Annotated in this window: 54 protein-coding genes, 2 tRNA genes and 2 pseudogenes (2 of these 58 cut by a window edge); 32 read left to right on the top strand and 26 right to left on the bottom strand. The window is 72.6% G+C overall.

Features of this window, described 5'->3' with window-relative positions; genetic code table 11:
* Positions 1–772, top strand: the 3' portion of a protein-coding gene (locus ACIQVZ_RS19500; protein ID WP_402451433.1) for a peptidase. Its footprint begins 116 nt before the window's first position; the window shows 772 of its 888 coding nt (coding positions 117–888); its start codon lies beyond the left edge, outside the window; its stop codon occupies positions 770–772.
* A gap of 246 nt (positions 773–1,018) precedes the next feature.
* Here ACIQVZ_RS19500 and ACIQVZ_RS19495 read toward each other — a convergent pair.
* The 8 genes from ACIQVZ_RS19495 to ACIQVZ_RS19460 form a co-directional block, all read right to left on the bottom strand.
* Positions 1,019–1,092: transfer RNA gene (locus tag ACIQVZ_RS19495), tRNA-Ala, on the bottom strand.
* A gap of 82 nt (positions 1,093–1,174) precedes the next feature.
* Positions 1,175–2,299 (bottom strand): gephyrin-like molybdotransferase receptor GlpR, encoded by a 1,125-nt coding sequence (gene glpR, locus ACIQVZ_RS19490; protein ID WP_402451430.1) that lies wholly within the window; start codon positions 2,297–2,299, stop codon positions 1,175–1,177.
* 149 nt (positions 2,300–2,448) lie between these two features.
* The gene (locus ACIQVZ_RS19485) at positions 2,449–3,033 is read right to left on the bottom strand and encodes a GNAT family N-acetyltransferase (protein ID WP_380345730.1); all 585 of its coding nucleotides are present in this window, start codon (positions 3,031–3,033) and stop codon (positions 2,449–2,451) included.
* Positions 3,034–3,071: 38 nt separating this feature from the next.
* Positions 3,072–3,575: a molybdenum cofactor biosynthesis protein B gene (locus tag ACIQVZ_RS19480; protein ID WP_371517395.1), complete on the bottom strand. Its 504-nt coding sequence runs from the start codon at positions 3,573–3,575 to the stop codon at positions 3,072–3,074.
* Between the two features lie 38 nt (positions 3,576–3,613).
* Complete coding sequence (gene moaC / locus ACIQVZ_RS19475; RefSeq protein WP_350877780.1) at positions 3,614–4,054, bottom strand: cyclic pyranopterin monophosphate synthase MoaC; 441 nt, start codon at positions 4,052–4,054, stop codon at positions 3,614–3,616.
* A 153-nt stretch (positions 4,055–4,207) separates the two neighbouring features.
* Positions 4,208–5,548, bottom strand: coding sequence for a gephyrin-like molybdotransferase Glp (glp, locus tag ACIQVZ_RS19470; protein ID WP_402451427.1), 1,341 nt, complete (start codon positions 5,546–5,548; stop codon positions 4,208–4,210).
* A 25-nt stretch (positions 5,549–5,573) separates the two neighbouring features.
* A complete protein-coding gene (galU, locus tag ACIQVZ_RS19465; protein WP_350877699.1) occupies positions 5,574–6,494 on the bottom strand; it encodes a UTP--glucose-1-phosphate uridylyltransferase GalU in 921 nt (306 codons plus the stop codon).
* A gap of 50 nt (positions 6,495–6,544) precedes the next feature.
* On the bottom strand, positions 6,545–7,456 hold the full coding sequence (locus ACIQVZ_RS19460) for a GGDEF domain-containing protein (protein WP_402451424.1): 912 nt from the start codon (positions 7,454–7,456) through the stop codon (positions 6,545–6,547).
* Between the two features lie 101 nt (positions 7,457–7,557).
* On the opposite strand from ACIQVZ_RS19460, the gene ACIQVZ_RS19455 reads away from it, so the two are divergent.
* A complete protein-coding gene (locus tag ACIQVZ_RS19455) occupies positions 7,558–8,133 on the top strand; it encodes a 5-formyltetrahydrofolate cyclo-ligase (RefSeq protein WP_350877697.1) in 576 nt (191 codons plus the stop codon).
* 63 nt (positions 8,134–8,196) lie between these two features.
* Here ACIQVZ_RS19455 and ACIQVZ_RS19450 read toward each other — a convergent pair whose 3' ends face one another.
* Positions 8,197–10,908: a penicillin acylase family protein gene (locus tag ACIQVZ_RS19450; RefSeq protein ID WP_402451422.1), complete on the bottom strand. Its 2,712-nt coding sequence runs from the start codon at positions 10,906–10,908 to the stop codon at positions 8,197–8,199.
* A gap of 311 nt (positions 10,909–11,219) precedes the next feature.
* Between ACIQVZ_RS19450 and ACIQVZ_RS19445 the strand changes: the two genes are divergently transcribed.
* The 4 genes from ACIQVZ_RS19445 (at position 11,220) to mscL (ending at position 15,971) form a co-directional block, all read left to right on the top strand.
* Positions 11,220–12,704 (top strand): potassium/proton antiporter, encoded by a 1,485-nt coding sequence (locus tag ACIQVZ_RS19445; protein WP_350877694.1) that lies wholly within the window; start codon positions 11,220–11,222, stop codon positions 12,702–12,704.
* 318 nt (positions 12,705–13,022) lie between these two features.
* Complete coding sequence (locus ACIQVZ_RS19440; RefSeq protein WP_402451420.1) at positions 13,023–14,408, top strand: MFS transporter; 1,386 nt, start codon at positions 13,023–13,025, stop codon at positions 14,406–14,408.
* A 193-nt stretch (positions 14,409–14,601) separates the two neighbouring features.
* Positions 14,602–14,934, top strand: a complete 333-nt coding sequence (locus ACIQVZ_RS19435; RefSeq protein ID WP_350877692.1) for an FmdB family zinc ribbon protein — start codon at positions 14,602–14,604, stop codon at positions 14,932–14,934.
* A gap of 617 nt (positions 14,935–15,551) precedes the next feature.
* A complete protein-coding gene (mscL, locus tag ACIQVZ_RS19430) occupies positions 15,552–15,971 on the top strand; it encodes a large conductance mechanosensitive channel protein MscL (RefSeq protein WP_350877691.1) in 420 nt (139 codons plus the stop codon).
* Positions 15,972–15,981: 10 nt separating this feature from the next.
* On the opposite strand, the gene ACIQVZ_RS19425 is transcribed toward mscL, so the two are convergent.
* Together ACIQVZ_RS19425 and ACIQVZ_RS19420 are read right to left on the bottom strand one after the other, a co-directional pair.
* Complete coding sequence (locus ACIQVZ_RS19425) at positions 15,982–16,227, bottom strand: hypothetical protein (protein ID WP_402451416.1); 246 nt, start codon at positions 16,225–16,227, stop codon at positions 15,982–15,984.
* 147 nt (positions 16,228–16,374) lie between these two features.
* Positions 16,375–17,346, bottom strand: a complete 972-nt coding sequence (locus ACIQVZ_RS19420) for a sigma-70 family RNA polymerase sigma factor (protein WP_350877689.1) — start codon at positions 17,344–17,346, stop codon at positions 16,375–16,377.
* Positions 17,347–17,786: 440 nt separating this feature from the next.
* On the opposite strand from ACIQVZ_RS19420, the gene ACIQVZ_RS19415 reads away from it, so the two are divergent.
* Both ACIQVZ_RS19415 and ACIQVZ_RS19410 read left to right on the top strand, forming a co-directional pair.
* Entirely contained in the window at positions 17,787–18,599 is an 813-nt protein-coding gene (locus ACIQVZ_RS19415; RefSeq protein ID WP_402451413.1) for a phosphatase PAP2 family protein, read from the top strand.
* A gap of 96 nt (positions 18,600–18,695) precedes the next feature.
* Complete coding sequence (locus ACIQVZ_RS19410) at positions 18,696–19,565, top strand: carbon-nitrogen hydrolase family protein (protein WP_402451411.1); 870 nt, start codon at positions 18,696–18,698, stop codon at positions 19,563–19,565.
* An 89-nt stretch (positions 19,566–19,654) separates the two neighbouring features.
* On the opposite strand, the gene ACIQVZ_RS19405 is transcribed toward ACIQVZ_RS19410, so the two are convergent.
* From ACIQVZ_RS19405 to ACIQVZ_RS19395, 3 genes are all read right to left on the bottom strand, one after another.
* A tRNA-Arg gene (locus ACIQVZ_RS19405) sits at positions 19,655–19,730 on the bottom strand.
* 214 nt (positions 19,731–19,944) lie between these two features.
* Positions 19,945–20,946, bottom strand: coding sequence for a transglycosylase family protein (locus ACIQVZ_RS19400; RefSeq protein ID WP_402451408.1), 1,002 nt, complete (start codon positions 20,944–20,946; stop codon positions 19,945–19,947).
* A 148-nt stretch (positions 20,947–21,094) separates the two neighbouring features.
* Positions 21,095–22,540, bottom strand: coding sequence for a hypothetical protein (locus ACIQVZ_RS19395; protein WP_402451405.1), 1,446 nt, complete (start codon positions 22,538–22,540; stop codon positions 21,095–21,097).
* 780 nt (positions 22,541–23,320) lie between these two features.
* Between ACIQVZ_RS19395 and ACIQVZ_RS19390 the strand changes: the two genes are divergently transcribed.
* Positions 23,321–24,853 (top strand): glycosyltransferase family 39 protein, encoded by a 1,533-nt coding sequence (locus ACIQVZ_RS19390; RefSeq protein ID WP_350877679.1) that lies wholly within the window; start codon positions 23,321–23,323, stop codon positions 24,851–24,853.
* Positions 24,854–24,990: 137 nt separating this feature from the next.
* Here the strand turns inward: ACIQVZ_RS19390 and ACIQVZ_RS19385 are convergent, their stop codons facing one another.
* A complete protein-coding gene (locus tag ACIQVZ_RS19385) occupies positions 24,991–27,219 on the bottom strand; it encodes a hypothetical protein (RefSeq protein ID WP_402451403.1) in 2,229 nt (742 codons plus the stop codon).
* A 298-nt stretch (positions 27,220–27,517) separates the two neighbouring features.
* Between ACIQVZ_RS19385 and ACIQVZ_RS19380 the strand changes: the two genes are divergently transcribed.
* The 3 genes from ACIQVZ_RS19380 (at position 27,518) to ACIQVZ_RS19370 (ending at position 29,977) form a co-directional block, all read left to right on the top strand.
* Positions 27,518–28,255, top strand: coding sequence for a GPP34 family phosphoprotein (locus tag ACIQVZ_RS19380; RefSeq protein WP_350877675.1), 738 nt, complete (start codon positions 27,518–27,520; stop codon positions 28,253–28,255).
* 652 nt (positions 28,256–28,907) lie between these two features.
* Entirely contained in the window at positions 28,908–29,768 is an 861-nt protein-coding gene (locus ACIQVZ_RS19375) for a helix-turn-helix transcriptional regulator (RefSeq protein ID WP_350877673.1), read from the top strand.
* The gene (locus ACIQVZ_RS19370) at positions 29,768–29,977 is read left to right on the top strand and encodes a DUF397 domain-containing protein (protein ID WP_350877671.1); all 210 of its coding nucleotides are present in this window, start codon (positions 29,768–29,770) and stop codon (positions 29,975–29,977) included. The genes ACIQVZ_RS19375 and ACIQVZ_RS19370 overlap by 1 nt, the downstream gene beginning before the upstream one ends.
* Positions 29,978–30,146: 169 nt before the next feature.
* Here ACIQVZ_RS19370 and ACIQVZ_RS19365 read toward each other — a convergent pair whose 3' ends face one another.
* Positions 30,147–31,262, bottom strand: coding sequence for an ADP-ribosylglycohydrolase family protein (locus ACIQVZ_RS19365; RefSeq protein WP_350877669.1), 1,116 nt, complete (start codon positions 31,260–31,262; stop codon positions 30,147–30,149).
* Positions 31,263–31,482: 220 nt separating this feature from the next.
* Entirely contained in the window at positions 31,483–34,092 is a 2,610-nt protein-coding gene (locus tag ACIQVZ_RS19360; RefSeq protein ID WP_402451398.1) for a bifunctional FO biosynthesis protein CofGH, read from the bottom strand.
* A 182-nt stretch (positions 34,093–34,274) separates the two neighbouring features.
* On the opposite strand from ACIQVZ_RS19360, the gene ACIQVZ_RS19355 reads away from it, so the two are divergent.
* From ACIQVZ_RS19355 to ACIQVZ_RS19345, 3 genes are read left to right on the top strand one after another with little or no spacing between them, the layout of a single operon-like run.
* Positions 34,275–35,564: an outer membrane lipoprotein carrier protein LolA gene (locus ACIQVZ_RS19355; RefSeq protein ID WP_402451395.1), complete on the top strand. Its 1,290-nt coding sequence runs from the start codon at positions 34,275–34,277 to the stop codon at positions 35,562–35,564.
* 3 nt (positions 35,565–35,567) lie between these two features.
* Positions 35,568–36,683: an ABC transporter ATP-binding protein gene (locus tag ACIQVZ_RS19350; RefSeq protein WP_402451393.1), complete on the top strand. Its 1,116-nt coding sequence runs from the start codon at positions 35,568–35,570 to the stop codon at positions 36,681–36,683.
* Positions 36,670–37,605, top strand: coding sequence for an ABC transporter permease (locus tag ACIQVZ_RS19345; RefSeq protein ID WP_402451391.1), 936 nt, complete (start codon positions 36,670–36,672; stop codon positions 37,603–37,605). The genes ACIQVZ_RS19350 and ACIQVZ_RS19345 overlap by 14 nt, the downstream gene beginning before the upstream one ends.
* Before the next feature lie 50 nt (positions 37,606–37,655).
* On the opposite strand, the gene rarD is transcribed toward ACIQVZ_RS19345, so the two are convergent.
* Together rarD and ACIQVZ_RS19335 are read right to left on the bottom strand one after the other, a co-directional pair.
* Positions 37,656–38,624 carry an EamA family transporter RarD gene (gene rarD, locus ACIQVZ_RS19340; RefSeq protein ID WP_402451389.1) on the bottom strand — a complete coding sequence of 323 codons (969 nt, stop codon included), beginning with the start codon at positions 38,622–38,624 and terminating at the stop codon, positions 37,656–37,658.
* A 136-nt stretch (positions 38,625–38,760) separates the two neighbouring features.
* Complete coding sequence (locus ACIQVZ_RS19335; protein WP_350877659.1) at positions 38,761–39,609, bottom strand: SDR family oxidoreductase; 849 nt, start codon at positions 39,607–39,609, stop codon at positions 38,761–38,763.
* Positions 39,610–39,814: 205 nt separating this feature from the next.
* Here ACIQVZ_RS19335 and ACIQVZ_RS19330 point away from each other — a divergent pair, with 205 nt between their 5' ends.
* Both ACIQVZ_RS19330 and ACIQVZ_RS19325 read left to right on the top strand, forming a co-directional pair.
* Complete coding sequence (locus ACIQVZ_RS19330) at positions 39,815–40,156, top strand: helix-turn-helix domain-containing protein (RefSeq protein WP_350877776.1); 342 nt, start codon at positions 39,815–39,817, stop codon at positions 40,154–40,156.
* A gap of 75 nt (positions 40,157–40,231) precedes the next feature.
* The gene (locus tag ACIQVZ_RS19325) at positions 40,232–40,501 is read left to right on the top strand and encodes a DUF6011 domain-containing protein (protein ID WP_350877657.1); all 270 of its coding nucleotides are present in this window, start codon (positions 40,232–40,234) and stop codon (positions 40,499–40,501) included.
* A 77-nt stretch (positions 40,502–40,578) separates the two neighbouring features.
* On the opposite strand, the gene ACIQVZ_RS19320 is transcribed toward ACIQVZ_RS19325, so the two are convergent.
* On the bottom strand, positions 40,579–42,501 hold the full coding sequence (locus ACIQVZ_RS19320; protein WP_402451387.1) for a hypothetical protein: 1,923 nt from the start codon (positions 42,499–42,501) through the stop codon (positions 40,579–40,581).
* A gap of 311 nt (positions 42,502–42,812) precedes the next feature.
* Here ACIQVZ_RS19320 and ACIQVZ_RS19315 point away from each other — a divergent pair, with 311 nt between their 5' ends.
* Both ACIQVZ_RS19315 and ACIQVZ_RS19310 read left to right on the top strand, forming a co-directional pair.
* Complete coding sequence (locus ACIQVZ_RS19315; RefSeq protein ID WP_402451385.1) at positions 42,813–43,547, top strand: chitinase; 735 nt, start codon at positions 42,813–42,815, stop codon at positions 43,545–43,547.
* Positions 43,548–43,879: 332 nt separating this feature from the next.
* Positions 43,880–44,620, top strand: a complete 741-nt coding sequence (locus ACIQVZ_RS19310) for a DsbA family protein (protein ID WP_402451384.1) — start codon at positions 43,880–43,882, stop codon at positions 44,618–44,620.
* 54 nt (positions 44,621–44,674) lie between these two features.
* Here the strand turns inward: ACIQVZ_RS19310 and ACIQVZ_RS19305 are convergent, their stop codons facing one another.
* The 5 genes from ACIQVZ_RS19305 to ACIQVZ_RS19285 all read right to left on the bottom strand — a co-directional run bounded on the left by ACIQVZ_RS19305 (position 44,675) and on the right by ACIQVZ_RS19285 (position 46,567).
* Positions 44,675–45,079, bottom strand: coding sequence for a DUF3052 domain-containing protein (locus ACIQVZ_RS19305; protein WP_402451382.1), 405 nt, complete (start codon positions 45,077–45,079; stop codon positions 44,675–44,677).
* A 104-nt stretch (positions 45,080–45,183) separates the two neighbouring features.
* Positions 45,184–45,384 (bottom strand): hypothetical protein, encoded by a 201-nt coding sequence (locus ACIQVZ_RS19300; protein ID WP_350877647.1) that lies wholly within the window; start codon positions 45,382–45,384, stop codon positions 45,184–45,186.
* Between the two features lie 77 nt (positions 45,385–45,461).
* On the bottom strand, positions 45,462–45,827 hold the full coding sequence (locus ACIQVZ_RS19295) for a hypothetical protein (protein WP_402451380.1): 366 nt from the start codon (positions 45,825–45,827) through the stop codon (positions 45,462–45,464).
* Between the two features lie 105 nt (positions 45,828–45,932).
* Positions 45,933–46,196 (bottom strand): hypothetical protein, encoded by a 264-nt coding sequence (locus ACIQVZ_RS19290; RefSeq protein ID WP_350877643.1) that lies wholly within the window; start codon positions 46,194–46,196, stop codon positions 45,933–45,935.
* Entirely contained in the window at positions 46,196–46,567 is a 372-nt protein-coding gene (locus ACIQVZ_RS19285) for an ATP-binding protein (protein ID WP_402451378.1), read from the bottom strand. The genes ACIQVZ_RS19290 and ACIQVZ_RS19285 overlap by 1 nt, the downstream gene beginning before the upstream one ends.
* 209 nt (positions 46,568–46,776) lie before the next feature.
* On the opposite strand from ACIQVZ_RS19285, the gene ACIQVZ_RS19280 reads away from it, so the two are divergent.
* The 13 genes and pseudogenes from ACIQVZ_RS19280 to ACIQVZ_RS19220 all read left to right on the top strand — a co-directional run bounded on the left by ACIQVZ_RS19280 (position 46,777) and on the right by ACIQVZ_RS19220 (position 55,148).
* Positions 46,777–47,661 carry a helix-turn-helix domain-containing protein gene (locus ACIQVZ_RS19280; protein ID WP_402451376.1) on the top strand — a complete coding sequence of 295 codons (885 nt, stop codon included), beginning with the start codon at positions 46,777–46,779 and terminating at the stop codon, positions 47,659–47,661.
* 10 nt (positions 47,662–47,671) lie between these two features.
* The gene (locus ACIQVZ_RS19275) at positions 47,672–47,872 is read left to right on the top strand and encodes a DUF397 domain-containing protein (protein WP_402451373.1); all 201 of its coding nucleotides are present in this window, start codon (positions 47,672–47,674) and stop codon (positions 47,870–47,872) included.
* Positions 47,873–47,969: 97 nt separating this feature from the next.
* On the top strand, positions 47,970–48,545 hold the full coding sequence (locus ACIQVZ_RS19270) for a DUF1707 domain-containing protein (protein WP_402451371.1): 576 nt from the start codon (positions 47,970–47,972) through the stop codon (positions 48,543–48,545).
* A gap of 144 nt (positions 48,546–48,689) precedes the next feature.
* The gene (locus ACIQVZ_RS19265) at positions 48,690–49,208 is read left to right on the top strand and encodes a DinB family protein (RefSeq protein ID WP_350877627.1); all 519 of its coding nucleotides are present in this window, start codon (positions 48,690–48,692) and stop codon (positions 49,206–49,208) included.
* Between the two features lie 409 nt (positions 49,209–49,617).
* The gene (locus tag ACIQVZ_RS19260; RefSeq protein WP_402451521.1) at positions 49,618–49,926 is read left to right on the top strand and encodes a Scr1 family TA system antitoxin-like transcriptional regulator; all 309 of its coding nucleotides are present in this window, start codon (positions 49,618–49,620) and stop codon (positions 49,924–49,926) included.
* Between the two features lie 107 nt (positions 49,927–50,033).
* Complete coding sequence (locus ACIQVZ_RS19255; protein ID WP_402451368.1) at positions 50,034–50,261, top strand: hypothetical protein; 228 nt, start codon at positions 50,034–50,036, stop codon at positions 50,259–50,261.
* A complete protein-coding gene (locus ACIQVZ_RS19250; protein WP_402451367.1) occupies positions 50,239–50,757 on the top strand; it encodes a DUF6879 family protein in 519 nt (172 codons plus the stop codon). Before ACIQVZ_RS19255 ends, ACIQVZ_RS19250 begins: the two co-directional genes overlap by 23 nt.
* Before the next feature lie 3 nt (positions 50,758–50,760).
* Positions 50,761–50,961 (top strand): annotated as a pseudogene (locus ACIQVZ_RS19245) (helix-turn-helix domain-containing protein); the annotation flags it as partial.
* A 48-nt stretch (positions 50,962–51,009) separates the two neighbouring features.
* On the top strand, positions 51,010–51,606 hold the full coding sequence (locus tag ACIQVZ_RS19240; RefSeq protein ID WP_402451518.1) for a DUF5753 domain-containing protein: 597 nt from the start codon (positions 51,010–51,012) through the stop codon (positions 51,604–51,606).
* A gap of 313 nt (positions 51,607–51,919) precedes the next feature.
* On the top strand, positions 51,920–53,104 hold the full coding sequence (locus tag ACIQVZ_RS19235) for a methyltransferase domain-containing protein (protein ID WP_402451365.1): 1,185 nt from the start codon (positions 51,920–51,922) through the stop codon (positions 53,102–53,104).
* A 117-nt stretch (positions 53,105–53,221) separates the two neighbouring features.
* Positions 53,222–53,737 carry a DUF6879 family protein gene (locus ACIQVZ_RS19230; protein ID WP_402451363.1) on the top strand — a complete coding sequence of 172 codons (516 nt, stop codon included), beginning with the start codon at positions 53,222–53,224 and terminating at the stop codon, positions 53,735–53,737.
* 189 nt (positions 53,738–53,926) lie between these two features.
* Positions 53,927–54,496, top strand: a pseudogene (locus tag ACIQVZ_RS19225) (DUF4157 domain-containing protein); the annotation flags it as partial.
* 154 nt (positions 54,497–54,650) lie between these two features.
* Positions 54,651–55,148: a hypothetical protein gene (locus tag ACIQVZ_RS19220; protein WP_402451362.1), complete on the top strand. Its 498-nt coding sequence runs from the start codon at positions 54,651–54,653 to the stop codon at positions 55,146–55,148.
* A gap of 20 nt (positions 55,149–55,168) precedes the next feature.
* On the opposite strand, the gene ACIQVZ_RS19215 is transcribed toward ACIQVZ_RS19220, so the two are convergent.
* Positions 55,169–55,192, bottom strand: the final stretch of a protein-coding gene (locus ACIQVZ_RS19215) for a BTAD domain-containing putative transcriptional regulator (protein WP_402451360.1). It continues 1,458 nt past the right edge of the window; only the last 24 of its 1,482 coding nucleotides appear in the window; its start codon lies beyond the right edge, outside the window — the gene reads right to left on this strand; it ends in the stop codon at positions 55,169–55,171.

Genomic DNA, 55,192 nt, shown 5'->3' with positions numbered 1-55,192 from the left:
CGCGAGCGGCGCCCCGGCCCCGGCCACCAAGGCCGGCACCTCCTTCCTGACCGCGACCAACCTCTCCCCCGGCCAGGACGCCAACGTCGCCGCCTCCACCGGTGACTACCTGTACTGGGCGTTCGGCGCCTCCGAGGGCCAGACCCCGACGATCGGCCTGACCGTCAACCTGGCCCCCGCGACCGACCGGCACGGCCCGCAGACCTGGTCCGCCGAGGTCTTCGACGGGCTCCGCCGCCGCCAGTCCTGCACCGCCGGCACCCAGAACGCCACCGGCGACCAGAACACCGGCACGCTCACGCTGAGCTGCACCCTGCGCGAGGTCCGCTCCTGGGCCGAGCCGTGGTCCGGCGACCCGCTGCCCGGCACCTACTACGTGCGGCTCTCGGTCAGCGACGTCCCGCAGACCGACCTGGGCCTGGCCACCTCCGTCCAGCTGCACGTCAGCGCCAAGGGCAACGCGGACAACGCCCAGCCGGAGGGCGGCGAGCTCAAGGCCCCGCTGGTCCCGCCAGCCGGTGGCGGCGCCGCCACCGCCAAGGCGGCCGCCCCGGTGGCGGCCGAGGAGCACTGGTACACCGGCTGGTTCTCCGGCTGGAACAGCCGCTGGTACTGGACCATCGGCGGCGGCGCCCTGGCCGCCCTGGCGGGCGTCCTGGGCTACAACCTGACCCGGCACCCCCGCGGCTACCGCCCGCCCCGCTACGGCGCCGTCCCGCCGCAGTCCGGCGCCCCCCAGCCCGGCCCCTACGCCGGCTCCCAGCGCCCCTGACCCACTCCGCCCCACCCCGCCCCACCCCGAGGGCCGACCGGACTCCCCGGCCGGCCCTCGGCCGTTCCCGCTCCGGTTCCCGCCCTTGTCCCGCCCCCACTCTCACCCGCGACCGACCGTCAGTTCACGGCCCCGCCCCACCGTGACGGTCGTCACACGGCCAACTCCCGCATCCCCGCGCCGAATCGCCCCCGGACAACGCAGAAGCCCCGCCCGGTCTGACGACCGGGCGGGGCCCTTGTTGGGTGGAGCTGAGGGGATTCGAACCCCTGACCCCCTCGATGCGAACGAGGTGCGCTACCGGACTGCGCCACAGCCCCAACGAGAAGAAACTCTAGCACCTTTCGGAGGGGGCCCGTGACCACCCCCGGGGATGCGGTGCTGGTCCGGGGGCCGGGGAGGTCACTCGTTGGCCGCGCGGGGGCGGGCCTCCGGGGCCGACGGCTCGGCGTACTGGTCGAACAGCGGGGTGTTGCGGGTGGACTCGGCGGGGCGGCCCGCGGTCCAGGTACCGGGAGCCGTCAGGTCGAGGCCCCGCGAGACCCGGGGGGCGACCGGCGCCGTGACGTACGTCGGCAGCGGGACGGGCACCGGCTCCCAGGAGTCCGGGCCGGCCGCGCCGCGCTCGCGCATGCCGTCGACCCACTCCTCGTGCTCGGTCGCCTCGGCCACCGCGGAGGCGGACGGCGCCGAGACGGCGGCCTCGCCGGGGTCGGCGGCCAGCCGCAGGTGCGGACGGCGTCCGGCCCGCCCCTCGGCCGCCGGGGCCTGGGCGCGAGCCGGGGCGTGGGCCCGGGCGTGGGCCTGGGTGTGGGCCTGGGTGTGGGCCTGGGTGTCGACGGCCTCGGCGGGGACGCTCCGGGCCGCGGCGCGCTGCTGCTCGCGCTTGCGCAGCCGCTCGGCCGCCTGGGCGGCCCGGGCACGGTCGAGCTTCACCTCGTAGCGCTGGCGCTCCAGCTTGCGCAGGTGGCCGATGTACAGGGTGAGGAGGATCGCCGGGACGGCCGGGACCCAGAGGAAGGCCAGTCCGGCCACCGCCGCGACCACGGCGCCGAGCGCGAAGCCCAGGAAGAGGGCGGTGACCATCCGGCGCCGGCGGGCCAGCAGCCGGGCCCGGCGCTGTGCCCCGCCGTGCGGCGCGGAGCCCGGACGCTCTTCCCGGGCACCCCGCTCGGGCGCGGCCTCGGGCCCGGCCGTGGACACCGGCTCGGGCGGGGGCTCGACGGAGGCCGATGACTCGGGCTCCACGGCGGGCGGCGCGGAGTCCGCCGCGGGGTCGCCGGAGGCGGCCCCGTCCCGTCCGGGAGGGCCGTCGCTGCTGTGCTCGTCGTCACGCGGTTCGTCGCCCAGGGCCCGGGCTGCCCGCCGCTCCAGCCCCGAACGCCCGGCCAGCAGGCGGATGGCGGTGCTGAAGCGCTCCGTCGGGCGCACCTCGTTGAGTTCGTCCTGCCTGCGGAGCCACATCGGCACCAGATAGGCGGCCCAGGCCCCTACGATGACGGCGTAGATAAGGCCGCTACTGCTCACGATCCACACCGTACGGGCGCCGGGAAGGCCTGGCAGCAATTTGGCTCGGCGTGTCGTGTGATCAAGCTGATTCTCCGACTATTTTGCCGGTATTTGTGCCAGTCCGACATCGCGGCGATGCCATATCGATATTTTTTTCGAACATATATTCAATTACTTGACTCGTGGCCTGAACTGATCGACCGCCAGCGTTCCAGCATCCCCTCCGGCACCTCCTCGGCGGTCAGCGCGTACACCAGGTGGTCCTGCCAGGCGCCGTCGATGTGGAGATAGCGCGGACGGATTCCCTCCGAGCGGAAGCCGAGCTTTTCCACCACGCGGCGGCTCGGGCCGTTCTCCGGGCGGATGCAGACCTCGATCCGGTGCAGGCCGAGAGTGCGGAAGCAGTGGTTGACGGAAAGCGCCACGGCGGTCGGCATGATGCCCCGGCCGGCCACCGCCTCGTCGATCCAGTACCCGACGTTCGCCGAGCACATCGAGCCCCAGGTGATGCCGCCGACGGTCAGCTGGCCGACCAGCTGGCCCTTGTAGAGCACCACGAAGGGCAGCATCCGCCCGGCCGAGCCCTCACCGCGCAGGAAGCGCACCATCTGCCGGAACGTCGGGCGCGGCCCGGCGGCCTGCCCGGCCGGACCGGGCGGGACGGTCGCCTCCCAGCGACGCAGCCAGTCCCGGTTGCGGAGGCTGACCTCCTGCCACTCGCGCTGGTCGCGGGCCCGGATCGGGCGCAGCACGACCTCCCCCTCGTGGAGTTCTACCGGCCAACCGGCGTTCAGTGCGTTCTCCCGGAAGCTGGTGCGTCCGGCCGGGGGTGGTCCCCGCCGCCGAGCTGGTCGACGGCGTGGGCGAGCAGCGGTTCGAGGACGGCCAGGCCGTCCTTGACGCCGCCGGTCGAGCCCGGCAGGTTGACGATCAGGGTACGTCCGGCGAGTCCGGCCAGCCCTCGGGAGAGCGCCGAGGTCGGCACCTTCTCCCGGCCGTACGCGCGGATGGACTCGGCGATGCCGGGGACCTGCCGGTCGATCACCCGGGCGGTCATCTCCGGGGTGAGGTCCATCGGCGAGATGCCGGTGCCGCCGGTGGTGAGCACGACGTCGTAGCCGGCCGCGACGGCCTCGCGCAGGACGGCCTCCACCGGCTCGCCGTCCGGGACGACCCGGGGGCCGTCGGCGGTGAAGCCCATCGCGGTCAGGCCGGCCACCAGCAGCGGGCCGCCCCTGTCCTCGTAGACGCCGGCCGAGGCCCGGTTGGACACGGTGACCGCAAGGGCCCTCATCCGCCCGTGTCCCTCGGTGGTGGGCTCGTTGCGCCCGCTCACTCGCCCGCCTCCGGCGCGAACCAGTCGCCGCTCTTGCCGCCGGTCTTGCTGAGCACCCGGACGGACTCGATGGCGGCGCCCTTGTCCACGGCCTTGACCATGTCGATGACGGTGAGGCCGGCCACCGCGACGGCGGTCAGCGCCTCCATCTCGACGCCGGTGCGGTCGGCGGTCCTCACGGTGGCGGTGATCTCGACGGCGTCGTCCGCGACCGTGAGGTCCACCGTGACGCCGGAGACGGCGATGGGGTGGCAGAGCGGGACCAGGTCGGGGGTCTTCTTGGCGCCCATGATCCCGGCGATCCGGGCCACCGCGAGGGCGTCGCCCTTGGGCACGCCCTCGCCGCGCAGCAGCTCGACCACCTTCGGGGAGACCCGGACCCGGCCGGCCGCGACGGCGGTGCGCGCGGTGGTGGCCTTCTCGGAGACGTCGACCATCCGGGCCGCGCCCTGGTCGTCGACGTGGGTGAGGCGGTCGCCGGGGGCAGGTGTCGTCACGGGTGGCTCCAGGGGCGCGCAGGTGGAATACCGCGCTACCGTACAGCTCCCCCGCCCCACCCCGTGGGAGGGGCCTGGTCCGCGGGACATGTCCTAGGAACCGAGCAGGACCACGTCGACCTCGCTGCCGGCGGGCAGGGCGGTGACGGCCTCGGGGACGGTGATCAGGCAGTTCGCCCGGGCCAGGGCGCCGACCAGGTGCGACTCGGCGCCGCCCACCGGCTCGACGGTGCCGTCCGCCGCCGAGTAGCGGCCGCGCAGGAACTGCCGGCGGCCGGCCGGGGAGCGCAGCGCCGCCGGGCAGAGCGCGCGGACCACCGGGCGGTGGACGTCGGCGGCGCCGAGCATGGTGCGGATGACCGGGCGGACGAACAGCTCGAAGGAGATGTAGGCGCTGACCGGGTTGCCGGGCAGGGCGAGCAGCGGCACGCCGGCCGGGCCGCCGATCCGGCCGAAGCCCTGCGGCTTGCCGGGCTGCATCCGCAGCCTGCGGAAGTCGACGCCGCCGTAGGACTCGAAGACCTCCTTGACCACGTCGTACGCGCCGACGCTGACCCCGCCGCTGGTGACGATCAGGTCGGCCCGGCCGAGCTGGTCCTCCAGGACGGCGCGCAGCCGGTCGGCCCGGTCCGGGACGGCGCCGACCCGGTAGGCGATGGCGCCGGCGTCCTGGGCGGCCGCGGTGAGGGTGAAGCTGTTGGAGTCGGAGATCTGCCCGGGGCCGACCGGCTCGCCGGGCTGGACCAGCTCGCTGCCGGTGGACAGCACCACGACCCGGGGGCGCGGGCGGACCTTGACGGTGGCGCGGCCGATCGCGGCGAGCAGGCCGAGCTGGGTGGGGCCGAGCCGGGTGCCGGCCGCCAGGACCTTGGTGCCGGCCGCGACGTCGCTGCCGCGGCGGCGGATGTGGGCGCCCTCGGCGACCGGGCGCAGGACGCGGACCTCCTCGTCCTCGACGGGCGCGGTCATCGCGTCGGCGGGCACGCCGGTGCCGGTGCCGCCGTCGGTCCATTCGACCGGGGCGACGGCCTGGGCGCCGGGCGGAACGGGGGCGCCGGTCATGATCCGGGCGGCCTGGCCGGGCCCGACCCGGGGCAGTTCGCCCGCGCCGGCCGCGATGTCGCCGACGACGGCGAGCACCGAGGGGTACGGGTCGGTGGCGCCGGCGGTGTCGGCGGTGCGCACGGCGTAGCCGTCCATCGAGCTGTTGTCGAAGGGCGGCAGGTCGCCGTCGGCGAGGACGTCCTCGTCGAGCCGGCAGCCCTGGGCGTCGAGCAGTTGCAGCTCGATGGCGGGCAGCGGGCCGACTGCCGCCAGGACGTCGGAGAGGTGTTCGTCCACCGTCCAGAGGCGGGGGGCCGCCGGTGCCGGGTCCGTGGTTCCGTCGCAGCAGGCTGCGGCGGATCCGGTGGTGTGTCGGGTGGACCCGGTCATCGGCGGCTCGCTCTCTGTCGTCGTGTCAGTCCTGCAGCTCGGAGGCGACGAACTCGCGCAGCCAGGAGCGGAACTCCGGGCCGAGGTCCTCGCGCTCGGAGGCCAGTCGGACGATAGCGCGCAGGTAGTCCGCGCGGTCGCCGGTGTCGTAGCGGCGGCCCTTGAAGAGCACGCCGTGGACCTGGCCGCCGGCCTCCGGCTCGCGGGTGGTCAGCTCGCGCAGGGCGTCGGTGAGCTGGATCTCGCCGCCGCGGCCGGGCGGGGTCTCCCGCAGCACGTCGAAGACCAGCGGGTCGAGGACGTAGCGGCCGATGACGGCGTAGTTCGAGGGGGCCTCGTTCGTCTCGGGCTTCTCGACCAGGTCGGTCACCTGGAAGACGTCCTCGCCGAAGCCGTTCGCCTTGACGGCGGCGCAGCCGTAGAGGTGGATCTGGGAGGGGTCGACCTCCATGAGGGCGACGACCGAGCCGCCGAGCTCCTGCTGGACCTCGATCATGCGGGCGAGCAGCGGGTCGCGCGGGTCGATCAGGTCGTCGCCGAGGAGGACGGCGAAGGGCTGGCCGGCCACGTGCTGCTCGGCGACCGAGACGGCGTGGCCGAGGCCCTTCGGGTCGCCCTGGCGGACGTAGTGCATGTTGGCCAGCTCGACGGATTCGCGGACCCGGCGCAGGCGGTCCTGGTCGCCCTTGCGGGCGAGCAGCTCCTCCAGCTCGTAGGCGCGGTCGAAGTGGTCCTCCAGGGCCCGCTTGTTACGGCCGGTGACCATCAGTATGTCGGACAGCCCCGCGGAGGAGGCCTCCTCGACGACGTACTGGATAGCCGGCTTGTCGACGACGGGCAGCATCTCCTTCGGAGTGGCCTTGGTTGCCGGGAGGAAGCGGGTGCCCAGTCCGGCCGCGGGTACCACGGCCTTGGTTACCGGGATTCGGGAGTTGGTCGTCGTCATGCGTTTACCTTACTCAGGCACGTTTTCGCCCGGCCGAGCGCGGTCGACGGCTAGGACAGCACGTCGCGGGGCCCGGCCACGGCGGCAGGCGTATGGGAATCGACCGGCTGGGCGAGGGGGTCCCCGCCGGCACAGGGCGACAGACTACCCGGCTTTTCCGAACGGTCACGCTCGGCAGTCGCGTTGGGCCGCGCACCGGCGGCGGGCGGGACGGGCGGCCGCGCCGCCGACCGGTCGCCGGGGCCCGGGCGGACCCGCCAGCAGTCGCCGCCGGCCGCCCGGGCCTCGGCGAGCGCGCGGTCGGCGGCGCGCAGCAGCACGGCGGCGTGGGTGCCGTCCTCGGGCAGCACGGCGACGCCGACGGCGGCGGTGAGGCCGTTGCCGTGGGCCGGGCGGGACTCGCGCGGGCCGGAGGACCAGTCGAGCAGCAGGTGTCGGCGGACCGACCAGACCAGGCGCTCGGCGACCTGCGCGGCGCCCTCGGCGCCGGTGTCCGGCAGCACCACCAGGAACTCCTCTCCGCTGTAGCGGCCGAGGGTGTCGGCACGGCGGATCTCCATCGCCAGCCGCTGGGCGAGGTCGCGCAGCACCGCGCCGGCGCGGCCGCGGCCGTGCTCGGCGACGACCGCGTCGAAGCCGCTGATCTCCAGCAGCAGCACGGCCAGCGGGCGCGGTCCTTCGGGCTGGTCGGTCCGCTCGGCGCGGCGGGCGCGCTCGATCTCGCGGTCCAGGGTGAGCTGCAGGTGGCGGTAGTTCCACACGCCGGTGAGCGGGTCGCAGGAGGCGGTGCGCTCCAGGTCGGCGCAGTGGGTCTCCAGTTCGGCGATCCGCTCGCGCAGCCGGCGCTGCCGGGCAGCGGCTTCGGCGCCGCACCGGCGCAACCGCAGCCCGAGCACGGTGGCGCCGGCCAGCGCGGGGGCGCCGAGTACGGCCAGGGCCTGGACCAGCAGCGGGGTGGACAATCGCGGCGGCCTTTCGCGTGTCAGGCTCTGCGCGTCGACGGCGCCGGTCGGCGGGACCGGTCGGCGGCACGGCTGGACGGCACAGAGTTGCGGAGGATCCGATGCACAACGAGAAGAGCGATCTGAGGACACGGCTGTTGACCCGGCGCCGCGCGCTCTCCGCCGAGGGCCGCGCGCAGGCCGCGCACGCGCTGGCCGGGCACGCCGGGGAGCTGGCGGCGCCGGGCGCCACCGTGGCCGCATACGTGTCGGTGGGCGCCGAGCCCGGGACCAGGCCGCTGCTGGACGCGCTGCGGGCGCGCGGGGTGCGGGTGCTGCTGCCGGTGCTGCTGCCCGACAACGATCTGGACTGGGCCGCCTACCAGGGCCCGCAGGAGCTGGCCCCGGCCGGACGCGGGCTGCTGGAGCCGGTCGGCCCGCGGCTCGGCCCGGAGGCGGTCACGGAGGCCTCCGTGGTGCTGCTGCCGGGCCTGGCGGTGGACCGGCGGGGGCTGCGGCTGGGCCGCGGCGGCGGCAGCTACGACCGGGTGCTGGCCCGGCTGGGGCGGGCGGGCGCGCGGCCGGTGCTGGCGGTGCTGCTCTACGAGCACGAGCTGCTGGACGAGGTGCCGGCCGAGCCGCACGACCGCCCGGTGGACCTGGCGGTCACGCCCGCCGGGCTGCGGAGGCTGGGGTGAGACGGCGGCGGCCCCGCTCCGGGGAGGGAGCGGGGCCGTCGGGGTCGTGCGGGTCGTGCGGGGTCAGCCGTTGGTGAGCACCAGCTTGTGCTTGGTGGCCTTCTCGACCGCGTCCGGCGTGTAGGCCCAGGTCAGCAGCTTGCCCTTGAGCCAGAGGTCGGTCTGGTCGTTGTAGTTGTCGTGGAAGGCGTGGCCGGAGGCGCCGCCGACGTTGATCCACCGCGAGGAGTCGAGGTCGCTCAGGTCGATCACCATGCGCATCGACGGGATCCAGTCCACCTGGTAGCCGGCCGCCGCGTTCCAGCCGGCCGCGTCGACGGCCGCGGAGCCGCCGGAGAGCCGGTACGGGCCGCGGTTGAGCAGCCGGTGGACCACGCCGGAGGCGATCGAGGAGTCGTCGGTGCCGAGGGTCTGCTCGCGCAGGGTCAGCTTGTGCAGGCGGCCCCAGCTCCAGGTGGAGATGTCCTTGCTGAGCAGCGAGGTGAGGTCCTGCCGGGCGTCCTTCATCGCCTCCTTGAGCAGGTTGTCCAGGCCCTTCTGCTCCTTGTGCTGGGAGTCGATGTACGTCCACCAGGAGCTGTCCGGCTTGTCCAGCTGCTGCCGGACCACCTCGGTCCAGCGGTCGCCGCCGTCCGGCTGGGCCTTGCCCGGGTCGCGGGTGCCGCACTCGGTGACGATCTTGCTGGAGCTGTCCGGCCTGGTCGGGTCGTCCTGCTGGCGGACCAGCAGGCAGTTGCCCTTGGCCCGCAGGTCGGCCGGGAACTTCTGGCCGAAGGCCAGGCTGAGCAGCTGGCGCCAGACGCCGTTGTAGTAGGCGGCGGCGGCCGAGTCGGCGTCCTGGTGGTAGTTCCAGTCCTTCAGCAGGTCCTGGGCCTCGCGCACGTACGGGTCGTCGATCTGCTGCTTGAGCAGCAGCGGGACGAGCGTCTTGGCCATGATGCTGGTGTTGTCCAGCTGCATGGTCTGCATGTCGTCCGGCGAGATCTTGCCGTTGTTCTTGAGCAGGCCCTCGATCTGGTCGGTGATCTCCTTGGCCCGGGTGCCGTACTCCCAGTCCTTGGTGAGCGTGTACTTGTAGCTCGGGTCCACCACGGCCTGGTTGGCGGTGACGATGTAGCCCGCGGACGGGTCCAGGCTGTACGGCAGGGCGGTGAAGGGGATCGAGCCCTTCCACTGGTACGTGGAGTCCCAGCCCGGGGCCGGGTAGCTGCCGTCGCCCTTGCCGCGGACCGGGATGTCGCCGGGGGCCTGGTAGCCGATGTGCTTGGCGTCGGCGTAGACCAGGTTCTGCGCGGGGACGGCGAAGTCCTTGGCGGCGGCCCGGAACTCGTCCCAGTTGCGGGCCCGGTCCAGCTCGAACACCGCGTCCATGGTCTTGCCGGGGTTCAGCGCCGTCCACTGCAGGGCGACGCCGTAGCCACCGGTGCCGCGGTCGGGGGCGGCGCTGCCGTTGGGGGCGTACTTGCCGACGTTCTGCTGCTCGGTGCTCTGGTCGGAGATGAGCGGGGCGCCGGTCTGGGTGGTGCGGACGGTGATCGTGCGGTCCTCGCCGCCGGCGACCTTGATGGTCTCCTTGCGGAGGTCGAACTTCACGTCCTTGCCGTCGACCTGGTAGGTGTCCGGGCCGGTGACCTTCTCCAGGTAGAGGTCGGTCACGTCGGCGCCGAGGTTGGTGAAGCCCCAGGCGACGTCCTTGTTGTGGCCGATGATCACGCCGGGCATGCCGGCGAAGCTGAAGCCGGAGACGTCGTACTGGCAGGCCGGCGAGCTGGTGCGGCAGTGCAGGCCCATCTGGTACCAGACCGAGGGCAGGCCGGGGCCGAGGTGCGGGTCGTTGGCCAGCAGCGGCTTGCCGGTGGTGGTGTGGGTGCCGGCCACGACCCAGGAGTTGGAGCCGATGCCCTGGCCGGGGCGGCCGAGCAGCTGCGGCATGCCGTCGATCCGGTCGGTGAGGCCCTGGAGCAGCGCCTTGGTGGTGGCCGCGCCCTGGGTGGTGGCGGTGCCGCCGCCGGACGGGGGCGAGCCGTCGGCGGGGCGGTAGTTGTCGCCGGCCACCGTGCCGGTCTTCACGATCGTGCCGTTGCGGGTGTACGGGTAGTCGGGGTACAGCTCGGCGATCTTGTCCGGACCGAAGTCCTGGGCCAGCAGCGAGCGGTCGATCTCCTCCTGGAGGTTCCCGGAGAGGTTCCAGGCCATCGCCTTGAGCCAGGCCACCGAGTCGACCGGGCTCCACTGCTCGGGCTGGTAGTCGCCGTTGACGGCGCCGAGCAGGGCGTACTCCAGCGAGGCCTTCTCGCCGCCGGGGTGCTCGGCGAGCCAGGCGTTCACGCCGTCCGCGTAGGCCTGGAGGTTCTTCTTGGTGTCGGCCGACAGCTTGGTGTCGAACTCCTTCTGCGCCACCTGCCGCCAGCCCATGGTCCGGATGAAGGCGTCGGTGTCGACCTGGCCGTCGCCGAACATCTCGGACAGCCGGCCGGCGGTGATGTGCCGCCGGACGTCCATCTCCCAGAAGCGGTCCTGCGCCTGGACGTAGCCCTGGGCGCGGAAGAGGTCCTCGTTGGTGTCGGCGTAGAGCTGCGGGATGCCGTTGGCGTCCCGCTTGACGTCGACCGGCGCGCTCATGCCCGCCACCTTGACGGTGCCGTCGACCTCCGGGAAGGACGCGCGGACCGCGGTGACCCCGCGGTAGCCGCCGTAGCCGACGCCGGCCACCAGCAGCACGACCAGCACGATCACGATCAGACGGGCGCGCCGGAACTTCTTCGAGCGGGGCATCTGGGTCCTTGCGGTCCTGACTTCGGGGCGGGCGGGCGTGTCCAGGGCCGGGGGCCGTGACAGGGCACCACATTAGGCCGAGTCGGCCGAGCGGCGTGCACGGGGGACGCTCACCGTGGGATCGGAGGAGGTCAACGAGGAGGCCTGGAAGCGGCGGTTGGGGGCCCGGGGAGGAAAAGAAACTAAAGATATGGCAAAATGTTAGACTGAGTAACGATCCGCAACAGGAGCATTGACGCCTTCTTAACGGGTCGCACCCTCCAGCACCACCAGACACCCCGCCCGCCCCTGCCTGCACGAGGTGCCACTGCGTGAACATCGACCACCTGAACCAGCTCCTCCTCGAGTTCTCCGTGATCCTGCTGGTCGCGGTGGTCGCCGTGCGGATATCCACCCGCTCAGGGCTACCGAGCCTGCTGATCTACCTCGGGATCGGCGTCGCCCTGGGCCAGAACGGCATCGGAGTCTCCTTCAACAACGCCGAGCTGACCCAGGTGCTCGGCTACGCGGCGCTCGTGGTGATCCTCGCCGAGGGCGGCCTCAAGACCAGCTGGCGCGAGGTCAGACCCGTGATGCCGGCCGCCACCGTGCTCGCCACCGTCGGCGTCGGGGTCAGCGTGTTCGTCACCGCGGCCGGCGCGCACTGGCTGGTCGGCCTGGACTGGCGGACCTCGATGCTGCTCGGCGCGATCGTCTCCTCCACCGACGCCGCCGCCGTCTTCTCCGTCCTGCGCATGGTCCCGCTGCCGCACCGGCTCACCGGCCTGCTGGAGGCCGAGTCCGGCTTCAACGACGCGCCCGTGGTCATCCTGGTCGTCGCCTTCGCCACCACCGGCGAGCTGGACTCCTGGTACGTCCTGGTCGGCACGATCATCGCCGAGCTGGCGATCGGTGCGGCGGTCGGCTTCGCGGTCGGCAAGCTCGGCGCGTACGGGATCAAGCACGTCGCGCTGCCCTCCTCCGGCCTGTACCCGATCGCCGTGATGGCGCTGACCGTACTCGCCTACGCGGGCGGCGCGCTGCTGCACGGCTCCGGCTTCCTCGCCGTCTACATCTGCGCGGTGATCCTCGGCAACGCCAAGCTGCCGCACGGCCCGGCCGTCCGGGGCTTCGCCGACGGCCTGGCCTGGATCGGGCAGATCGGCATGTTCGTGCTGCTCGGCCTGCTCTGCACGCCCGAGACCATGGGCTCCGCCGTGGTCCCCGCGCTGGTGATCGGCGGTGTGCTGGTCTTCCTGGCCCGGCCGCTGTCCGTGGTGCTGACGCTGACCCCGTTCAAGGTGCCGGGCCGGGAGCAGGCGCTGCTCAGCTGGGCCGGACTGCGCGGGGCGGTGCCCATCGTGCTGGCGACCATCCCGCTGGTGTCGGGCGCGCCGAAGGCCCAGGACGTCTTCAACATCGTCTTCATCCTGGTCGTCGTCTTCACCCTGCTCCAGGGACCGACTCTGCCCTGGGTGGCCAAGCAGCTGCGGATCGGCGAGGGCTCGATGGGCCAGGACCTCGACATCGAGTCCGCCCCGCTGGAGAAGCTGCACGGGCACCTGCTGTCGGTCACGCTCTCCCCCGGCTCCCGGATGTCCGGTGTGGAGGTCAGCGAGCTGCGGCTGCCCAAGGGGGCCGCCGTCACCCTGGTGGTGCGGGAGGGCAGCTCCTTCGTGCCGGACAAGGCGACGGTGCTGCGCGGCGGGGACGAGCTGCTGGTGGTCACCACCGACGAGGTCGGCGAGGCGGCCGAGCGGCGGCTGCGGGCCGTGGACAAGGGCGGCAAGCTCGCGGGGTGGCTGAACGGGCGGTGAGCCCGACGGGTGGGCGGCGGGTGGACCGGAAGGCCTCACCCGCTGTTCACCTTCGATGGGCAGGACAATGGTGGACGTGCCTTGTAGTCTGGGGATTCGCGCGACATCTACGCGCGTATATGTATGATGGTCAGATCACACCCAGCATCTGCCTGAAGCAGAGTTGGCGCGACCGTTCGGCGGCCGCGGTCCGGACCTCGGCCACCACGCCGGTCCGGCCCGGTATCTACCCCGGTCGACGCGCGAGAGGACGACTCTCGGCGCCGTCGGGGCCACCCCATGCCCTGCCGCGCTACCAGGCAGCAGGAAGGACCGACCGTGACGGCCCGCCGAACGGTCGACGACCCCGCGGACACCGCGACCCCGCGTGACACCGCCAACGCCACCCCTGCCGACGGCACCGCCGATGCCGCCCCCGCCCCCGCGCGGGTCGGGTACGGCGCGCTGCTGCGCACGCCCGGCGCCTGGACGTTCCTGGCACCGGCGTTCCTCGCGCGGCTGCCGTACGCGATGCTCAGCATGGGCATCCTGCTGCTCGTCAAGGACACCCACGGCTCGTACGGCACCGCGAGCACCGTCGCGGCCGTCGCCGCCGTCGCCCAGGCCCTGATCGGCCCGCAGACCGGCCGGCTCGCCGACCGCTACGGCCAGACCGCCGTCCTCGTCCCGACCGTCGTGGTGCACGCCGCCTCGGTCGGCGCGCTGATCGCGCTGGCGCTCGGCCACGCACCGGCCTGGAGCCTGTTCCTGGCCGCCGTCCCGGCCGGCGCGAGCGTTCCGCAGATCGGCGCCATGGTCCGGGCCCGCTGGATCGCCGAGTTCACCGCGGACGGCGCGTCCGCCTCGTCCGCGGCCAAGGTGGGCACCGCGTTCGCCTTCGAGTCCGTGACGGACGAGTTCACCTTCGTGATCGGCCCGATCCTGGCCACCGCCGTCGCCACCACGGTCAGCCCGTCGGCCGGACTGATCGCCGAGGCCACGCTGACCCTCGTCGGCGGCCTGGCCTTCGCCGCCCAGCGGCGCACCGCGCCCGCCCGGGCGCTGCCCCAGCCCGGCGTGCGGCGCGCCTCCGCGCTCGCCTCCCCCGGGGTCCGGCTGCTGGCCGGGGCCTTCCTCGGGGTGGGCGCCGTGTTCGGCGGCATGCAGGTCTCGGTGAACGCCTTCGCCGACTCGGTCGGGCAGCACGGCGCCGCCGGCACCGTCTACGGGATCTTCGCCGGCGGCTCGATGGTGGCCGGCGTGCTGTACGGCGTGATCGCCTGGCGGCGGTCCGTGCAGCAGCGGATGATCATGAGCTACGCCCTGCTGGTGCTGGGCTGCTCGACGCTGTGGGCGATGCCCAACCTGATCGCGCTCGCCGCCGCCGGACTGGTCTGCGGCCTGGCCATCGCGCCGACCCTGATCAGCGGCTACACCCTGGTCGAGACGCTCGTCGCGGACGGCGCCAAGACCGAGGCGTTCACCTGGCTGACCGGCGCCATCGGCCTCGGCCTGGCGGTCGGCCAGATGATCGCCGGGCAGCTGATCGACGGCCACGGGCCGTCCAGCGGGTTCCTGGTGCCGGTGGCCGGCGCCGGCCTGGGCCTGATCGCGCTGGTGTCGCTGCGGCACCTGCTGACCGCACCGGGCGGGCCGGGCCAGGTGGTCGCGGCCGCACCGGAGCGCGGCGCCGCGCCGCGACTGGTGGGCGCGGCCAAGGGCTGAGCGGGCACGCGGCGGCGCACCGCGCGGAGCCGTGGGCGGCGCGCGGTGGGGGCGGCGCGGAGCCGCGGTGGAGGAGCGGGCGCGGCTCGGCCACGGCTCATCTCACATCGGAGTCGCTGGACTGATTCAGCGGAATGCCGCATCATTGACCATCGTTAGCACTCATCAGGCGAGAGTGCCAGGAGGAAGACAAGTGCCCACGTACCAGTACCAGTGCACCGAGTGCGGCAACGGCCTGGAGGCGGTGCAGAAGTTCACCGACGAGGCGCTGACCACGTGCCCCGACTGCCAGGGACGGCTCCGCAAGGTCTTCTCGGCCGTGGGCGTCGTGTTCAAGGGCTCGGGCTTCTACCGCACCGACAGCCGCTCGTCCTCCAGCAGCACGGTGGGCGCAGGCTCCTCCGGCAGCTCCTCGGCGTCGTCGTCCGGCTCGACCCCGGCGTCGTCCTCGACGTCGTCGACGTCCTCGTCCTCCGGTTCTTCGAGCTCTTCCAGCTCCTCCAGCCCGGCTCCGGCCGCGAGCTGACCTCGGCGCCGGACGCCCAGCGCATCGACAAGGCCCGCCATCCCGCGTTCTTCGCGGGGCGGCGGGCCTTCGTCGTCCCGGTTCGCTCTCACCGCTCGTCGCCCCGGTTCGTCATCCCGGTTCGTCATCCCGGTTCGTCATCCCGGGCGGGCCGGACACACTCGTGCGGGTGTACGAATTCATCCACAGGGCCCGAGTTGTCCACAGGCTGCGGATAAGGGCTTTCCGGGGCGGCGCGCGGCGCACATCGTGGGGGTCGCCGGAGAACGACCGGCCCGCACAGGAGCGGCCCCTCCACGACCTCGGTGGTGACCATGACGACCATGAGCCTCTGCGTACCGCTGCCCGCACCCGCCGTACCGCCCCGGCGGGAGGTGCCGCGCTTCCCGCCGATCCGGCGCGGGGCCGGCGGGTGGCACCGCTGGCGGCACGTCGTACGGCGCCGGGCCGGGGTGCCCGCGCTGGTGCTGCTCGCGGTGGCCGCGGCGCTCGCGGTCGGGCCCGCGCGGGCCGGGCTGCCGTCGCCGCCGGGCGGCCCGGTGGGCCGGACGGGTTGTCAATCCGGACCAGCGGAAGATCACCCGTAACCGGGCAACGACTTCGTCGTTCACGGCGGCATGAAAGGCTTCAAGGAATTCCTGCTGCGTGGAAACGTCGTCGAACTCGCCGTCGCCGTCGTCATCGGCGCGGCCTTCACCAACATCGTCAACGCCTTCGTCAAGGGCGTCATCAATCCGATCGTCGGCGTCTTCGGAACGAAGGACCTGGCGTCCTACAGCTCCTGCCTCAAGGGCCCCTGCGAGCTGAACGCCGCCGGCGAGGTCACGTCCGGGATCCTCATCCTGTGGGGATCGGTGCTCAGCGCCCTGCTGCAGTTCCTGATCACGGCGGCCGTCGTCTACTTCGTCCTGATCGTGCCCATGAACAGGCTGGCCGCCAGGCGGAAGAGCACCGCCGAGACGATGGCGGAGGCCGAGGCCAAGGAGGTCCAACTGCTCACTGAGATCCGCGACGCGCTGGTCACCCCGCAGCGCTGAGCACCGCTCCTCAGTCCCCGTGGTGCGGCGGGCGCTGGCTCAGGTACCAGTCCAGCCCCCGCCCACCGCTCTCCCCCGCCCCGGGGCGCTCACCCCAGCCGGTGTCGGTGTCGTCCGGGGACTGCTGGTCCAGCGGGTCCCGGAAGACCAGCCGGGCCTTCGGCGCCGCCGGCCGCTCCCCCCGCCCCTGCGGCTCACCCTGTCCCTGTCCCTGTCCCTGCTCCCGCGCCGGCCCCTGCTCGCTCACCCTGCTCACTTCCGCTTCTCCGCTTCCCGTCGACTGCCGTCCGATCGCCCTGCCCCTCCAGCCTAAGAGCCCCGTGGCACACCCCGGGCCCTGGTGCGGAGTGCTCCGCACCAGGGCCCGGGGCGGGATGGAGCCGCAGGCAGTTGGCTCGGGTTCTCAGGCGGCCTCGAAGCCCGCGTGGTCGGCGATCTTCTTCAGCTCGGCCAGCGCGTGCTTCTCGATCTGGCGGATCCGCTCGCGGGTGAGGCCGTGCTGCTTGCCCACCTCGGTGAGGGTGCGCTCGCGGCCGTCCTCCATCCCGTAGCGGGAGCGGATGATCGAGGCCGTGCGGTCGTCCAGCCGCCCGATCAGGCCGTCCAGCTCCTCGCGGCGGAGCATGACCATCACGGCGTCCTCGGGGGACGTCGCCCCGGTGTCCTCGACCAGGTCGCCGAACTGGGTCTCGCCCTCGTCGTCGACCGCCATGTTGAGGCTGACCGGGTCGCGGGCCCAGTCCAGCACGTCCTTGATCCGGGCCTCGGTGGTGTCCAGCTCGGCCGCGATCTCGGCCGGCTCGGCCTCGCGGCCCAGTTCCTTGGACTTCTCCCGCTGCACCCGCCGGATCCGCCCCAGCTCCTCGACCAGGTGCACGGGCAGCCGGATGGTGCGGGACTGGTCGGCGATCGACCGGGTGATCGCCTGCCGGATCCACCAGGTGGCGTAGGTGGAGAACTTGAAGCCCTTGGCGTAGTCGAACTTCTCGACGGCGCGCACCAGGCCGGCGTTGCCCTCCTGGATGAGGTCCAGCAGGGGAAGGCCGCTGCGCGGGTACCGGCGGGCGACCGCCACCACGAGCCGGAGGTTGGAGCGGATGAAGACGTCCTTGGCGCGCTCGGCGTCCTCGGCTATCGCCTCCAGTTCCTCGCGCTTCACGCCGTCGGGGAACACGCCCTCCTCCAGCAGGTGCTGGGCGTACACGCCGGCCTCGATCCGCAGGGAGAGCTCGACCTCCTCGGCGGCATCGAGCAGGGGTGTCCTGGCGATCTCGTCGAGGTACATACCGACCAGGTCGCGGTCGGCCTCAAGGTTGGTCGGGCGGGCCGCGCGAGTCCGGTCGGCCCTGTCGCGAACGACGGCACGGGTGGCCATGCTTGCTCCCTTTGCTGGAATTGCCGAGGTCTGCCTGCCTGCCCCCCGAGAGGGCAAGAAGTGCGGGCCCCGCGGGGCTCACACGTAACGATCCAACGAACAGAATCCGGACAACATTCCCAAGTCACTCAGATTCTTCCCCGCGATGCAGTATCCTGCCGGTTTTCACCCCGGTTATGGACACCGGGTGACCGGTCGAGCACCTTCGGTACCGTATTCGCGACCGGTTCCGAACACTTCCGTCACGCCCCGCGCACGCGCCGGTCGCCCCGCCGGTCGCTCTACTGGGTGAAACCCGCGAACGGGCACGCGCGTTCCCGCGCGCCCCCGGCTTCCACCGGCGTCCACCCCCCGGCGCACGCAGGTTCTCCCCACAAACGATGCCGAATCGCTATCACCCGCGGCCCTGATCGCCCCGGGACACTGGGAAGGTGTCAGCCATGCACCTGACCAACAGCTCGAACGCCGTCACTGCGCGTCACCGCCGCCTCTTGCGGGATTCGGCGCTCGCGGTGGTCTGTGCCGCGCTGTTCGGCCTCCTGGCCGCCATGGTGACCCGGCACTGGCATCCACTGGAACAGCTCGACCAGAGCTGGATCGGCGAACTGCACACCTTCGCCCGGCGGCACCGGATCTGGACCGCCTCGGTGCAGACGCTCTCCGACATCGGCGGCACCGTCACGATGCGCACCCTGCTCGGCATCGCGGCCGTCTGGCTGTGGCTGATCGGCGCCCGGGTCCTGGCCGGCTGGGTGGCCGCCCAGACCCTGGTCGGCTGGGGCGGCCAGTGGGCGCTGAAGCTGGCCGTCGGTCGCCAGCGGCCCTCCTTCGCCGACCCGGTCTCGCACGCCGGCGGCCCGGCCTTCCCCTCCGGGCACGCCATGGCCTCGGCGATCACCTGCGCGGTGCTGGTCGGCCTGGTCTGGTACCGGGTCCGTCGACGCGGGCGGATCGCGGCCTGCGCGGTGGCGGCGGCGACGGTGCTGACCATCGGCTGGACCAGGATCGCCCTCGGGGTGCACTGGCCGAGCGACGTGGTCGCCGGCTGGCTGGCCGCCGGGTTCGTGCTGGGCGCCGTGACCGCCGTCGTCGAACTCTGGCGACCGGGCGCGCTCGCCCGCGACGTACGGCGGGTCAACTGGCGTACCCGGCCGAGGGTCCAGCGGATCACCGTGCCGTCGGTCCGGTCGTCGCGCGGCACCGACTCGCCGGGCGACGCCGCCACCGACCACCCGGACGAGGCCGTCCACTGAGGCCGTCCACGGAGACCGCCGGCATCCGCGTGCGGCCGTCCGGGGCCGCCAAGGACCGTCCGGGGCCGCCCGAAGCCGTCCGCTAGCGTGACGGCCATGTCTCCCGACCCGGTCCCCGCCGCCGTCCGTCACCCCGAGCGCCCGCTGCGGATCGCCACCGTCCAGGCCCGGGCCGTGGCCGGTGACATCCCCGCCAACGCCGCCCAGGCCGCCGAGTTGATCCGTGAGGCCGCCGCGGCCGGTGCCCGCCTGGTGCTGTTCGCCGAGAAGTTCCTCTCCGGCTACGAACCCGAGCTGATCCGCGCCGACCCGCTCAAGTGCGCCGTCCAGCCCGGCGATCCGCGCCTCGCGCCGATCACCGAGGCCTGCCGCGAGACCGGCACCGCCGCGATCGTCGGCGCCGCCGCGCAGGTGGGTGACGAACTGCGGGTCTCCGCCTTCGTCCTCGGCCCGGACGGCGGCCTCGTCACCCGCTACGACAAGCAGCACCTGTTCAGGACCGAACGCGACTACTACCGCCCCGGGGCGGCCGGTTGCACCCTGGAGCTGGACGGCTGGCGGCTCGGCCTCGGCGTCTGCTACGACTCGGGCTTCCCCGAGCACGCCCGCGCCGCCGCGCTCGACGGCTGCCACGCCTACCTGGTCGGCGCGCTGTTCAGCGTCGGCCACGGCCACCACGAGTCCCGCACCTGGTTCCCCGCCCGCGCGCTCGACAACACCCTCTACACGGTGCTCGCCAACCACATCGGCCACACCGGCGGTTGGCACACCTGCGGTGGCAGCGCGGTGTGGGCCCCGGACGGCCGACTGCTCGCCGAGGCGGGCGAGGACCGGCGCGAACTGGTGGTCGTCGACCTCGACCCGGCCGTCCTGCGCGCCGCCCGGGAGAGCGAGACCATGCTCGCCGACCTGGCCGCCGCCGACACCCGCCCGGCTGCCCCGCGCGCGCTCTTCGCCCTGGCCTGAACCGGGCCCGAACCGGGCCCGATCCCGCCCGGCCCCGGAAACGCCGCAGGCCCCCGCCCTGGTGGGCGGGGGCCTGCGGCCACGCGCGGTGGCGCCCCAGGCAGGATTCGAACCTGCGACACCGGCTTTAGGAGAGCCGTGCTCTATCCCCTGAGCTACTGAGGCGAGGATCCGCCGGGGAGCGACTGCGTCCCGTGAGCGGATCCGGGGGCGGCCGGCCCGAGGGCAAGCCGCTACCGGCTCAGTGTAGCGGGTCGGGCGGCGCCCGGGCGGCGACTTCGCGATCTTGCCGACGGCGGGCCCGGGCACGCCGCCCCCAGGCCTCCGACGGGGCGTCGGGGCGGGCGGTGACGGCCGCCCACCGGGGCGGGGGCGGGGCTCAGCTGCGGGAGACGACCATCTGGGCGCTGCCGTCCGGCAGGCCGGCGACGGCGACCTTCTGCCCGCCGAAGGAGGTGCTCCACCAGCCCTGCCAACTGCCTGAGGCGTAGCGGGCGTTGTGGTAGACGACGCCGTCGTTGCCCACGGCGATCAGCTGGGCGTCGCCGTTCGGCATGCCGGTGATCGCGAAGCTCCCGGACTGGAAGCCCGCCGCGCCGCCGTATCCGTCGACCACGTTCCAGTCCTGCCAGGCGCCGCTCGCGTAGCGGGCGCTGTGGTAGATCTTCCCGTCGCTGCCGGTCGCCATCACCTGGGTGTCGCCGTTCGGCATGCCGGCGATCGCCTCGGCCCGGGCGGCGAACCGCGCCGATCCGGCGTAGCCGTCCAGCGGCGCCCAGCCCGTCCAGGATCCGTTCGGGTAGCGCGCCGTGTGGTACAGGTTGCCGTCGGCACCGGTGGCCAGCGTCTGGGTCGAGCCGTCCGGGGTCGCCGCGATGGCGTCCTGCGAGCCGTTGAAGAAGGCCGAGCCGGCGTAGCCGTCCAGCGGGCTGAAGGACGTCCAGTTGCCGTCCACCAGGCGCGTGGCGTGGAAGAGGTCGCCGGCCTTGCTCACCGGCGCGGTCGGCGATGGGTACGGGTTGGCGTGGTCGGTGCTCAGGCCGCCGTTGCACTTCACCGCCCAGGCCCCGGCGCCCTGGCCGGCCAGGATCCGCTCCGCGGTCAGGATCTGCTGCTGCTTGGTGGCCTGGTGGGGCATCGGCGCGTACTGGGTGCCGCCGTACGCCTCCCAGGTGCTCTTCGTGATCTGCAGGCCCCCGTAGTACGGCCAGCCGGCCTTGTAGTAGCTCCAGTCGCCGGTGCTCTCGCACTGCGCCACCCGGTCCCAGGTGGCCACCGAGGCCGCCTGGGCGGAGCCGGCGGCCACCGTGGACAGGCCGAGGGCGGCGAGGGCGGTGAACGTGAGGGCGGCGGCGCGGGGTCGGCGGGGCGCGCGGGACATCGTGACCTCTTCTCGGAGGGGCGGGACGGCTCGCGCGGGACGGAGCCGGGGGTGAGCGGCGCGACGGCAGGAGGGCGGCGGCGAGGGGGCCGGCCCACCGCGGCGGGGCGGCGGTGGGCCGGCGGGTGGAACCGGCGGGCGGGGACGGTCAGTTGTAGGTGCCGCCGATGGAGACGGCGTAGTGGTTGCCGCTCACGCCGTTCAGCTGGATCGGGGCCGCCGGGTCCCAGCTGCCGGAGCCGTCGCGGATGGTGTGCATGATCCGGTCGTCGTTGGTGATGAAGACGGCCTGGAACTCGCCGTCGATGTTGGCGGCGCCGACCCGGTTGGCGGTGAACGAGCCGATCACGGGGGCGAGCTCGGCGAACGGCTGCCACGTGCCGTTGCCGTAGCGGGCGCCGTGGAACTGCTGGCCGTTGTTGTTCACCACGACGATCTGCGCGTCGGATCCGGTGCCGGCGACCGCCACGTCCTGGGCGGGGCCGACGTTCCCGGCGGCGTCGTAGACGTTGCCCCAGGCCGACCAGGAGCCGCTGACGGCGCGGATGGCGTGGTAGACCGTGCCGCCCGAGACCGTCACGACCTGGAGTTCGCCGTTGACGCTCGCGACCGAGGCGCTGGTCACGGCGCCGCCCGCCGGGGTGATGTCGCCGAAGTGCAGCCAGGTGCCGTTCGCGAGTCGGGCGGTGTGGAAGAGCCTGCCGTCGGCGACGGCGACGACGTGCAGGTCACCGCCGATCGAGACCGCCGAGACCTTGGTGACGTTGCCCAGCCTGTTGGTCTGCGGGCCGATGTCGGCGAAGCGATCCCAGCTGCCGCTGGAGTGGCGGATGGTGTGGTAGATGTTCCCGTCGCCGCCGACGGCGAGCAGGTGGGTGTCGCCGTTGATGCCGGCGTCCGCGATGGACTGGACGCCGCCGATGTCGCCCGCGGCGCTCTCCACGTTCCCGAAGCCGGTCCAGCTCCCGTTGGAGGAGCGGGTGGTGTGGAAGACGTTGCCGCCGCCGTTCACCACGACCTGGGCACCCCAGCCCACGGGCGCCTGCTTCGGCGGCAGCGGGGTGCTGTCGACGGTCTTGTCGTAGCGGAAGGGCTTGAAGCCGCCGCTGATCAGGGAGCTGCGCGAGTAGTTGATCTTGCGGGCGGTCAGGCCCGGCCGCGGCTCCTCGTAGACCACGGCGGTGTTGTGGTTGCCGTCGGTCCAGCCGGCGAACAGCACGACGTGCGTGCTGATGTTGTCGATCATGTCGCCCGGCTGCAGGTCGTCGAGGCTGCCGAGCTGGGTGGAGATGTCGTCGAGGGTGGAGGTGACCCGGCTGGAGCCGAGGTGCCAGGCCATCGAGACCAGGCCGGAGCAGTCCTGCCGGTAGGAGCCGTTGCTGTCGCTGTGCCACAGGCTCTGGCTGTACGGCACCGCCTGGTCGACCCAGTTCTGGGCCCGGGCGATGATCTCGGAGCGGCTGATCGGGCCGTTGACGGACGAGGTTCCGACGGCCTGCGCCGGTGCGGTCAGCGAGACGGTGGAGACGACGGCGCCGAGCGCGAGGGCCCCGGCGAGGGCGACGTTGGCGAGCTTCGAACGGTTGGCGGACATGGCGGACCTCCGGACGTGGTGGACGGGATTGACGGGTGGGCCCGGCTTCGAGGTGCTCGGGGCCCGACGGTGACGGGCGGCTCACGCGGCGCGCGGATTCCGGTCGGCTGCCCTGCGGGAGCAGCCGGCCTGACGGCGGTTCGACGCGCTGGTTCGACGCGCTGGTTCGACGCGCTGGTGCGGGGCGCTGGTGCAGGGCGCCGCAGGGTGCGGCGCTCGGCGAGGCCTGCCCCGGTCGTGGGCCCGGCGGGACGGCCGCCCCGCAGGAGCAGCCGGTCGATGGGGCCCGGCGGAGCCGGGGCGAGGTGGTGGGGCCGTCAGCCCCGGACAGGGCCTACGGGGCGGCCGCGGCGGCCCGGCCTGCGGCGGCGAGGGTGGCAGCCGCGGTGGCCTCGGTCATGACGGTGCGGAGCATGACGGTGTCCTCTCCTGCTGCGACGTGAGGGTGGGATCCGGTGGTCGCGCCCCGCGGTGACGCGCTCTCCGGTGCCGCCCCGAGCGGTGCTCCCTGGCGGCGGTCACCAGCTTCGTCGCAGCTCAGCCGCGGTGGAAGGGAGTTCGGCTGGACGGAACTGGCCCTGGACCGTTCCGGCCAGGAGCGGTCGGCGTCCGCGCCGGGGCCGCGCCGGGACCAGGTCGTGGCCGGGTCGTGACCGGGCATGGCCACGTCGGGACCGGGTCGGGGTGCGGGTGCCGACGAGGGGTCAGCGCGGGTCAAGTAGCCTGCCGGAAAAGTGTTCGACCGCCTTGCCGCGCCGTGCGAAGGAGACGAAGGACCCGATGAGACCTGCTGGGCACCCGGTGGTGCGACTGCTGGGGCAGGTGTGGGTGTGGCCCGCGGTGGTGATGCTGGCGGTGGGCGGGTACCGGCTGGGGACACCGGAGCTGTGGCGGGACGAGATGGCGACCTGGACGGTGGCCACCCGTTCGTTGGGCGACCTGCTCCGGCTGCTCCAGCACGTGGACGCCAGCAACGGGGCGTACTACCTGCTGATGCACGGCTGGACGGCGGTGTTCGGCGACTCCGTGGTGGCGCTGCGAATACCCTCCGTGCTGGCGATGGCGGGAGCGGCCGCGTTCGTGGCGCTGACCGCCGAGCGGCTGTTCGGCAACCGGGTGGCGGCGGTCGGCGCGGGGCTGCTGTTCGCGGTGCCGCCGGAGGTGTCGCGGTACGCGCAGGAGGCGCGCGCGTACGCGCTGGTGACCTTCGCGATCGCGGCGGCCACCTGGTTCCTGGTGCGGGCGCTGGAGCGGCCGACGTGGCGGCGGTGGGCGCCGTACTGCGCGGCGATGGCGGTGGCCGGCGCCGGGCACCTGATCTCGTTCAGCACGGTGGCCGGGCAGGTGGCGCTGGTGCTGCTGCACCTGTGGCGCACGCGCGGGGCGGCGGAGCGGCGGCTGCTGTGGCAGTACCCGGTGGCGGTGGGGGTGGCGGCGGTGCCGGTGCTGCCGGTGGTGCTGCTCGGCAGTCAGCAGTCGGACCGGCAGCTGGGCTGGATCGAGAAGCCGAACCTCGGGGGCCTGGTGCACTTCGGCCAGCACCTGTTCGGCTCGCACACGGTGTTCTACGCCTTCGTGCTGCTGGCGCTGCCGGCGCTGCTGCTGCCGGGCCGGCGGGTGCAGGCCTGGCAGGCGCTGCTGCTCGCGGGGCTGCCGGTGCTGGGCGTGTGGGTGGTGTCGCAGGGCGGCACCTCGTACTTCATCGAGCGGTACCTGCTGTTCACGGTGCCCGCGTGGGCGGTGCTGGCCGGGGGCGGGGTCGGCGCGGTGTACGGCGTCGCGGCGGCCTGGGCGAAACGTTTCCGTGCCCCGGGGCCGGCCAGGGCGGCGGTGGGACTGCTGGCACTGGGACTGCTCGCCGTCCCGGCCGCGGCGGCGCTGCCGAAGCAGCCCGCGGTGCGCTACGTGGGCTCGCACAACGGGTCGGAGGAGCCGTTCCGGGCCGCGGCCGGGGTGATCGCCGCGGGCTACCGGTCCGGGGACGGGATGGCGGCCCCGCTGGGCAACCAGGCCTGGGCGATGGTGTGGCCGGGCGTCAGCTACTACCTGCCGTCGGACGTCCACCCGTACCCGGTGTTCGTCGCGCAGAGCGCCGACGACGCGGAGGAGCTGTCGCCGACGCCGTGCCCGCAGCCGGAGGCCTGTCTGGGGCAGGCGGCACGCATCTGGCTGCTGGTCCTCGGGGACACCGAGGACCCGCTGACCACCATGCCGGAGGACCAGGCGCAGGCTCTCCGCACCCAGTACGGCGCGCCCGACCAGGTCACGCCGCTCGGCGGGTTCACGGTCGCGCTGCTCGACCGCGACAACTGACGAGCGCGGCGGCCGGCTCACGACGACTGGCAAGCGCGGCGGCCGGCTCACGACAACTGACGAGCGAGACCCGGAACACGCGGAAACACGACGGAGGGGGAGCCGGGCGGACCGGCTCCCCCTCCGTCGTCGCGGTGTCAGAGCGTGCGGGTCAGCCGGGACTGGATGGACGGCGGGTTCAGGTCGGACTGGAGGGCCACCGGGACCTCCGTCTTGTCGTCGCCCGCGCCCACCCGCAGCAGGCCGACCTCCTCGCCGGCCTTCATGTGGTGGCCGAGCTTGGCCGCGTCCAGGGTGACCGTGCCGGTGATGCCCGGGAAGCCGGCCACCACGAGGTCCTGGGTCGCGACGACCTGGACCTTGCCGCCGAGGCCGTCGTCCACGGTGCCGACGACGTCGCCCTTCTTCACCACGGTCTGGCCGGTCAGGCCGCCCTGCGCGGCCTGGATCTGCTTGGCGCTGACCTTGAGCACGGTCGGCAGGATGCCGTCGCCGGGGTTGGGCGAGGTGGCCTGCTGGCCCAGGGTGACCCCGATGATCAGCCGCTTCACACCGCCGATCTCCTTGTAGGCGGCCCACATCAGACAGCCGCCGGCCGGGGTGCTGGAGCCGGTCTTGACCCCGATGACCCCGGTCTTCGGGTTGATCAGGTTGTTGGTGTTGGGGATCTTCGCGTTGTTGAAGTTGGTCTCCGGGGTGGAGACGATCTGCCGGAAGATCTCGTCCTGCATGACCTGCTCGGCCAGCTTCAGCTGGTCCTTGGCGGTGGACTTGGTGTCCGCGAGGAAGCCCGCCGGGTCGGCGTAGGTGGTGTTGGTCATGCCGAACTTGGCCGACGTCTCGTTCATCAGCTTGACGAACGCGTCCTCGGAGCCGGAGTGGAAGCGGGCGAGCAGCCGGGCCACGTTGTTGGCCGAGGGCAGCATCAGCAGTTCCAGCGCCTGGTACTCGGTGAGCACCTGGCCCTCGGTGAGGGTCACCCGGGACTCGTCGACGTTGCCGGACTCCTGCGCGGCCTGCTTGTCCACGGTGATCTTCGGGCCGCTCTCCCCCTTCTTCAGCGGGAACTTCTGCAGGATCAGGTAGGCGTTCATCACCTTGGTGACGCTGGCGATCGCGGACGGCGTCTCCTGCCCGGAGCTGCCGAGGCTGCCGACGCCGACCACCTCGGCGGCGGACTGGCCCTTGGCCGGCCAGGCGAGGTCGAGCGGGTCGCCGGCGAAGCTGAAGCTGCCCGCGGCGGACATCCGCACCTTGGCGTCCGGCAGCGGGCGCAGCAGCTGGGCCACCACCGCCGCACCGAGCACCACGGCGAGGAAGGCCGTCCAGATGGTGATCCGCTTGAGCGCGCGGCGCAGCGGCGAGACCGGGCGCGCGTTGAGGGTCGCCAGGACCTCCATCGCCTCGGCGGTGTTCTCCGGTGCGGGCGGCGGCTCCGGGAGGGGCAGCGGCTCGGGCTTCGGCAGCGGCGGGACGGGCGGCACCGGCCGCGGGTCGGGGGTGGGCAGCGGCTTGGGGGCCGGGGCGGGGCCGGGCACGGGGGCCGGCTTCGGCAGCGGCTCCGGGCCGGGCTGCGGCTCGGGTTCGGGGAGGGGCTTGGGCGCCGGGTGCGGCTCGGGCACCGGCTCCGGGACGGGGGACGGCTCGGGCTGCGGGGTCGGCGCCGGGGGCTCGGGCACGGTGCCGGACGCGGCGGCCGCGGGGGCCACGGCGGCGGCGGAGGCGCGCGGAGGCGCGGGCTTCTCCGGCTCCGCGGGCTTGGCCGGCTCGGCTGCCTCCTCATCCGGTTCGTCGCTCTCGGGCCCGGCGGGCACGGCGGATGCGGCGGATGCGGCGGGCACGGTGGATGCGGCGGCCTCGGGCGTGTCGCCCTCGGACGCGGCCTTCTCCGCGCCCTTCTCCGCGCCCTTCTCCGCACTCCCCGCCACGGCTCCCGCACCCGCCGCGGCCGTCCGCATGGCGAGACGCGGGTCGGTTCCGGTCGGCCGCCCGGCCGCCTTCTCCTCGCCGTCGGCGGCCGTCACGGCCTCGGCCTCCCCGGCCTTGACGTCGGAACTTCCGTCACCGGCGGGCTTGGTCAGCTCCTCGGGCAGCCGCAGCGCGGTGGTCGCACTGTCCACCGGCAGCCGCAGCATCGTGGTCTTGCTGTCCACATCCCGGACACGGAGCTGTACGGTCGAGCCGCGCTTGGCCCCCGCCGCCGGCGCGTCGCCGGGGCCGGTCCCGGCCTCCCGGGTGCCGCTCGGGTTGCCGTCCGGAGCGCCGTCCGGGTCCGGGCCCGCACCGCCGGCCGTCCCGGTCCGCTCGCGTTCGCGCTCCTGCGCCCGCTCGCCGTCCCTCAGCACCCTGTCGGGGGACTCGCCCACGTATCCCAGCCTCCTCAACGCCCGGCGGGGCACCGGCAGACCCGATTTCGGGAAGCCGACGCCCCGCCCCGTGTACCTGTACAGTCTCCGCCACCGCCGGCCGATCCGGCCGCGCACACCCCGCCCGACCGGCGCTTATTGCCGTCGCACGGGCGTACTGCGGTCTGTTCACCGGTCAGACGCCGGGCCCGCCGCCCCTGGTTCCCCGCCTCCACGGCAAGGTCACGATTCGGAGGCGTACTCGACAAGCCCGTGTGAGAGGCGTCACCCTGTCTCTCATCCACGCGGGGAGGCTTGGATGGGCAAGAGCCGCAGAACTGTTCCCGAGGAACTCTTGCTGCTCGCTTTGGACCCGACCACGGGTACCACGGCGCAGCCGCAGACCCTCGACCTCGGACTCGCCGGGGCCCAGCTCGTCGAGCTGTCCCTGGCCGGACGGATCGTACCGGAGGGAGACCGGATCGCAGTCGTGCTCGCGCGGCCGACCGGCGACCCGACCCTGGACCACGCACTGGAACTGCTGCGCCGACGCGGCAGTCCGGTCCGCGCGGCGCACTGGATCGGCGGGCCCCGGCTGGGGCTGCGGCAGACCTACCTGGCGCACCTGGAGCGCTGCGGCATGGTCACGGCCGTGCCGGGCCAGGTGTGCGGGGTGCTGCCGACGACCCGCTATCAGGCGTCGGACGACTGCACCAACGCCGCGATCAAACAGCGGCTGGACACCGCCATCCGCACCGGCGTGCCGCCGGACCCGCGGACGGCGGCGCTGGCGGCCCTGGCCCATTCCGTGGGACTGGGCAAGCACCTGTATCCGGGCAACGAGGGCCGGTCCTCGCGGTCGCGACTGCGCGACCTGATCCGGTACGACCCGCTGGGCGGGATGGTCGCGCACGCCGTGATGGACGTGCAGAACGGCCTGCCGGCGCAGCAGAACCGTTCTGCCCAGGGTTCCGGGACCGGCACCGGGCGTTCCGGCGCCCGCGCGGCGGGCCGGGGCTCCGGGCGGGTCGCCGCCTCACGGGTCGGCGTCCGCTGACCAGGACCGCCGCCCGGGCTCGCGGGACGCCGCACCGATCGCCGTACGGCCTGCGCGGCCCGTGCAGCCGCCCGCACGGCCCGTACAGCCCGTACAGCCCGTACAGCCCGTACGGCCCGTGACAACGAGCAGGACGGGCACCACGGGCCCGGCGGGCCCGGCGGGTCCGGCGGCACCCCCGACAGCGCGCGCCGACCCGTTCACGCCGCCCGACGGCGCTGAGCAACGGCGCTGAAGGACCCGACGCACCACCCGAGCAGCACCCGCACCACCAGGAGCACGGAGGGGCGGTCGCCCCGCGACGGAAGTCGCCCGGCGACCGCCCCTCTGCCGTCCCCGAAGGCCCTTCGGGGCCCGTCCGGGGAGCCCGGCGGTCCTGCCCTCGCACGTGCCACTGGCACCTGCGCCGCCGGGGAGCACATCCTTAGCCCGTACCGGTTCGAGCCGCTGAGCCGCATTACCACTCGAAGGCCCTCGCCGTCTCGCAGAAGTGCTTTTCCGACGATCTGTTCTACTGCGCTGCTGTGATTCCCTGACGCCGAACTGGCCCAAGGTGACATGCTGCTCCAAGTCAGGGGGGTTGGTCCCAATGTCCGAAGTGTTCCGAGGGCTGCCGATCCAACGATCACCAGAGGTCCGGCCGGAGGTCGATGTGTCGACGAGCATCAATCCCACCGTGCGCCGTCGGCGCCTGGGCTCGGAGCTGCGCAAACTCCGCGAGGGCCTCGGGATGACGGCGGAGGAGGTGGCGGGCCGGCTGATGGTCTCCCAGTCGAAGATCAGCCGACTGGAGAACGGCCGCCGCAGCATCAGCCAGCGCGACGTGCGCGACCTCTGCGACGTCTACCTCGTGAACGACGAGCAGATGCGCGCCAGCCTCATGGAGATGGCCAAGGAGTCCCGCCAGCGCGGCTGGTGGCACGACTTCAACGACATGCCGACCCCGTACAGCGTCTACATCGGGCTGGAGGCCGAGGCCTCCTCGATCCGCGCGTACGAATCCTCCTTCGTCCCGGGCCTGTTGCAGACCGAGCAGTACGCGCAGGCCGTCGTGGAGGGCACCCAGCCGGACACCGACGCGCTCGCCGTGCAGCGCAGGGTGCAGGTCCGGATGAAGCGCCAGGACCGCATCCAGGGCGAGAACCAGCTCGGCAGCCTGTGGACCGTCATAGACGAGGCGGTGCTGCGCCGCGAGGTCGGCAGCCGCGAGGTGATGGCCGAGCAGCTCAAGCACATGATGGAGCTGAGCCAGCACCCGAACATCACCATCCAGGTGATCCCGTTCTCGGCCGGGGCCCACCCCGGTATGACCGGGACATTCTCCCTGCTGGAGTTCCCCGAGTCAGCCGATTCCACGGTTGTCTACTTCGAAGGGGTGACGAGCGATCTCTACCTGGAGAAGGACGCGGACGTCCGCCGCTATACCGGTCTGTACGACTACCTGCGGGCGGCGGCACTCGGCGTGGCGGAGAGCCGGGCACTGATAGCTGAGATTGAAGAGGGATACCACTGATGAGCACCACCTCCGAGCACGGAACCCGCTGGCGGAAGAGCAGCCACAGCGGCGGCAACGGCGCCTGTGTGGAGATCGCCACGCCGGCCACGGGGGCGGTGGCGGTACGGGACTCCAAGGACCCTCAGGGGCCGCAGCTGCGCTTCTCCGCCGAGGCCTGGACCGCGTTCGCGAGCGCCGCGGCCACCGGGGTGTTCGGCCGCCACTGACCCCGCGGCGGCGGCCACCGAACCGGCCCCGCGCCCCCGGTGCGAATCCGAGCTCGGCCCGGTTGCCCGTGGCAGTGGCCGTCGCCCTCGCCGGCGGCCGACGCTACGGGCAACCGTCGTTCCCGCCCGAACTGCTTTCCTCCCGAACCTCCCGTCCGGTCCGCCCCGTTCAGCGCACCACCGGGTACCGCTCGGACCAGGTCAGACCCTCCGGGGTGCGCGGATCGTGCAGTTCGGTGCCGTGCATCAGCTCCAGCACGAAGTCGTCGGCGAGTTCGAGGATGGCGCCTCGCCCCTCCAGCCCGGCCACCAGCCCCGACGGCAGCGCGGTGTCACCGTGCAGCACCCCGAGCAGGCTCCCGCAGACCGCGCCGGTGGAGTCGCTGTCCCCGGAGTGGTTGACGGCGAGCAGCAGGCCCGAGCGCACGTCGTGCGCGACCAGCGCGCAGTAGACCCCGATCGCCAGCGCCTCCTCGGCGACCCAGCCCTCCCCCAGCGCCTCCACCCGGTCCGCGGACGGCTCGCCGGCCCGGACGGCGTCCAGCGCGGCCCGCAGCGCGGCGGTGGTCTCCTCGTGCGCCTGCCGCTCGGAGAGCAGCGCCAGGGCGAGGTGGACGCCCTCCTCCAGGGTGCCGCCGCGGGCCACGCTCTGGACGATCACCGCGAGCGCGCCCGCCGCGAGGTAGCCGGTGGGGTGGCCGTGGGTGAGCACCGCGCACTCCACCGCGAGTTGGAAGACCAGGCCCGGCTCCCAGCTGGTGAGCAGGCCGAACGGCGCCGCCCGCACCACCGTGCCGCAGGCCTTGGAGTGCGGGTTCTTGGGCCGCTCCACGGTGCCGAGGAACTCGGCGTCGGCCCCGGTCAGGCCGGACAGGCAGCCCTGGCCGGGGGCGCGCTGGGCGTACAGCCACTCCTCGCGGCCGAGCCAGCCGAGGTCGGGGCGGCGCTCGTCGGGGCCCCAGTCGCGCTGGGTGGCGGCCCAGCGCAGGTAGGCCAGGTGCAGGTCGGTGGGCGGGTGCCAGCTGCCGGTGTCGCGCCGGATGTGGGCGCGGATCAGGCCGTCGACGGTGAACAGGGTGAGCTGGGTGTCGTCGGTGACGGCGCCGGTGCGCCCGTACGCGGGGACGTAGCCGGTGACGCCCTGCGGGCCGTGCTGGGCCCGGATCTTCTCCAGCGGCTCGAACTCGACGCCGGCGCCGAGCGCGTCGCCGATGGCACCGCCGAGCAGACAGCCCCGCACCCGGCTGCGGAAGTCCTGCTGCTGGGCGCGTGACCACAGTGGCATCACGACGGGGCGCCTTTCCTCGGGGCAGGGGGCTGCGCGACGCACGGCCGCGGCGCGCGCCCTGGCACTGTATTCGAAGACCCGAGCGAATCAAGGGCGTCCCTCGTGCTCCGGTTCCCCCGGCCCCGGCCGCCGTACGGGCGGCAGCGGGGCCGGGGAACCGGCAGGCCGGGGCCGGGGGAACCAGCAGGCCGGGGGAACCGGGAGGCCGGTGGCGGGATCAGTCCAGGACCGGCAGCAGCTCCGGCAGGTGCCCGTCCGAGGCCAGCGCCGCGGCCCGGCGCTCGGCCGGCACCTCGCCGTACGTGGTGGTGCGCTGGCGGTGCGGGCGGCCCGCCGCCTCGGCGATCGCCTGGAGGTCGCGCACCGACTTGTAACTCCCGTACGCCGAGCCGGCCATCCGCGAGATGGTCTCCTCCATCAGCGTGCCGCCCAGGTCGTTGGCGCCCGAGCGGAGCATCTCGGCAGCGCCCTCCGCGCCCAGCTTGACCCAGCTGGTCTGGATGTTGGGGATGTGCGGGTGCAGCAGCAGCCGGGCCATCGCGACCACCGCGCGGTTGTCCCGGGCGGTCGGGCCGGGCCGGGCGATGCCGGCCAGGTAGACCGGCGCGTTGGTGTGGATGAACGGCAGGGTCACGAACTCGGTGAAGCCGCCGCCCGGGCCGTTGGCCGCCAGGGAGCGCTGCTGGATCTCGGCGAGCAGCCGCAGGTGCCCGAGCCAGTGCTTCGGGGTGTCCACGTGCCCGTACATCATGGTGGACGAGGAGCGGATGCCCAGTTCGTGCGCGGTGGTGACCACCTCGACCCAGGTGGCGGCCGGCAGCTTGCCCTTGGTGAGCACCCAGCGGACCTCGTCGTCCAGGATCTCGGCCGCCGTGCCCGGGATGCTGTCGAGGCCGTTCTCCTTGGCCCGCTGGAGCCAGTCGCGGATGGACAGCCCGGTGCGGGTCGCGCCGTTGACCACCTCCATCGGCGAGAAGGCGTGCACGTGGATGCCGGGCACCCGCTCCTTCACCGCGCGGGCGATGTCGAAGTAGGCGGTGCCGGGCAGGTCCGGGTGGATGCCGCCCTGCATGCAGACCTCGGTGGCGCCCACCTCCCAGGCCTGCGCGGCCCGGTCGGCGACCTGCTCCAGCGACAGGGTGTAGGCGTCGGCGTCGGTGCGGCGCTGGGCGAACGCGCAGAAGCGGCAGCCGGTGTAGCAGACGTTGGTGAAGTTGATGTTCCGGGTGACGCAGTAGGTGACGTCCTCCCCGACGGTGTCCCGGCGGACGTCGTCGGCGATCCGGCAGAGCGCGTCCAGGGCCGGGCCGTCCGCGTGGAACAGCGCCAGCGCCTGGTCGTCGGTGAGCCGCGTCGGGTCGTCGGCGGCCACCGCCAGCGCCTCGCGCAGGTCGCCGACCAGCCGCTCGGGCGCGCCCTCGGCGAGCACCTGCTCGCGCAGCACCTCCCAGTCGCCGTAGACGTCCTCGAAGTCGGCCCGGCGGTCGCCGGTGCGGCCCTCGGTGTCGATGGTGGCGTGCAGGTCGGTCCGCCCGTACGAGGCGGGCAGGTCCTCGGGCTCCTGCCAGGGCAGGCCGCGGACCACCGCGTCCGGGTTCGCCAGCCCGGTCTCCGGGTCGGCGAGGGCGCGCACGTGCGGCAGCACCCGCGGGTCCAGCCAGGGCTCGCCGCGCCGCACGTACTCGGGGTAGACGGCGAGGCGCTCGCGCAGTTCGAAGCCGGCGGCCGCGGAGCGCTCGGCGAGCCGCTCGATCTGGGGCCACGGGCGTTCGGGGTTGACGTGGTCGGGGGTGAGCGGGGAGACGCCGCCCCAGTCGTCGACGCCGGCCGCGATCAGCCGCCCGTACTCGCCGTCCACCAGGTTCGGCGGCGCTTGCAGGCAGGCCGACGGGCCCATCACGTGCCGGGCCACCGCCACGGTGGCGACCAGCTCGTCCAGTTCGGCGTCGGGCATGCCGCGCATCGCCGTGTCCGGCTTGGCGCGGAAGTTCTGCAGGATCAGCTCCTGGACGCCGTGGTAGGCCCGGGAGACCTTGCGCAGCGCGAACAGCGACTCCGCGCGCTCCTGGTACGTCTCGCCGATGCCGATCAGCAGGCCGCTGGTGAACGGGACGGAGCTGCGCCCGGCGTCCTCCAGCACCCGCAGCCGGACGGCCGGCTCCTTGTCCGGCGAGCCGTGGTGCGGGCCGCCGGGCTCGCTCCACAACCGGGTGGCGGTGGTCTCCAGCATCATGCCCATGGAGGCGGAGACGGGCTTGAGCCGCTGGAAGTCCGTCCAGCCGAGCACCCCGGGGTTGAGGTGCGGGAGCAGGCCGGTCTCCTCCAGGATGCGGATCGACATCGCCCGCACGTAGGCGATGGTGTCGTCGTACCCGTGCGCGTCGAGCCACTCGCGGGCCTCGGGCCAGCGGTCCTCGGGCTTGTCGCCGAGGGTGATCAGGGCTTCCTTGCAGCCGAGTTCGGCCCCGCGCCGGGCGACGTCCAGCACCTCGTCGGGGGACATGAACATCCCGTGGCCGGCCCGGCGCAGTTTGCCGGGGACGGTGACGAAGGTGCAGTAGTGGCACTTGTCGCGGCAGAGCCGGGTGAGCGGGATGAAGACGCTCTTGGAGTAGGTGATGACACCGGGCCGCCCGGCCGCCGCCAGCCCCGCGTCGCGGACCCGGGCGGCGCTCGCACACAGGTCGTTCAGGTCCTCGCCTCTGGCCTGGAGCAGCACCGCGGTCTCGGTGACGTCCAGGGCGACGCCGTCCCGGGCGCGGCGCAGGGCGCGCCGCATCGCGTTAGCGGTAGGGGGGTTGCTTGCGTCCATGGCGGTTCCGTCCATGGCGCGACCCTACGCCAGGTCTCGTACGTTCGGAGTAGCCAACCCTGAGGGCGTCTCAGGGTCGATGTACCCGCGAGGTTTACCCCGAACTGGCCCCGCAGGGCGATGACGGGGGCGGGGTGCGGGCCTCTAATGGAGAGGCACAGCCAATCGCTCGTGTTCGTAGAGGAGTTGAGGACGCCATGACCAATGACACGGCGGCGGGGGACAACGTGGACGGCGGCGTGCCGTACCGCTCACGGCGGCGCATGCTGGTGCGGGCCGGGGTTCCGCTGACGGTGGCCGCGGTGATCGCCGCCGGGGTCGGGCTGGTGCCCGCACTGGCGGCCGACGCCCCGCCCGAACTTCCCTCGCTGACGCCGGAGCAGCTGGTGGCCAAGGTGCTCGGCTCCGACGCGCAGGCCCTCTCCGGCACGGTGTCCGTCTCCACCGACCTCGGCCTGCCCAGCCAGCTGCTGGGCGTCGCGGCCGGCGGGCTCGGCGCGGCGGCCGGGCGCGGCGGCGGCCAGGGCTCTTCGGCGGCCGACCCGCAGGCCAAGCTGCTCGGCCTGCTCGGCGGTGACCAGACGCTGCGGATAGCGGTGGACGGCCCGGACCGCCAGCGGGTCGACCTGCTGGAGGACATGGCCGGCTACACCGTCGTCCACAACGGCGACCAGGCCTGGGCCTGGGACAGTTCGACCAACACCGCCGTGCGGCTGACCGGCCAGGCGGCCGCCCAGCACCCCGGCACGGCCGGCAAGCACGCCGGGGCGCCGCTGACCGGGGTGCCGACGACCCCGCAGGAGGCCGCCCGGCAGTTCCTGACCGCGAGCGCGGGCACCACGTCGGTCACCGTGGCCGGCACCGCCAACGTGGCCGGGCAGAAGGCGTACCAGCTGAGCGTCAAACCCGCGCAGTCCGGTTCGACCGTCGCCGAGGTCCGGATCGCGGTCGCCGCCGACAACGGGGTGCCGCTCTCGGTGGTGGTCAAGGGCGTCGACGGCTCCACCGTGCTGGACGTCCACTTCACCGACGTGTCCTTCGCCAAGCCGGCCGCCAAGACCTTCGACTTCACCGTGCCCAAGGGCGCCAAGGTGACGGAGCACAAGGCGGACGAGGGCGCCGAGGGTGGGGTGCCGCAGGGCTTCGCGCCCAAGGGCTCCGCTCCCGGGGGCAAGGCCGGTCAGGGCGCCTCGGGCCAGGACCACGACGGCGTGAACGTGATCGGCGAGGGCTGGACGACCGTGGTCTCGGCGCAGCTGCCCGGCGGCACCGTCGACGCGCCGCAGGACGGCGGCAAGGGCGGCAAGCACGGCGGTCGGGGCGCGGCCCTGAACCCGCAGGCGCTGGTGAAGTCGCTCGGCAAGCCGGTCGGCGGCGGCACGCTGATCAGCACCAAGGTGGTGAACGTCCTGGTCACCGACGACGGCCGGGTGTTCGCCGGCGCGGTGACCCTGCCGGTGCTCCAGCACGCCGCCGGGGTGAACTGACGGATGACCAAGGCTCCCGTAACGGGGGACGTTACGGAGTCGGCCGGGGGTCCGGGCGCCGAGCAGCGCCCGGGCCCCGCGCCTTCCACCTCCTCCTCCCCCGACTCCCCTGACTCCTCCGGATCCCCCTCCTCCCCCGGTTCCTCCGGTTCCTCCCGGCCCGACGACGTGATCAGGACCCGCGGTCTGACCAAGCGCTTCCGGGGCGGCCAGCTCGCCGTGGACGGCCTGGACCTGAGCGTGCCGCGCGGCTCCGTCTTCGGCTTCCTCGGCCCGAACGGCTCCGGCAAGACCACCACCATCCGGATGCTGATGGGCCTGATCGCCCCCACCTCCGGCGTGGCCACCGTCCTCGGCGAGCCGATGCCGCAGTCCGTCGCCTCCGTGCTGCCCCGGGTGGGCGCGCTGATCGAGGGCCCGGCGCTGTACGGCTTCCTCTCCGGGCGGGACAACCTGGTCCGGTTCGACGCCGCCGACCCGACCGCCGACCCGCGCACCCGGCGCCTGCGCGTCGAGACGGCGTTGGAACGGGTCGGGCTGAGCGCCGCGGCGGCCAAGAAGGCCCGCGCGTACTCGCTGGGCATGAAGCAGCGGCTCGGCCTGGCGTCGGCGCTGCTCCAGCCGCGCGAGCTGCTGGTGCTGGACGAGCCCACCAACGGGCTGGACCCGCAGGGCATGCGCGAGATCCGGGCGCTGGTGCGGGAGGTCGCGGCGGAGGGGACCACGGTGTTCCTCTCCTCGCACCTGCTGGACGAGATCGAGCAGGTCTGCACCCACGCGGCGGTGATGTCCCGGGGCCGGCTGGTGGTGCAGGGCACCGTCGCCGAACTGGCCGCCCGCGCGCAGGGCCGGCTGGTGGTCCGCACGCCGGACGTGGCGCACGCCGTGGAGGTGCTGGCGGCCCACCGGGTCGGCTCCCTGGTGCCCGGCGACGGGCGGGTGGACGGCGAGCTCGGCACGCTCGGCGCGCTCGGCTCCCCGGTCGAGGAGGCGCTGCCGAAGCTGTGCGCGGCGCTGGTCGAGGCCGGGGTGCGGGTGCACGGGTTCGGTCTGGAGCGGGGCACGTTGGAGGACGCCTTCGTGGCGCTGACCGGGGAGGGCTTCGATGTCGCAGGCTGAGCTGTCGCGGGCTGAGCTGTCACAGGCCGGGGCGGTGCCGGTCGGGGCGGTGCCGGTCGGGGCGGTGCCGGTCCGGGCCGGGCGGAGGCCGCAGACGGCGGCCGGGTTCCTGGCACTGTTCCGCAACGAACTGCACCTGACCTTCCGCCGGATGCGCACCAAGGTGCTGCTGGGGATCCTGGCGGTGCTGCCGATCCTGATCGGCGTGGTCGTCAAGCTCAACACGGGCAGCCCGCACGAGGGCGGCGGCGGGGTGAACTTCATCGCGCAGACGACCCAGAACGGCCTGTTCCTGGTCTTCACCGCCCTCGCGGTCGCGCTGCCGGTGTTCCTGCCGATGACGGTCGGCGTGGTCGCCGGGGACTCGGTCGCCGGCGAGGCGGCCACCGGGACGCTGCGCTACCTGCTGGTCGCGCCGGCGGGGCGCACCCGGCTGCTGGCCGCCAAGTTCACCGCCGGGCTGGTGTTCTGCCTGGCCGCGACCGTGGCGGTCGCGGCGGCGGCGCTGGCCACCGGCGCCGCGCTGTTCCCGCTCGGCGAGGTGACGCTGATCTCCGGCGACACCATCGGCTTCGGCGACGCGCTGCTGCGGGCGGTGCTCGTGGCCGGGGTGGTGGCGGCCTCGCTGGCCGGGCTGGTGGCGATCGGGCTGTTCGTCTCCACGCTCACCGGCAGCGGCATCGCGGCGATGGCGGCGACCGTCGGGCTGGTGGTCACCGTGCAGATCCTGGACGCCTTCCCGCAGCTGGACGCCGTGAGGCCGTTCCTGTTCACCCATTACTGGCTCAGCTTCGCGGACCTCCTGCGCCAGCCGATGTACTGGGACGGCGTGTGGAAGGACCTCGGCCTCCAGGCCGCCTACGTCGCCGTGTTCGGCGCGGCGGCCTGGTCCCGCTTCACCAGCCGGGACATCAGCGTCTGACCGGCGCCTCGGCGGGGTCGGATCGGAAGCGGCGGATCAGTAGCGGCGGATCAGCGCCTGACGGCCGCCTTCGCGGGGGCGGGCTGCGGCACGGCCGCGGCCCGCCCCGCGCGGTCGGCCCGCACCTGGCGCAGCGCGTCCCAGGTGAGCACCGCGAGCGCCAGCCAGACCAGGCCGAAGCCGGCCCAGCGGGCGGGCGGCATCGACTCGTGGAACACCGCCACGCCGATCAGGAACTGGAACACCGGCGCCAGGTACTGCAGCAGCCCGAGCACGGTCAGCGGCACCCGCACGGCCGCCGTGCCGAAGAGCAGCAGCGGGACCGCCGTGATCACCCCGCTGAGCAGCAGCAGCCCGGAGTGCCCCCAGCCGTACGAGCCGGCCACCGTGTGGCCGAAGGTGCCGCGCCCGCTGACCTCCAGGTAGACCAGGTAGCCGAGCGCGAACGGGAACATGAAGGCGCTCTCCGCCGCCAGGCTCTCCAGCCCGCTCAGCCCGACCTTCTTCTTCAGCAGCCCGTACGTGGCGAAGGAGAGCGCCAGGGTGAGCGCGATCCACGGCAGCCGCCCGTACGCGATGCTGAGCACCGCGACGGCGGCCGCGCCGACACCGACCGCCGCCCACTGCGCCGTCCGCAGCCGCTCCTTGAGCACCAGGACGCCGAAGCCGATGGTGACCAGCGGGTTGATGAAGTAGCCGAGGCTGGTCTCGACGACGTGCCCGGCGTTGACGCCCCAGATGTAGACGCCCCAGTTGATCGAGATCACCGTGGCCGCGCCGGCCAGCATGGCGAGCCGGCGGGGCTGGCGCAGCAGCGGGCGTATCCAGCTCCAGTGCCGCTGGGCGATCAGCAGCAGCACCACGGCGACCAGGGACCAGACCATCCGGTTGGCCAGGATGTCGTCGGCGGCGCCGGGCTCCAGCAGTGGCCAGAACAGGGGGAAGAGTCCCCAGATGCCGTAGGCCGCGACGCCGTACCAGAGGCCTCGGCCGCTGTCCTGCTGGGTTGTCTCTGGCATGGCCGCCTGCCCTCCGCGCGCGTGTGTCGAGGTGACGGTAGCTGGCGGAGGGGCAGGCTGTCATCTCCGTTTCCGCATTTTGGTCATGACATCGCTGACCTCGGGAAACGCGGGGCTCACGGCGAGCTCAAGCGCCTCAGCCCTGGAGCGCGGCGCGCACCGACTCGGCCAGCGGGACGGTCGGGCGGCCGATCAGCCGGGCCAGGTCGCCCGGGGTGCCGGCCAGCTCGCCACGGGCGATGCCCGCGTCCACGTCCACCAGCACCTCGGCGAAGCCCTCCGGCAGGCCCGCGCCGATCAGCGCCGCGAGGTGCTCCGCCGGCGCCACGTCCTGGTGCGCGACCGGCTGCCCGGAGACCAGCGCCAGCTCGGCCGCCAGCTCCGCCAGGCTCCACGCGGCATCGCCGCTCAGCTCGTACACCCGGCCCTCGTGGCCCTCGCCGAGGAGGACGGCGACCGCCGCGTCCGCGTAGTCCTTGCGCGGGGCGGTGGCCACCCGGCCGTCCCCGGCGCTGCCGAGCACCACGCCGCGCGCCACCGTGCCGGCCGCGTCACCCAGGTAGTTCTCGGTGTACCAGCCGTTGCGCAGCAGGACGGACGGCAGGCCGGATTCGCGGATCAGCTCCTCCGTCGCCTTGTGCTCGTCGGCCAGCCGGAAGGTCGCCGCGCCCGGTGCGCTGGTGTAGGCGAACAGCGCGACGCCGGCCGCACGGGCCGCGTCGACCACCGCGCGGTGCTGCGGGATCCGGCGGCCGACCTCGCTGCCCGAGATCAGCAGCACCCGGTCGCCGGCCGCGAAGGCGCCGGCCAGGGTCGCCGGGTCGTCGTAGTCGACCACGCGGACGGCCACCCCGCGCGCGGCCAGGTCGGCCGCCTTCTCGGCGGAGCGGACGGCGACCGCCACCTCGCTCGCGGGGACGGCGGCCAGCAGGCCTTCGACGACGAGACGGCCGAGCTGGCCGGTGGCACCGGTGACGACGTACATGGGGATGCTCCTCGGGTGGGTTTCTGCCTCGATGGGGTTTCTGCCTCGAAACTCACCCTAGGGACTGCACTAACCTTTCGAAAGTACGCACTTCAAAGTACGGTACTGATATGAAGGTAATGGCAGGACAGTCATGAAGACCCTGGAGGAAGGCCGCCCGGCCGTCCCGGTGCGCGAGCTGCCGCCGGCCGACGTGTTCGACCGCATGTGCCCGTCCCGGGGCGTGCTGGAGCACGTCACCAGCCGCTGGGGCGTCCTCGTGCTCGGCGCGCTGCGCGAGCGCGGCTACCGCTTCAGCGAACTGCGCCGCCGGGTCTCCGGCGTCAGCGAGAAGATGCTCGCGCAGACCCTGCAGACGCTGGAGCGCGACGGCTTCGTGCACCGCGAGGCCCACCCGGTGATCCCGCCCCGGGTCGACTACAGCCTCACCCCGCTCGGCCGGGAGGCCGCCGAACTGGTCGCCGCCCTCGCGCACTGGTCCGAGCAGCGCGTCCCCGCCGTCGAGGCCGCCCGCGCGGAGTACGACGCCCGGCCCAGCGTTCGCTGAATGTCGACCGGGCCTGCCGCGGGCCGCGCCGGCCGGGGGGATCTCTTCCCGGCCCCGCCCGGCTACCGTCTCCCCATGACCAGCGTCCCGACCAGCAACGGCCCGACCGGCGGAGGCCCTAGTGGCGGCGCCTCGACCGGCGCAGGCCCGAGTGGCGGCCCGGACCCGATCCCGGGCACCGACACTCCCGAGGCCATCCGGCCCCGCGTCACCTGCCGCCGCTGCCACCGCCCGCTGCACGACCCGGAGTCGCGGATCCTGCGGCTCGGCCCGGAGTGCCGCGATCCGGCGGAGCGGGTCGCGCGCTTCGACGTCGACCAGGATCCGCTGCCGGGCATCGGGTGACGGGCATCGGGTGACGGGCATCGGGTGACGGGCGTCGCCCGCCGGGCGTCGCTCGTCGGCCTCCGTCGTAGCGCCCGTCAGGCGCGCCGGAAGAGGCGGCGCAGGAGGCCGGGGCGGGGTTCCGGTTGCTCCTGGTCCTGGGGCAGCACCTCGGCCTGCCGGGCTTCCCCGGCCTTCCCGGCCTCCTGGGCCTCCTGGGCCTCGGCCCGCTCGATCAGCCGCCGGGCCAGGTCGAGGTCGGCCCGGGGCAGCCAGGGCGCGGTGAGCGCCAGCGCGGCGAGCGAGCGCAGGACGGTCACCACGCGGGTGCGGCGGGCCCGGGCGCTGTAGTGCAGCCGCTGCCGGAGCCGGTCGGCGATGTCGGCGCGGGTCTCGGGGTGCGTCCAGCCGATCGCGACGAGGGCGAAGCCGGCCGCCTCGACCACCCAGTCCTCGGGCCCGAGCAGCAGGTCGACCAGCACGCGGCGGCGCTCGGAGTCCTCCCACGGCTGGTCGGTGCGGTGGTGGGCGATGCCGAGGCAGGCGAAGACCTGGACGGCCCGCACCCACAGTTCGGGCTGGTGGGCCAGCAGGGCCCGGCCGAGGTCGTCCTCCCGGGGCATCGGCGGGTGGACGAGCGCGCCGAGCAGGTCGTCGAGCGGCAGCCCGGCCAGCCGGACGGCGTGGTCGTAGGCGGCGGGGACGGTCGCCCAGACGATCTCGGCGGTGGCCCGGACGAGTTCGGCGCTGTCCGGTGCGGGCGGGGCGACGGCCGGGCGCGGGTCGGTGCCGTCCCAGGCCCAGATCCGGGTGGCCGGTTCGGCCAGCGGGAGCCGGGGGTCGGGCTCGGCGACGGACTGGTAGGCGACGGTGGAGCGCGGCAGGGCGAGGCGGACGGCCAGCAGGGAGCTGGGCGGTTCCACGGCGGAGGCGCTGCACTCGATCTCGCTGTCGCGGGTGGTGCCGGGGGCGGCGAGCACCTGGTGCAGCACGTTGACGGTCGCCTCGGTGGCGCCGGAGACCATGCCGAGCCAGGGTTCCCGGTGGCTGAGCCGTTCCAGCAGGTCCTGGGCGTACTCGTGGTCCGGGTGGGCGCGGTGGTGGTCGGCCAGGGCGAGCAGGTGGGCGGGGTCGCCGTCGGCGGCGTGCCGCAGGCCGTACCGGGCGGGGGCCGCCTTGGGGTGGTCGGGTTCGGTGGAGAGCACGCGGTCCAGCCAGGGCAGGCCGTCGGCGGGGCGGCCGAGGGCGCCGTACAACTCGGCGACGTCGACGGCGAGGTAGCTGCTGGAGTTGTCGCGCTCCGGTTCGACCCGGGCCAGTTCGGCCTCCCAGACGGCGAGCGCCCGTTCCGGCCGGCCGTGCGCGCGCAGGGCGTTGCCGAGCATCACGGACGGCAGGTAGCCGGGGGCCAGCAGGTGGGCCCGTTCGGCGAGTTCGACGGCGCGGCCGGTGGCGCCGAGGCGGCGGGTGAGGCCGGAGGCCATCGCGAGCAGCAAGGCGTGGTCGCCGTGGCGGGCCACCACGGACTGGACGAAGTCCTCGAACGGCTGGACGGCTTCGGCGAGTTCGGCGGGCAGCGGGTCGGGCAGTCCGCCGGCGGCCCGGGCCACCGCCTGGGCGACGGCGTCCGGGTCGACGAGGGCGGGCAGGTCCTCGCGGGCGAGCCAGGCGGTGTGCGCCCAGGGTCTCGCGGGCTCGTACTGGATCGCGGAGGCGAGCAGGCCGACGGCGGTGTCCCAGTCCCCGGCGGCGGCTTCGACGTGGGCCCGGCAGGCGACGGTGCCCAGGTAGACCTGGCCGTCCAGCGGGAACAGCTCGCGGGCGGCGGCCGGTCCTCCGGCGGCGGCGCACAATTCGGCCAGTGCCTCGTGCAGTTCGGGCAGCTGGGGGTCGGCGAGGATCGCGTCGGCCAGGTGGTCGGCGGCGTGCGGGAGGTCTCCGGAGTCGATGGCCAGCCGGGCCACCGCCACCTCGCCCTCCGCCGCCAGCCGCTCGTCGCCCTCGTCGTCGGCGTGCCCCATGTGGTCGTCCCCCCGCTCGCGGTGTCTGCCTTGTGCGCGGACGAGGTTATCCCGCGTATCTGATGACCGGATGATCAACCTGTCGGCGTGTCGGACGAGCTGGAATTGGCCTGAATCTCGCTCACCTTCTGGGCCGGATACACCCCGAACGAGTGGTTTGGGTGCTGGTCGGCGCCTTTTCCCAGAATCGGCGCACCACGATGTTCCCCGGCGCTTCGCTCCCGAAGCACCCGCCGGAGCATCCCTCGGAGCACCGCCCAAGCGCCACCGAAACACCCCCGAAGCACCCTCACCCCGACGACAAGCGAGAAGTGACGATGAAGCTCTCCCGCACCCTGTCCATGGCCGCCTCGGCCGCCGTCCTGAGCACCGTCGCCCTGGGCACCACCGCGCTCACCGGGCACGCCACACCAGCGGCGGCCGCCTCGTTCGTGGTCAGCGAGGCCCAGTTCAACCAGATGTTCCCGAGCCGGAACTCCTTCTACACCTACCGCGGCCTGACCGACGCCCTCAGCGCCTACCCCGGGTTCACCACCACCGGCAACGACGCCACCCGCAAGCGCGAGGCCGCCGCCTTCCTCGCCAACGTCAGCCACGAGACCGGCGGCCTGAAGTACGTCGTCGAGCAGAACACCGCCAACTACCCGCACTACTGCGACACCTCGCAGCCCTACGGCTGTCCCGCCGGCAAGAGCGCCTACTACGGGCGCGGCCCGCTCCAGATCAGCTGGAACTTCAACTACAAGGCGGCGGGCGACGCCCTGCACATCGACCTGCTGAACAACCCCTCCCTGGCCGAGAAGGACCCGGCCGTCTCCTGGAAGACCGGCCTCTGGTTCTGGAACTCCCAGAAGGGCGCCGGGACGATGACCGCGCACGACGCCATCGTCAACGGCAAGGGCTTCGGCGAGACCATCCGCAGCATCAACGGCGACCTGGAGTGCAACGGCAAGAACCCGGACGAGCGCAACGACCGCATCAACCTCTACAAGAAGTTCGTCGGCGTCCTCGGCACCGACGTCGGCGGCGGCAACATCTCCTGCTGACCGGCGGCGGCTTGCATGGGAAGTCGGCCGGTCCGACTTCCCACGCACGGGGTCGGTTGCCGGTCACGGCCGGGGACGGCGTCAGCGCCGGACGTCAGCGCCGGACGTCATCGCTGGACGTCATCGCTGGGCGTCATCGCTGGGCGTCGAAGCGAAGGTCCACGAAGGCCCCGACCAGCCCCCCGAGCGCGACGGCGGCCACCGCGCCCGCCCAGGCCGGTCCCGCCGAGCACCTGAATATTTCATCACAAGAAATATTCAGGTGGCCGTCTGCGTTGGCCTCGGAGCCGGGTGCGGGAAGGCCCCGCACGGCTGGAGACGGGAGCGACGCCGTGCGCGTGGAGATCTGGACCGACATCAACTGCCCGTGGTGCTACATCGGCAAGGCCCGGTTCGAGCAGGCCCTGGAGCGGTTCCCCCACCGGGGGGACGTGGAGGTCGTCCACCGCTCCTTCGAGCTCGACCCCCACTCGCCGGCCGAGGCACGACCGGTCGTCCCGCTGATCGCCGCCAAGTACGGGCTCAGCCTGGAGCAGGCCGAGGCGGCAGAGGCGCGGATCGCGGACAACGCGCACGGGGAGGGGCTGGCGTACCTCCGCGAGGGGCGCGACGCGGCGAACTCCTTCGACATGCACCGCCTGCTGCACTTCGCCAAGGACCACGGTCGGCAGGGCCAGCTGCTGGACGCGCTGTACCGGGCCAACTTCGCCGACGCGCGATCCGCGTTCGCGCAAGGACGGCTGGTGGAACTGGCCGTCGAGGCGGGGCTGGACGGCGAGGCCGCGGCAGCGGTGCTGGCCGATCCGGACGCCTACGCGGAGGCGGTGCGCGAGGACGAGGCGACGGCGGGCGCGATGGGTGCCACCGGGGTCCCGTTCTTCGTGTTCGACCGACGGCTCGGGGTCTCGGGCGCCCAGCCGGCCGAGACGTTCACGGCGGCGCTGGAGCAGGCCTGGGAGAGCCGGGTGGTGGTGCCGCTGCTGGTCGGCGGCACGAGCGGTGACGGCAGCGGCGGCAGCGGCGGCAGCGGCGAGGTCTGCGGGCCGGACGGGTGCGAGCTGCCGCAGCGGTGAGGCGAGGGGCGCGGAGTAGGAAGTCGGCGGGGCCGACTTCCCACTCCGGGGGTGTCAGCGCTTGGGGGCGATGAGGCGGGCGCCTGCCCAGTCCTTGGCCACACTGACCGACTTGGTCTGGGAGAGACCGGCGGTCTGGGCGGCTTCGTTGACGTCGCTGGGCTCGAGGTAGCCGTCCCGGCCCGACTTCGGGGTGAGCAGCCAGATCACGCCGCCCTCTTCGAGGAAGCCGATGGCGTCGACCAGAGCGTCGGTGAGGTCGCCGTCGTCCTCGCGGAACCAGAGCAGGACGGTGTCGGCCACGTCGTCGTAGTCCTCGTCGACGAGGTCCTGGCCGGTGATCGACTCGATGCCCTCACGGAGGTCCTGGTCGACGTCCTCGTCGTAGCCGATCTCCTGGACGACCTGCCCGGGCTGGAACCCGAGCCGGGCCGCCGGGTTGGTGCGCTCTGTCGTCATGCCGGTGTTCCTTTGACTTGGAGGCGCCTGTCGCCTCGCATCCGGGTAGCCAACCAGACGCGGACGGTGGTCAGCGCGGAACACGCCCAGGAATTGACGACTCGTCAGATCTCCCGGCAGGAGACGATCGCGGACGAGCTGACGGCCAGCAGGAGTTGGGCGCCCCCGGCGGCATCCACCCGGGCGATGGTGGCGCCCAGCTCGCCGGGCGGGAGGGGGAACGTGTGCGGGCGCAGGTCGGCGTCGTGCGCCACGACCGCGTCGCCTTCGACGTAGAGCAGCAGGTATTCGGCGACGTCGGACACGTCTGGTCCCCTCCCCCGAGATGGCTGGCGCTTGCCCTGCCCACGCTAGGGGCCGCGCGGGGCGCGGTCGGTGGCATTCACCCGGCACCACCCCCACGGGTGAACGCGGTCGAGGACGGGCGGGGGCTCGGGCTGGGGTTGAGGTGGGGGTTGAGGCGGGCGGGGTGCCCGGCGGCGTTGCGGCCGGCGGCCTCGCGGTAGGCGATCCGCTGGACGGCGGTGAGCAGGCGGTAGAGGTTGAGGGCGGCGTCGGAGTCGTCGGCGGCGAAGCCCAAGTGGAAGATGAAGGCTTCGAGCTCGCGCCAGTCGAAGTCGTCGGGGACGGGCCGGGCGGCGCCGGGGGCGAGGGTGTTGAAGGCGGCGGCGACGGCGTAGTGGGTCGCGGCGAGGGCGTTGGCCAGGGGGTTGGGGCCGCAGCCGGGGTCCGGGTCCGGGTCGGGCATGTCAGGGGTCCTCCTCGTCGGTCTTTGCAACGTTGAGTGCGGTGATGACGCCCAGGACGACGGTGGCGATCGCCAGGGCGAGGAGGACGGCGAAGGCGGCGGCGATCAGGAAGCGCACGGGTCGTCGCGGTCTCGTTCGGCGGCGAGGAGGAGGGAGAGGAGGTTGAGGAGGGTGGAGGCGGGGGCCGTGTTGAAGCGGACGAGGATGCGGCCGTCGATGGTGCGGTCGGTGGTCGCGGAGGGGAAGATGAGGCCGAACCTGCGGCCGCGCTCGTCGACTTCGGCGAGGAGCGTGCGGATGTGGCCGTCGGTGTAGTACCGGATCCGGGGGTCGGTCGGCAGCATCGGGTAGCGGCGGGGAAGGGGCATCAGGCGGCGTCCAACTGCAGTTCGAACCAGACGGATTTGCCCTGCTTACGCAGGTCGGCGCCGAAGCGGTGCGAGAGGGAACGGACGAGGTGGAGGCCCCGGCCGGAGAGGGCGAGGGGGTCGGCGGGGGCGCACGGCTCGGGCGGGAGGGTCTGGCTGTCGTCGCAGACCGAGACCCGGAGCCTGCGCTCCAGGAGGGTGACGACGACCAGGGGCGCGAGGCTCCCGGCGTGCCGCCACGCGTTGAAGAAGAGTTCGTGAAGGGCGAGTTCGGCGTCGGAGATGGTGGGGGGCGGCCAGCCGGCGGTGGTGAGGAGGTCGCACAGTTCGGTGCGGGCGGCGGTCCAGTCGGGAGGGTTGGAAGCACGCATGGGAGACCCCGGGAGGGAGAGGAGGGGAATCGGCGGAGGCGTCACCGTGAACCAGGCTGACACTCCGTCATGTGATCGGTGCAACACTGAGAGTAGGGGTCAGTCTGGCAAGGTTGCAAGCCAATCCAGGAGACTCGTGCCAGCCATCACTCGTTGGTGGCATCCCGGAGGGGTTGTGCGCGAGACTGCGCCGACAGGGAAGGACGATCGTGGGATACAAGGGACCAATCAGCCAACGGCAGCGCCGATTCGGCGAGGAGCTGCAGCACCTGCGGACAGCCGCCGGGCTGTCGTCTGCTGACGCCGGAGCACTGGTCGGCATGAAGGTTCCGGCAGTGAGTCACACCGAGGCTGGCCGGATCACTCTCAACCCCGAACGCCTCGAAGTCTGGCTCGACGCCTATGGCTGCACAGACCCGGTATACCGCGCGGGTCTTACCGAGATGGGTCGGAGCAGCGGCAAGGGCTGGTGGAGCGAGTTCGAGGGCAAAGTCCCGACACTCGCGCTGGATCTGGCCGAGGCGGAGGACAGGGCACAGACCTTCTCGGTGTTCGACACGCTCCATATCCCTGGCAGCTTGCAAGTCCCGGGCTATATCGAAGCTATCTACAAGGATGCTTACCAAGATGGCCGTTGGGACACGGCGACCGCTGTCCAGTTCCGTCTACAGCGGCAGCGCGTCCTGACCGACAGTAGGCGTCAGTTTCGATTCGTCATCCACGAAGCAGCTCTTCGGATGCGGTTCGCCGGCAAGTCGGTCATGCACGAGCAGCTTCTTCATCTCGTCGATATGGCGGAACTACCCAATGTCACGATCGAGATCATTCCATTCGACGCCCCCAAGAAGGTCCCCTACACAGGTGCCTTCCTGATCTGCGACCCCGGGTGCACCGCTCTGTCGACCATCATCCTGGATGGGCCCAAGCGCGCTATTCACCTTGGGGATCCATCAGACGTAGTGGCCTACCACCAGAAGTTTCGAGAGGCATGCGATCTCTCGTTACCGGCCGTGGACACGTCGAAGCCCAGGCGGGATTCCTCTCGTGACTCGTGGGGACTCCTTCAGCACCTCGTCTACCAGCTCCAAACGTGAAAGGCGCCCGATGTCCGACCTTGCCTGGCAGAAGTCATCCTTCAGCGATGCAGACGGCGGCAGCACATGTCTTGAACTGGCAGCTGGGGTCGACAGCCTCCGCCACCTTCGCGAGTCCGACGACCCCGCCATCATCGTCACCACCACCGCCGCCAAGCTCCGCGCGTTCATCCTCGGCGCCAAGGCCGGCGAGTTCGACCACCTCGTCTGAACTCTCCCCGCCCACCCGGCGGTCAGCACACTCGGTGCTGACCGCCTCCGCCCAGCTCCCTGTTCCGGGCCGCCCGCACTGGGTTAGCGTGGACCCCATGTCGAGAGACCTGCCCGCGCTACGGGCATCCCATCAGGACCGGGACCGCATCGTAGAAACGCTGCAGGTCGCCGCCGCAGACGGCCGGCTCACCCCCGAGGAGCTCGAAGCCCGACTGGAAGCCGCGCTCTCGGCCCGGACGCTCGCCGAGCTGGCCGAGCTGACCACCGACCTGCCGAGCTTCGCGTCGGCCGTGCCCACGCCGAAGGACGTGCTGGTCATCGACCAGCGCGGCGGCAAGTACACCCGGGCCGGGCGCTGGGTGGTCCCCCGGCACATCGAGTTGCGGCCGAAACATTGCACGGTCGTCCTCGACTTCACCGAAGCGGTCATCACGGCCGACACCCTTCTGATCGACGCGGCCCTGCGGCACGGCAAGCTGCTCATCATCAGCCCGCCGGGCCTCGTCACCCTCGACACCGACGATCTCACCCTCGTCTTCTCCAAGGTCAAGCAGCGCTCCAACGGCGGCGGCGACGCCACCAGCCCCCGGCTCCGGATCGAGATCACCGGCACCCTCAAACACGCCTCGGTCGTCGCGCGCCCTCCCCGCCGCCGCCTCTTCGCCACCTGAGGCAGGCCCACTCCCCAGCTGCACACCCTCGCCCGCTCGTCGATCTCGACGAGCGGGCGCTCTCGTTGCCCGGCCGGTCCGATGGGACCGCCGGCAACGGAAAACCCTCCGGGTGCTGACCCGTGCAGTGGCAGAATCGGGCCCATGACTTCCTCCTTGCCCGAGCCTGACCAGCAACTCTCCGATCCCAGCGAGCTGTTGCTGGACTATCTCGACTACTACCGGTCCGTGGTCGGCGCCAAGATCGAGGGCATGTCCGACGCAGAGCTGCGTGCCAGTCGGCTCCCTTCCGGGTGGACCCTGCTCGAACTCCTGAAGCACCTCGTCCACATGGAGCAGCGCTGGCTGCGCTGGGGCTTCCGGGCCGAGCAGGTCTCGGCGCCCTGGGGCGACCGCGGCCCAGCGGACCGCTGGTACGTCGGCCCGGAGGAGACGGCCGCCGACCTGCTCGCCGCGCTGCACGCGGGCGGCGAGTACACGCGAGCCGTCGTGTCGGGTACGCCGCTGACCACCGTCGCCGCGGCCGGCGGCCGTTTCCCGGACGACTGCACCACGCGGCCCACCCTGGGCTGGATCCTGTTCCATGTTCTGCAGGAGTACGCCCGCCACGCGGGCCACCTGGACATCGTTCGAGAGCTCACCGACGGCGTGACCGGCGAATAGCCACCGGCACTGCCAGGACAAGGCGACTCCGCCCCGCACAGCGCCGGTGTCGGTGTCGGCTCCGATGCGTTTGCCGAGCCACTGGTCCCGGATCCGGCGGTTCCACATGGCCGCCCGTGAGACCGACCTCTCTGGGGAACGGGACACCGTCGAGCGCCTGATCAACAAACGGAAAGCCAGGCGAGGTATCGGCCACGCGATACGACAAGACCCCAGCGAGCCACCTCGCCGGCCATCACCTTCGCGCCTCGATGATCTGTCTCAAGACCTAATCAGGACCACCGCCTGCGGTGTCCCCGAGGCCGCCGAGGAACTCGTCTCTCTGCTGCACGACTTGGCCGAACGGTACGCCCGATGGCGGCGCGAGCTGCGACACGGCCACGCCGCAGTCCAGAAGTCCTGGGCCGACATGGAGGCCGCAGCACAGACCATCCGTGCGTTCGAACCCTACTGGGTGCCGGGTCTTCTCCAGACCGCCGACTACGCGGCCGCACGGTTCCGTGAGCACGCCCAGCTCAACGCTAGCCCGCCGGACACGGACGCCGCTGTGGCCGCCCGCCTCGCCCGCCAGCAGATCCTGTACTCGCACTCGCCCGGCGGCCGACACTGGCACATCTCCGCGACGACCCTCCCTGCCCTGCGCCTGGGCGTCGTGCGGCTGCCGAGAGCTGTATCTGACATGGCATCAAAAATAGTGTCAGCAACTTCCACTACATGAACCTGTTCGCTCTCGCCGGGCAAGTTCAAGCAAGTTCGTGGCGCGGGTGACGAGTTGTGCGACAAGCTCTCTCACAGCGATCGACTCCAGCCACGAGGAGGCCCACGATGGCTCTGCACAAGCTCGGACAAGACCCCGAGAGCCCCGACGGCAAGTCCCCGACCGTCTACTTCGACGACGCGACGGGCAACTACATCCTCCAGGGCTGGAGGGTCCTCGACCCGGACCGGCTCGCGCAGATGGATGTCCCCGGGCACGAGACCGTGATCGAATTCCCCAAGCGAATGATGCAGTTCTTCCCGGAGGTGAACGGTGACGGCGGCCCCCACGCTTGAGGACCTGCTGCAGACCTGCACCCAGTCGGCGCTTCACCTTGAGATGCGCGACGGCTACATGCGCGACGACCCCCTGTTGGCACGCTGGCTCAACGGGCACCGGGACGACCCGGCCGACCGCTTGTCGTGGTGGAACCCGTGGTTGCAGCTGATCCACGAAACCACCGCCCGAGGCGTCGAGGTCCGACGCGCCCGTGTGGTGTCGGAACCGGTGAGCGAGTACATCAGGTTCGAGTATGAGATCACGTTCCGGAACGTCGTTTCCGGCGAGCAGATCAGGTGGCTTCCCCGTCGACAGGCAACCGATCTGGCTCTCCCGGGCAATGACTTCTGGCTGATCGACGGGCAGTACCTCGTCGTCCACCACTTCAGCGGCGAAGGCGACTTCGTCGACGACGAGATCAGCACCGACCCGCAGACCCTGAAGCTCTGCAACTCCGCGTTCGAGGCCGTCTGGGAGCGGGCGGTGCCGCACGAGGACTTCCGGCTGCACTAGAACGTGTCCGCGTCATCCAGCGTCCAGCAAGCCAAACGGGCTCTCGGCCAGCGTCTGCGCGATATCCGGCGAGACTCCGGACTCAGCGCGCGGGCGGTGGCCGAGGCCGCTGGGTGGCATGAATCGAAGTGCTCCAAGATCCAGAGCGGCAGGGTGATGCCGTCGGAGGCTGACATACGCGTCTGGACGGCCATCTGTGGCGTCCCTGATCAAGCTGCGGACCTCATCGCGACTGCTCGGAACATCGAAGGCATGTACGTCGAGTGGCGCCGCCTCGAACGAGCCGGACTCAAGCGGGCGCAGGAATCCGTGCGCCCGCTGTTCGAGCGGACACGCCGCTTCCGCATGTATCAGTCGTGGGTCGTCCCTGGCCTGCTCCAAACCGCCGCCTACACGCGTGCGGTGCTCCACACGATCGTGTCGCTGCGCAACACGCCCGACGACGTCGATGAGGCCGTCGCGGTACGGATGGAGCGGCAGAACGTGCTGCACACCGGAAATCACCGCTTCGCCGTCCTGGTCGAGGAGTGGGTGCTGCGAACGGTCATCGGCACGCCGGACGTCCTCCTGGGCCAGCTTGGCCATCTGATCGGTGTCGGTTCCCTTCCCTCGGTCAGCCTCGGAGTGATTCCCCTCGGGAGCACCAGGGGTGCAGGATGGCCGGTTGAGTCCTTCACCATGTACGACGATGCGCAGGTGAACGTCGAGCTTGTCTCCGCCCACCTCACCATCACCCAACCAGCAGAGATCGCCGAGTACGGCCAGACCTTCTCCGAGCTGGCGAGCATCGCGGTCTACGGCGCCGAGGCGCGTTCGCTCATCACCCAGGCCATCAACGCGCTCGGGTGAATCCAGGCAAGGTCGAGCAAGTTCATCGACTGGGCGCAGGTCCCCTCCCTACCGTCGAGGACACAACGAGCTGACAGGAGCAGGCCGTTGCAGGTCACCGACCCCCCGAAACCGAAGAAGCCCGCCTCACCCCAGTCGCCGAGGCCGCCGGACCTGTAGCCACTCGACGACCCCCACACCTCACCGAGCAGCAGGGAGGGCCAATGAGCGGAACGGCCGGCAAGCACGCGGGCCAGCAGGACCCGGGCAAGGACAAGCCGTCCAAGGACACCTCGCGCCCGAAGCCGCCTCCGAAGCACGAGAAGAAGGACCAGTGACGGAGAACATCCGCCAGGAGCAGGCCGCCGTGCGTGGCCTGCTCCTGGCCGTCAGCGCAGAACTCGGCAAACCCGTCCCCCAGGAGTGGAAGGACGCGATCAGGGCGACCCCGCGTCACCGGTTCCTGCCGGACCGGATCTGGCTGGACGACGAGAACGGGGACCTCCGACCCTGCGACCTCCGGGACGATCCCGACCGGTGGTTCGAGGCCGCCTACGCCAACGCGCCTGTCGTCACGCAGGTCAACGACGGCGAGGAACCGGCCGACAGCGCGGAGGCCTGGGCGTCGTCCTCCGCCTCCTCGCCCGCCATGGTCGTGCGGATGCTCGACGACCTCGGCGTCTGGCCGGGCTTGAACGTTCTGGAGATCGGCACCGGGACCGGCTGGAACGCCGCCCTGCTCGCCCACCGGCTCGGCACCGACCGGGTCACCTCGATCGAGGTCGACACTGACGTCGCCCGGCAGGCCCGTGCTTCGCTCAACGCGGCCGGGCTCGCCGTGGAGGCCGCCTGCGGGGACGGCGCCGACGGCTGGGGCCCCCGGCAGCCGTACGACCGGATCATCTCCACCTGCTCGGTCCGCAGGGTGCCGACGGCGTGGATCGAGCAGACCGCCCCCGGCAGTGTGATCGTCACACCGTGGGAGAGCCCGATGATCTCCTTCGGCCTGCTCAGGCTCGTCGTCGGCGAGCAGCACACCTACGGGAAGTTCAGCCCGCACGCCTCTTTCATGCTGATGCGCGCCCAGCGGGCGGACCTGCGGATCTACCGGGACGTCGTGCGCGACCACCACCGGCCCGAAGAGTCCACCACCCGGCTGTCGCCGTGGCAGGTGTGCGGCGAGGACCTGGACGTGCGGTTCGCCCTCGGCCTGAAGCTCGGCGACGTGTGGACAGCCTGGCACCACGAGCCCGACGTCGAAGGGGTGGCCACCCGCCTGTGGGTCGCCACCACGGACGCCACCTCGTGGGCCGCGGTGGACCACGACGGGCGCCAGGAGGACCGGTTCACGGTCTGGCAGTACGGGCCTCGCCGGCTCTGGGACGAGATCGAGGAGGCCCACCGCTGGTGGGAGAAGTCCGACCGGCCGGGCCCGGACCGGTTCGGGCTCCGGATCGTCGGCGACGAGCAGCAGGTCTTCCTCGACGGACCAACCGCCGTCATCAGCCGAGTGCCGTAGGACGAGGCCACTCCCGTCCGCTCGTTGGAGCCCAACGAGCGGACGGCAGAGCAGATCTACGCGGCTTTCCAGGACCATGCTTCAGTTCGTCCCCGAGCCTGACAGTCAGGAAGAACGATGACGAACCCGGTACTTGAGGGCCTGGCCACGGCCGGGGTTTCCGCCGTGCATCTTGAGATGCGCGACACCTACCAGCCCAGCGACCCCGAGTTCATCGCTTGGCAGCAGGGGAAGCGTCTTGACCCTGCTGCTGACAGGTCGTCCTGGTGGCGCCCGTTCCTGAACGTGGTGACCGAGACGACGGCGCGCGGTGTCGTGATGAGGCGCGCCCGGATCGTCTCCGAACCGGTCACCGACTACATCCGGTACGAGTACGACGTGACGTTCCCGAACGTCCGAGCAGGCGAACAGATCCGTTGGCTTCCCCGCCGGAAGGCGGCCGACATCGCACTCCCCGGCACCGACCTTTGGCTGTTCGACAGGTCGTCGGTGCTGTTCACGTACTTCTCGGGCGTCGGTGAGGTCGTCGACCGTGAATGGCGCACCGAGCCGGCCGTCGTGGAGCTGGTGAAGTCGGCATTCGAGGCGGTGTGGGAGCGGGCCACACCGCACGAGGAGTACCGGCTTCACTGATCCGCCATGGCCGCCTCGCCTGCACGCCCTGCCCTCGACGGCGATCCCCCTGCCCTGCCCGCGCGTTGGGGACCGACCAGCGGGCGGGGCTGCCCTCGATGGGCAGGGTTGCTGCCCCCGCCGTCCCTATCGCTCCGGGTGCGGGCGGGGTATCCAGGACTCACCGGCCATCGACCCGAAGGGACGCCGATGAGGACCCGTGACAGTGACGACAAGGCGCACGCCCCCTCGACCGCCCGGACACCCGCGCACGCGCCCGCACCCACGCACGCGCCAGCACCCGCACCCGCACTGCTCGGCCTCCAGGCGTCCGTCGGGAACGCCGCCGTCGTCCGACGACTCCAGCGGGCCGGCCAGGTGCAGCGCTCCGCCACCGCCGTCCACGACGTGCTGCGCAGCGGCGGCCGCTCGCTCGACGGCGCCACCCGCGCCGACATGGAGGCCCGCCTGGGCGCCGACTTCTCGGACGTCCGGATCCACGACGACAGCGCCGCCCGGAGCTCCGCCGCCGAGATCGGCGCCCGCGCCTACACCTCCGGCAACCACGTCGTCATCGGCGACGGCGGCGGCGACCGGCACACCCTCGCCCACGAGCTGACCCACGTCCTCCAGCAGCGGCAGGGCCCCGTGGCGGGCTCCGACAACGGCTCCGGGCTGAGCGTCAGCGACCCGTCCGACCGCTTCGAGCGCGAGGCCGAGGCCAACGCCCGGCGGGTGATGTCCGGCCCGGCCTCGGACCGCCAAGCCGACCACGCCGCCACCCACGAGGACGAGGAGCACCAGGGCTGAGCCGTCTCGCCCCCGCCCGTCAACGGGATCGTTCATCGTTTGTCTACCGCCTTGCCCCATGGTCAGTCCCACGGGGCGCCCCGTACTTTCACGGGCGCGATATGGACGAAAGAGGTACGCGGGGATGAAGGCAGTGAAGGCAGTGCGACGCATGGCCGTCGGGGTGGCGGCGACGGCGCTGGCGCTGACGGGGACGATGCTGGGGGCCGGCACCGCGCAGGCGGCGTACGACCCGGTGACCCACACGCTCTGGAACGACGAACCGCTCTACCCGGGCTGGCACGTCGACTCCGAGAACTCCCGGCTGATCATGCAGCCCGACGGCAACCTGGTCGTCTACCGCGGGTACAACACCCCGAACCCGCTGGCCGTGTGGAACTCCGGCACCCACGTGAACCACTGCGGGTACAAGGCGGTCATGCAGTCCGACGGCAACCTGGTCGTCTACTCCGCCTCCGGGGGCGTCTGCTGGTCCTCCGGCACGAACGGGCACCCGGGCGCCCGACTGGTGGTGAAGAGGCTCGGCGGCGTCGCCATCTACTGGGGTGACGGCGAGGTCCCCATCGTCACCACGCCCACCAGCGACGTCCGCATGTGGGCGATGTCCTCGGACCTCTACTAGCCACCGGGCCGGAGCGCCGCTCAGGCGCCCCGTTCGGCGAGCCA

It is taken from the genome of Kitasatospora sp. NPDC098663 (genome assembly GCF_044760075.1).
Taxonomy (GTDB): Bacteria; Actinomycetota; Actinomycetes; order Streptomycetales; family Streptomycetaceae; genus Kitasatospora.
This window is presented reverse-complemented; position numbering and strand designations above follow the sequence as displayed.

Coding starts and splice junctions, on each gene's coding strand:
- ACIQVZ_RS19480 (WP_371517395.1), bottom strand. CDS start 3,575: ATGAGGGCCCTTGCGGTCACCGTGTCCAACCGGGCCTCGGCCGGCGTC.
- moaC (WP_350877780.1), bottom strand. CDS start 4,054: ATGGTCGACGTCTCCGAGAAGGCCACCACCGCGCGCACCGCCGTCGCG.
- glp (WP_402451427.1), bottom strand. CDS start 5,548: ATGACCGGGTCCACCCGACACACCACCGGATCCGCCGCAGCCTGCTGC.
- galU (WP_350877699.1), bottom strand. CDS start 6,494: ATGACGACGACCAACTCCCGAATCCCGGTAACCAAGGCCGTGGTACCC.
- ACIQVZ_RS19455 (WP_350877697.1), top strand. CDS start 7,558: ATGCACAACGAGAAGAGCGATCTGAGGACACGGCTGTTGACCCGGCGC.
- ACIQVZ_RS19450 (WP_402451422.1), bottom strand. CDS start 10,908: ATGCCCCGCTCGAAGAAGTTCCGGCGCGCCCGTCTGATCGTGATCGTG.
- mscL (WP_350877691.1), top strand. CDS start 15,552: ATGAAAGGCTTCAAGGAATTCCTGCTGCGTGGAAACGTCGTCGAACTC.
- ACIQVZ_RS19420 (WP_350877689.1), bottom strand. CDS start 17,346: ATGGCCACCCGTGCCGTCGTTCGCGACAGGGCCGACCGGACTCGCGCG.
- ACIQVZ_RS19415 (WP_402451413.1), top strand. CDS start 17,787: ATGCACCTGACCAACAGCTCGAACGCCGTCACTGCGCGTCACCGCCGC.
- ACIQVZ_RS19410 (WP_402451411.1), top strand. CDS start 18,696: ATGTCTCCCGACCCGGTCCCCGCCGCCGTCCGTCACCCCGAGCGCCCG.
- ACIQVZ_RS19400 (WP_402451408.1), bottom strand. CDS start 20,946: ATGTCCCGCGCGCCCCGCCGACCCCGCGCCGCCGCCCTCACGTTCACC.
- ACIQVZ_RS19395 (WP_402451405.1), bottom strand. CDS start 22,540: ATGTCCGCCAACCGTTCGAAGCTCGCCAACGTCGCCCTCGCCGGGGCC.
- ACIQVZ_RS19390 (WP_350877679.1), top strand. CDS start 23,321: ATGAGACCTGCTGGGCACCCGGTGGTGCGACTGCTGGGGCAGGTGTGG.
- ACIQVZ_RS19380 (WP_350877675.1), top strand. CDS start 27,518: ATGGGCAAGAGCCGCAGAACTGTTCCCGAGGAACTCTTGCTGCTCGCT.
- ACIQVZ_RS19370 (WP_350877671.1), top strand. CDS start 29,768: ATGAGCACCACCTCCGAGCACGGAACCCGCTGGCGGAAGAGCAGCCAC.
- ACIQVZ_RS19365 (WP_350877669.1), bottom strand. CDS start 31,262: ATGCCACTGTGGTCACGCGCCCAGCAGCAGGACTTCCGCAGCCGGGTG.
- ACIQVZ_RS19360 (WP_402451398.1), bottom strand. CDS start 34,092: ATGGACGGAACCGCCATGGACGCAAGCAACCCCCCTACCGCTAACGCG.
- ACIQVZ_RS19355 (WP_402451395.1), top strand. CDS start 34,275: ATGACCAATGACACGGCGGCGGGGGACAACGTGGACGGCGGCGTGCCG.
- ACIQVZ_RS19350 (WP_402451393.1), top strand. CDS start 35,568: ATGACCAAGGCTCCCGTAACGGGGGACGTTACGGAGTCGGCCGGGGGT.
- ACIQVZ_RS19345 (WP_402451391.1), top strand. CDS start 36,670: ATGTCGCAGGCTGAGCTGTCGCGGGCTGAGCTGTCACAGGCCGGGGCG.
- rarD (WP_402451389.1), bottom strand. CDS start 38,624: ATGCCAGAGACAACCCAGCAGGACAGCGGCCGAGGCCTCTGGTACGGC.
- ACIQVZ_RS19335 (WP_350877659.1), bottom strand. CDS start 39,609: ATGTACGTCGTCACCGGTGCCACCGGCCAGCTCGGCCGTCTCGTCGTC.
- ACIQVZ_RS19330 (WP_350877776.1), top strand. CDS start 39,815: ATGTGCCCGTCCCGGGGCGTGCTGGAGCACGTCACCAGCCGCTGGGGC.
- ACIQVZ_RS19325 (WP_350877657.1), top strand. CDS start 40,232: ATGACCAGCGTCCCGACCAGCAACGGCCCGACCGGCGGAGGCCCTAGT.
- ACIQVZ_RS19320 (WP_402451387.1), bottom strand. CDS start 42,501: ATGGGGCACGCCGACGACGAGGGCGACGAGCGGCTGGCGGCGGAGGGC.
- ACIQVZ_RS19305 (WP_402451382.1), bottom strand. CDS start 45,079: ATGACGACAGAGCGCACCAACCCGGCGGCCCGGCTCGGGTTCCAGCCC.
- ACIQVZ_RS19295 (WP_402451380.1), bottom strand. CDS start 45,827: ATGCCCGACCCGGACCCGGACCCCGGCTGCGGCCCCAACCCCCTGGCC.
- ACIQVZ_RS19290 (WP_350877643.1), bottom strand. CDS start 46,196: ATGCCCCTTCCCCGCCGCTACCCGATGCTGCCGACCGACCCCCGGATC.
- ACIQVZ_RS19285 (WP_402451378.1), bottom strand. CDS start 46,567: ATGCGTGCTTCCAACCCTCCCGACTGGACCGCCGCCCGCACCGAACTG.
- ACIQVZ_RS19275 (WP_402451373.1), top strand. CDS start 47,672: ATGTCCGACCTTGCCTGGCAGAAGTCATCCTTCAGCGATGCAGACGGC.
- ACIQVZ_RS19270 (WP_402451371.1), top strand. CDS start 47,970: ATGTCGAGAGACCTGCCCGCGCTACGGGCATCCCATCAGGACCGGGAC.
- ACIQVZ_RS19265 (WP_350877627.1), top strand. CDS start 48,690: ATGACTTCCTCCTTGCCCGAGCCTGACCAGCAACTCTCCGATCCCAGC.
- ACIQVZ_RS19260 (WP_402451521.1), top strand. CDS start 49,618: ATGGAGGCCGCAGCACAGACCATCCGTGCGTTCGAACCCTACTGGGTG.
- ACIQVZ_RS19255 (WP_402451368.1), top strand. CDS start 50,034: ATGGCTCTGCACAAGCTCGGACAAGACCCCGAGAGCCCCGACGGCAAG.
- ACIQVZ_RS19240 (WP_402451518.1), top strand. CDS start 51,010: ATGTACGTCGAGTGGCGCCGCCTCGAACGAGCCGGACTCAAGCGGGCG.
- ACIQVZ_RS19230 (WP_402451363.1), top strand. CDS start 53,222: ATGACGAACCCGGTACTTGAGGGCCTGGCCACGGCCGGGGTTTCCGCC.
- ACIQVZ_RS19220 (WP_402451362.1), top strand. CDS start 54,651: ATGAAGGCAGTGAAGGCAGTGCGACGCATGGCCGTCGGGGTGGCGGCG.